The sequence below is a fragment of the Rhizobium centroccidentale genome (assembly GCF_030182565.1).
Classification (GTDB): domain Bacteria; phylum Pseudomonadota; class Alphaproteobacteria; order Rhizobiales; family Rhizobiaceae; genus Rhizobium.
In genome coordinates, this window is the sequence record NZ_JAQJCG010000031.1 from 1 (window position 1) to 54,396 (window position 54,396).

A 54,396-nucleotide genomic window follows, 5' to 3' on the forward strand; every position below is an offset into this window, starting at 1 on the left:
TCGTGTTCCAAGCCGCGTATGCCGACGCCTGCGATACGCTTCCCATCCGAGGAAATACAGCAAATTCAAGCAGAAAGCCTACCCGCGCACAGGTCTCTTAAAGCGCCGGCTCGACTTTCAATCATGCTTCAGGCCGCCGATATGGATTTTCGGCGGCTTTTCGTGCCCAGCCGTTAGAGAGGCAAGGGGCGACAAGATTGCCTGCTTGTGGCGCTGGAGCGCGCTATCCCGCCCGCAGCGTCGCCATGTCAGTCGGAAAGAAGCCCGCCCAGGCCATGACGGTCATGGCGGTGATGACGAGCAGATACCACATGGCGACGTAATCTTCGACCAGGCGCCGGTTCAATGCGGCGAAAAGAAGAGCGACGCTGAAGGCAAGCCAGAGCAGGTTACAGACGTGGTCCATTTTGTTGTTCCCCTTATTCGTCTTTTCCTCCGTTCGGTAAAAGTTAACGGGATAGAGCCGCAGGAGGTAGCGTCGTAGCGGGAGGGAGGTTTGCACAAAGCGAGAAGGTGCCGTCTGCTCGTGCCTGGATGGGCCGTTTGGCGGGCGGCCCGTGGTTTTCCTATCGCGGGTCTCGCATCCGGAAGGAAATCTTAAGGCATACGCATGAGCCCGGAACATCTTGCCACTGCTCGCCGTTATGGCCCGATGGCATTAAGGCGAGGAGGGCTGCCATGGAACATGGTGATTGGAACAATCCCGTCATAGTCGATCTCGATGGCATCGGCCATTTCGCGATCATCACCAACGCGCTGGATGCGGCAAACTGCATGAGCGAGGAGTGGCCGGTCAATGGCGGTCCGGCAATGGATGAGGCCGTGCTGATCTGCCTCGATGCCGTTCTCGGCAAGGTTTCCGCCGAGCGGTCGCGAAAGGCTTTTCTGGAGGCGGCGCGTGAGGCCGGGCTGAGTGTCAGGCCGGATTCGGAGAGCCTTCACTAGTCGATGCAAGACGGGGCGACGGCCTCCCTCGGCGAGAGGCGCTCAGATTGCCCAGAAGATCAGGCTGAGGATTATGATGACGGCGAGGATGAACCCTATCATCCTCCCGAGCCCTTCATTGACATTGCCGTTGCCGACAATCAGATCGTACCAGTCGCTCTTTTCGTTCATCAAACATCCCTCAGGGTTTGCCCCATTAGGTCGATCTCTTCTTCGGTAGTCAATGATTTAAAAACGCTGGGCGACCGCCATCGATCAGGCTTTCATCGCCTGCCTGCGGCGGGCATCAGGGATCCGTTCAAATGGCGATTATTCAGGGATACTGAAGGCCGGCTTTCATCCGGACAGCCGATTTCAAGACAAGTTCTTGTGAACTCCCGGCGAACCGGAAGCGGCATCCTACGAGCTCGCTAAATCTTGAAATCTTTGAGAAATCCACGTTTCTCAAGAAAGGGAATGGTGCCCAGAAGAGGACTCGAACCTCCACGCCTCGCGGCACAGGTACCTGAAACCTGCGCGTCTACCAATTCCGCCATCTGGGCGACGGACACGCATGTAAGGGGGTGGCCGTCCGGTGTCAACAGGGTTTTTGAAGTTTTCGTGGCAATCGTGAAAAAAGCAGTTGGAGCCCGGGTCAAACCCGGGCTGCCGCCCACGCGCTGATCAGGCCAAGTCCCTGTTCCAACAGGGCCTTTGCCTCGCTTTCGCTCGATGCTTCCACGTAGCAGCGCATTTCCGGCGCATTGCCGGAAGGGCGGAAATGGATGATTCGGTTATCCACAAGTGTCACCCGCAGGCCGTCGATATCGCTCTTGGAGGCGACCGTCGCGATCGGCTTCAAGAAATCCGAAAGATTGGCGTCTGAGGCGCGCAGATAGGCCATCAGCGCGGCACTCGTTTCCACGGGGAAATTCTCCAGACGGTCGGCGGCGGCAAAGGGCAAGCGGTAGCTGCCGGCAACGGCCGAAAGCGGTTTGCGTGCCTTCGCCGCGGCGTAGAGCGTTGCCAGGATCGGCAGGAAGCTGTCGCGCGTCGGCAGCGGCTCGAAAGATTTTCCCTCGACGGTGAAGCGGCTTGATGTCAGCGTGCCGCCATTGGCCTCGAAGCCCATGACATTCGCCTTGCCCGCCGCAATGGCCTCGTCCATGCCGGCGATCACATAGGGAGAGCCGACGCGGGTGCGGATAACGGAGTAGGAGCCGGCCGATTCAATGCCGGAGTTAGATGTGACCGGGGTCACGACCACTTGCGCGCCGAGGAAGTTGGCAGCGATGAGGCCAAGGAGATCGCCGCGCAGCGGCTCGCCGGTTTCGTCCGCGACCAGTGGCCGGTCACCGTCGCCATCGGCCGAAACGATGGCATCCAGCCCATGTTCCGGCGCCCAGGCCTTCATCAGGTGGATCGTCTCGGCCGAGACCGCTTCCGTATCCACCGGAATGAAGCTCTCGGAGCGGCCGAGCGGCACGACGCGGGCGCCGTAATGCGTCAGTACCTGACCGAAGAGATCACGCGCCACCGTGCTGTGCTGATAGACGCCGATCGTGAGGCCGGCGAGGCTGCCTGATGGCAGCAGGCCCTTGTTGCGCTCCAGGAACAGCGCCTCCGTTTCCGCCGTGCGGTTTTCCGCCTCGGCAGGCGTTTCGTCGAGCACTGAATCACCGATCGCAAGCGCCTCCTCGCTGATCGCCACCTCGTCGCGCTTGTCGATTTCGCCATCCGGCCGGTAGAATTTGATGCCGTTGCGGTCGGCGGGGATGTGCGAGCCGGTGATCATCAGAGAGGCAGCTTTCAGCTGTAGGCCATAAAGCGCCAGCGCCGGCGTCGGCAATGTGCCGCAGTCGATCGGCGTCAGGCCGGCCCGCTTCAGCGCGCCGATGCAGGTGGCGGAGATCGCCGGGCTCGATTCGCGGAAATCGCGGCCGACGAGGATGAGATCGCCCGGTTTGGCATGGCCGTTTTTCAGCAGATGGCGGGCAAAGGCTGTCGCGTAGAGCGCTGATGCCCGTCCGGTGAGGTCTGCGGATAGGCCGCGAAGGCCGCTGGTGCCGAATTTCAAGCTGCTCACAGGCAATCTCCCTTGCAATGGTTGGGCTGTTATGGCGCAAGCGGTGGCGGCGATCAACTCATCGTGGATCGATAGGTTCCGGTTGCGGCAGCACTGGTTTTGCCATCGTCATGACCCCAACTAAGATAAGAGGTGCGGCGGCCCGCATAGGTTCGTAGCGTTCGGAACAGGAGTATGTCATGGCTGTTTTTCATAGGATCGCGTTTGGCTGCGTCCTCGCGCTTGCCTCGCTGTCGCAGGCGGATTTCGCGACAGCCGCCTCGGATTCTCGGAAGCTCATCACTCCGCCGCGCACCAATACAGTCATCTGCGATTCCCGTGGCTGCTTCGGTTTCGGCGAGCGGCAGTTCTACACCCGTCCAGGTCAGCCGCTTCCGATCACACCGCCCTATAACGGAGGCCTCAATCGCTTTGGCAGCCCGCGAGTTCAGGTTCCCCCGCGTGAAACCTATGCACCGCCACCGAGGGCTCTCTATCCTTCGCCGGCCCAGAAACTGAGACAGCATCAAACCTGGTGCGCCGAGCGCTACCGGACCTACAATCCCGGCACCAACAGCTATACGACGATCAATAATGGAACCAAGCCCTGCCGTTCGCCTTTCGACTGATGCCTGAGCAGCAGGAGACTTAGCTTTCCAGCGATCCGCGGTCGGTATGGCCGAGATCGCGCTCGGGGTCGATGATATCGCGTACCCGCTGCTTGAGTTCCTTCGGTCCCGGGAAGCCGCCATCCCGCTTGCGCTCCCACAACAGCTCGCCGTCGATGCGGATTTCGAAGACGCCGCCGGTGCCGGGGATCAGCGCCACTTCGCCGAGACTGTCGGTAAAGGTCTGCAGCAGTTCCTGCGCCATCCAGCCGGAGCGCAGCAGCCAGTTGCATTGGGTGCAATAGAGAATGGTGATGCGGGGCTTGTCGCTCATTGTCCTGATCCTTCGTTGTTTGCTGAGATTTAGGCTCAACTTTACTCCGCTGCAAGCCAAAGCACTTCCAGGAAAGGCGCCAAGCGGTTTCCGCCCGGAAGTGAGCAATGGCAGACGGCCGGAGCGGCATTTCCGGGGAGAGCTGAAACGCTCCGGCCACTTGCCTCTCCCGCCGCCTCATGCTCATCTCCGGTGGTAACATTGCTCGGGAATCAACGGTATGCGCGTCGCCATCATCGAGAATATGAAGAACACTCCGCTCGGCGCTCTCGGCATAGCGCTGGAGGAGGCCGGGGCCGAGATCGACTGGTTTCGCCCGTGGAGCGGCGAGGCCTTGCCGAAGGACATATCGGCCTATGATGCACTAGCCGTGCTCGGCGGCGAGCAGAGCGCCCGCGACGACGACACCCATCCCTATCTGCCGGAGCTGGCGCGGCTGATGCGCCGTTTCGAGGGCGAGGACAAGGCCGTGCTCGGCATCTGCCTCGGCAGCCAGATTTTGGCGCGCGCCTACGAGGCCGAAAATCTTCTCGGTACCGCCCATGAATTCGGCTGGAAAACAGTCGGCCTGACTGACGAGGGGAAAAAGGACCCGTTGCTCGCCGATGTCGGCGACGAATTCACCATCTTCGAATGGCATGGCGACACTTTTACCTTGCCTGTGGGAGCCACGCGCCTTGCCGCCAATGCCGTCACGCCGAACCAGGCCTTCCGCATCGGCCGCGCCACCTATGGCACGCAGTTTCATTTCGAGGCCAATGCCGCGGTCGTCGAGCGCTGGCGCGGCGAATTTAGGGAAACCATCGAGCACAAGGAGCCCGGCTGGCTCGATCACTATCCGGAGCTTGTGGCCAGGCATGCTGCAGCGGCTGAAGCGGCCGGACTTGCGATCGCGCGCGCCTGGGTGCGGACGATCAGGGCGCAGGCAGAGCTTCCGCAGGCTGCGGAGGCTTGAGGATTGCAAATTATCAGGCCGAGCGCGCACCCGATTAGCTCGCGTCGTGTACCAAAAATCATGGAATGGGAGGAAATGACATCATGAGCGCACTGGAACTACCCTGCGAAGGCGGCTGCCGTTGCGGACAGGTGCGGCTGAAGATCAATGCCAAGCCGATGCTCACCATGGCCTGCCATTGCACAGGCTGTCAGCGCATGACCGGCGGTCCCTATTCGCTGAGCGCCGCCATCCCATCGGATGGTTTCGAGGTGACGGCGGGCGAACCTGTCATCGGCGGCCTGCACGGCGATGTCATCCATCACTATTTCTGCCCGCATTGCATGAGCTGGATGTTCACGAAGCTCGAAGGCGTCGACTGGTTCGTCAATGTCCGCGCCACCATGCTCGACAACACCAGCTGGTTCACGCCCTTCATGGAGACCTGGACGAGCGAAAAGCTGCCATGGGTGACGACGCCCGCCAGGCACAGCTACGCCGCGCTGCCGGCGATGGAGGAGTATGAGGGGCTGATCGGGGAATATATGGCAGGAAACTGAGGTTAGAAGCCTTGGAAAAGAAAGTCGGTCGCGGCGGTAATCTGATCGCCGTGCGAACTGAGATCAGTAACCAGTTCTCCGATTTCGGTAAGCGAAATAGCCGACATCAATTGGGTCGCCATTATGTATGGCTCGCCAGCGATAGTAAATTGCGGGTTGAGCCGTGCCATCGGCATAGGCACTTCCTCCGCGCGGAGTAGTGGCGCCATCATCCGCGTACGTAGTCTTTCCAGCAAATCGGACTGAAGGTCCAGCGCGAGAATTCGACTTTGCTTCAAACCATAGACATGGAATCTCGCCATCAGAACTGTCGGTATTTTCCAAACGGCAGGCCATGTTTTTCAACATAGGCATTCGCTTGTTCGATGGCCTCGGCATTTTCCAGAAGCCACAGGCGGTCGCGCTCAGCCTTGATAGCGCGCGCGATACCCTCTTCGGCAGCACGTGAGATATTGATTTTCAGTTCACGGGCATCTGAAACGAGCCCTTCGTCGAGAGACAAATTTGCAGCTTTTCGCGTCGCTTGGGTCATGAGGTATTCCTCAAATTATGCGCAAACTATATGCGCATAATTTGTTGTTGGGAAGAGCCTCACTCGTCCCCCATCTTCAGCGCGGCAATAAACGCCTCCTGCGGGATTTCGACCTTGCCGAACTGCCGCATGCGCTTCTTGCCCTCCTTCTGCTTGTCGAGCAGCTTGCGCTTGCGGGTAGCGTCGCCGCCGTAGCACTTGGCGGTCACGTCCTTGCGCAGTGCCTTCACCGTCTCGCGGGCGATGATACGCCCGCCGATGGCGGCCTGGATCGGGATCTGGAACATGTGCTGCGGGATCAGGTCCTTCAGCTTCTCGCACATGACGCGGCCGCGCTTTTCGGCGGCCGAACGGTGCACGAGCATGGAGAGCGCGTCCACCGGTTCGGCATTGACGAGGATCGACATCTTGACGAGGTCGCTCTCGCGATAATCGGTCAGGCTGTAGTCGAAGGAGGCATAGCCCTTGGAGATCGACTTTAGGCGGTCGTAGAAGTCGAAGACGACTTCGTTGAGCGGCAGGTCGTAGGTGATCATGGCGCGGTTGCCGACATAGGTCAGCTCGGTCTGGATGCCGCGGCGGTCCTGGCAGAGCTTCAGGATCGAGCCGAGATAATCGTCCGGCGTCAGGATCGTCGCCTTGATCCATGGCTCGCGGAATTCGGAAATCTTGACGACATCGGGCATGTCGGCCGGGTTATGCAGTTCGATCTCTGTACCGTCGGTCATGGTGAGCTGATAGACGACCGAAGGCGCCGTCGCGATCAGGTCGAGGTTGAATTCGCGCTCCAGGCGCTCCTGGATGATTTCCAGGTGCAGCAGGCCGAGGAAGCCGCAGCGGAAGCCGAAGCCGAGAGCGGCAGACGATTCCATCTCGAAGGAGAAGCTGGCGTCGTTGAGGCGCAGCTTGCCCATGGCCGAGCGCAGGTCTTCGAAATCGGCGGCATCGACCGGGAAGAGGCCGCAGAACACCACAGGCTGTGCCGGCTTGAAGCCCGGCAGCGCCTCGGCGGTCGGACGCTTGTCTTCGGTGATCGTATCGCCGACGCGGGTGTCGGCCACTTCCTTGATCGAGGCGGTGATGAAGCCGATTTCGCCGGGGCCGAGGCTGTCGACGGCGACCATCTTCGGCGTGAGAACGCCGACGCGCTCGATCTGGTACTTCGCGTCCGTGCCCATCATGCGGATGGTCTGGCCCTTGGTCAGCGTGCCGTCGATGATGCGCACGAGAACCATAACGCCGAGATAGGTGTCGTACCAGCTATCGACCAGCAGCGCCTTCAAGGGCGCCTTTTCGCCGCCCGCGCTCTTCGGCGCCGGCAGCTTGTGGACGATGGCTTCCAGCACGTCGGGAATGCCGAGACCGGTCTTGGCAGAAATCAGCACGGCGTCCGATGCGTCGATGCCGATCACTTCCTCGATCTGATCCTTGATGCGGTCAGGTTCGGCCGCCGGCAGGTCGATCTTGTTGAGGACGGTGACGAGCTCGTGATTGTTGTCGATCGCCTGATAGACGTTGGCGAGCGTCTGCGCTTCCACACCCTGAGAGGCGTCGACGACAAGCAGCGACCCCTCGCAGGCCGACAGCGAGCGCGAGACTTCATAGGCAAAGTCGACATGTCCGGGCGTGTCGATCAGATTGAGGATATAGGTCTCGCCATTGTTGGCCTTGTAGTGCAGGCGCACGGTCTGGGCCTTGATGGTGATGCCGCGCTCGCGCTCGATCTCCATATTATCAAGCACCTGCTCCGACATCTCGCGTTCGGCAAGGCCGCCCGTCGTCTGGATCAGGCGATCGGCCAGGGTCGATTTGCCGTGGTCGATATGGGCCACGATCGAGAAGTTGCGGATATGCGAAAGCGGAGTGGTGGAATTGGTGCTCATGCGCGCCATATAGCAGCGCCGCCCCGCGCCGCAAAGCGGAAAAGCGGGGTTTTGGCGGGTATCTTCACGTTATGTTAGCCTTGTCCGGCTCGACGCTGCCGAGTGTCACAATGCTCTTGATTCCATCATGCGATCGTGTATTTCTCGTATAGTGGAATTTCAAAGTATGAGACGCGAACAATGGCGGATGATGATCTGGAACTGGCGATCGGCGCGCGCATCAAGGAGCTGCGCATCGCTCGCGGCCTGACGCTGGATGAGCTTGCCAATGCCTCGGCCGTCAGCCGCGCCATGATCTCGCGCATCGAGCGGGCGGAGGCGAGCCCGACGGCATCGCTGCTGTCGCGGCTCTGCGCAGCGCTCGGTCTTTCGCTTTCGGCCTTCTTTGCCGAAGAGGATAAGGAAGTGTCGCCGCTTGCCCGCCGCGATCAGCAGGCGATCTGGCGCGACCCCGGCACCGGCTATGTCAGGCGGGCTGTCTCGCCGCCTGGAACCGAATCGAAGGTCGATGTCGTCGAAGTCCTGTTCCCTGCCGGCGCGCGCGTCATCTTCCCGCCGAATACTGCAAGCGCCGGCATGACCCAGCATGTCTGGCTGTTCGAAGGCGAGATGGAGGTCACGCATCGCGATGTCGCCCATCGCCTCATGCCCGGCGATTGTCTTTTCATGGGCGTCGGCGATGGCCACGCCTTCCATAATCCCGGCGAGGTGCCGGCGCGCTACAGCGTCATCCTCTATCGCGGCCGTTCATAACACCCAAGGACCTTTTCATGTCTGATATTCGTCTTCTCTCTGCGGCCGAGGCTCGTGCCGCCCTGCCGGATCTTTGCGACGTGCTCGTCGATTGCGTCAATGGCGGCGCTTCCGTTGGCTTCATGCAGCCTTACGGAACGGCTGATGCCTTGCCTTACTGGCAAGGTATTGCCGATAGCGTCGAAAGCGGCGCGACACTGCTTTTTGTCGCCGCGATCGAGGGCAGGGTCGTCGGCACGGTGCAGGTGGGCGCGGCGCAAATGCCGAACCAGCCGCATCGCGGCGATCTCAAGAAACTGCTGGTGCATAGCTCCGCGCGCGGCAAGGGTCTTGCCCGCCACCTGATGGAGGCGGCGGAGCGCGAAGCCGCTCGCATCGGCAAGACCTTGCTGGTCCTCGATACGGCGACGGGCAGCGACGCGGAGGCGATCTATCCGCGCCTCGGCTGGCAGCGTGTCGGCGTGGTGCCGGATTATGCCCTATGGCCGGAGGGCGGTCTTTGCGACACGACCATTTTCTATAAGCGGATTGCCGACTGAGGGCGCAATTCAGACGGAGAAAGCGGCAATGGCATCCGGCAACTTGGAACCGGATGTCCATTGCATCGCCTTCCAGCCGAATTGCCGCGCCGCCTCGATATTGGCCTCCACATCGTCGATGAAGCCGATGTCGCTAGCGGAAAGCCCGACCCGCTCGGTTGCCAGCCGGAAGAATTCGGCTGCTGGCTTCTGCTGACCGAGGGCGGCGGAATAGAAGATGCCGTCGAAGCGGGAGGAGAGCCCGAGTTCGTCCATGAGATAGGCAGCGCGCAGATGTTCCTGATTGGTCGCCAGGAACATCCTCGTTCCCCCAGCCCGCAGTGTGGCGAGGTCGTCGAGCAGGCTGTGGTCCAGGCGGGAGTCATTCTCGAACCAATAGTCGATCAGGGTCCGGGCGCTGAGGTGGGGCGCAATCTTCCCGAGAACCTCCGCAAGCCTCGGCTCAAGCGCATCGCGACCGGTGACGATGTCAGGCCAACAGGTTTTGAAGAATGCCTCTTGCAGTGCCTCGAGCCCCAGGCCGAGATCGCGTTCCAGATAGGTGAAAAGCGGCAGCCCATCGCTTGGCCGGCCGTGCACCAGCACACCGTCGACATCGACCATCAGGATTTTCATGCTGCTTCCCCTGTTCTTCAAACGCTGGCGGAAGTTGCAGTTGTTTGCGGTGACGTTCAAGACGGCATGGCACCCTTTTTTCTCCGGCGCGATGCATGTAAGCCTTCGTGTCATCGGGGTAACAAAGTCGGCAATGGAGAGGCGACGATGCGGGTCATCTATTCGGAGGATCACAAGCTCAGGGATGCGAAGACCGAGCTGCATGATGGCCAGCTCGTCACGCCCTTCGAAGCGCCCTTCCGCGCCGAGTGGATCCTCGCCGCCGTCAAGGAGGCCGGTTTCACAGATGTTATCGCGCCTGAAACCCATGGGCTGGAGACGGCGCGCAAAGTGCACGACCCGGCCTATCTCGATTTCCTCGGCGTGGTCTGGGAGCGCTGGGTCGCCGCCGGCTACAAGGGCGAAGCGATCGCCAACTCCTTTCCCGTCAGGCGCACCAGCCAGCGCGTGCCTGACAATATTGTCGGCATGATCGGCCATTATGCCAATGCTGCCGATACCTCGATCACTAAAGGCTCCTATGAGGCGGCGATCGCATCGATGCGTTGTGCCCTGACCGGTGCCGACTGGCTTTACGCCGGCAACCGCTTCGCCTTCGCGCTCTGCCGCCCGCCCGGACATCACGCCGGCATCGATCTCTTCGGCGGCTATTGCTTCATCAACAATGCCGGCGTTGCGGCGCAGCGCCTGCGCGACCATGGCGCCGCCCGGGTTGCCATACTCGATGTCGATTTCCATCACGGCAACGGCACGCAGGACCTTTTCTACCGGCGCGGCGATGTTTTCACGGCGTCGCTGCATGGCGATCCCATCCACGCCTTTCCCTATTTCCTCGGCCATGCCGATGAGAAGGGCGAGGGCAATGGGCTGGGCACCAACCGCAATTACCCCATGCCGCGCGGCACGCCGTGGGAGGTCTGGTCGGCGGCTCTCGACGATGCGCTTTCGCGTGTCAAGCTGTTCGGCGCGGAGGCGATCGTGCTCTCGCTCGGTGTCGATACGTTCGAGCGCGATCCGATCTCCTTCTTCAAGCTGAATTCGCAGGATTTCCTCCGCATGGGTGAGCGCATCGCCGTTGCTGGGCTGCCCGTCCTTGTCTGCATGGAGGGCGGTTATGGCGTGCCCGAAATCGGCCTGAACGTCGCCAATGTGCTGAAAGGTCTCGAAGCCTGAGGCCTCTTGCATCAAAGCGCCTGATCGCAGGATGAAAAGTTTGAATTTGCCACTGCCTGGCCCGGCCTCTAAAACGCCGCCTAGTTGGGGGTGTTTATGGAACAGAAGCTTGTCGACAGCGGATCGGCGCTGATGCCGCATTCGGATGTTCCGCCATCGACCGGCAGCATCGCCGCCGGCGTGCTGATGTGCGTGATGTCGATGTCGTCAATCCAGTTCGGCTCGGCCTTGTCGGCTCCGGTCATCAACGCCTATGGACCGGCGGGTGCCACGTGGCTGCGGCTTGTCTTCGCCTCTATCGCGTTGGCGATCATCGTTCGCCCGAAGATCATGAGCTACAGCCGCTCGCAATGGCTCGGCGTGCTGGCGCTCGGTACAGTCTCGGCGCTGATGACGACTTCTTTCTTTTCGGCAATCGCGCGTATTCCCCTGGGCCTTGCCGTCGCCATCGAGTTTCTCGGGCCGCTGCTGGTCGCGACCCTCGGCTTCGGGCTGGGCCGCCAGCTTCTGTGGCCGATTTTCGCCGCCATCGGCGTTCTGCTCTTGGCCTATGATGGCGAGGAATGGGTCGGCAATCTCCCTGGCATCCTCTTTGCCATCGGAGCCGGCGCGGGCTGGGCCTGCTATATCCTTTTGACGAAGAAGGTCGGCAATGCCTTTCAGGGCCTTGAAGGTCTTTCCATGTCGCTGCTGGTCGCGGCTGTCGTTTCGACCCCATTTGGCTTTGCCTCGGCCGTCCCTAATCTGACGGCCTTCGGCCTTCTCGAAATAGCCGGGCTTGCGCTGCTCGTGCCGCTGCTTCCCTATGTGCTGGAAATGGTGGCGCTCAAGCGCATGCCGACATCTTCCTTCGGCATCCTCATGAGCCTCGAACCCGCCATCGGCGCCGTTGCTGGTTTTGTCATTCTGTCGCAACCGATGACGCCATCGCAGATGTTCGGAACGGCGCTCGTTGTTGCCGCCAGCATCGGGGCCACGATCTTTGCGGCGAAAGCCTGAGATTGGCGGCCCGTCAATCCCGCGCCTGAAGCTTGGCGATCTGGGGTGCAACGATTGCGATGAACAGTTCTGGATCGCCGAAAGCTCTCGCCGAGAGCATTGCCCCATGAATCGAGGCCATCAGCATTTGCGCCTCTTCCTCAGGTAGCTTGTCCAGCTGGAAGAGGCCATTCTCGGTTCCAGCCTGCAGCACCGACGTAAGCCATCCGGCGAGGCTATGAAAATGGCCACGCACCTGGGATGCGACCTCTTCCGGCAGCATCTGCATCTCGCTGGCGAGCATTGCGCAGACGCAGAAGGGCAGCGAGGCGTCCCGAATGCATGAGTTCCAGTAGTTCACATAGGCCTGCAGCTGTTCCGCAGGGCTCGAGATCCCTTCGCGCAAAGACTTCAGACCCGCTTCCGTCTGCTGCCTGTAACGGTCCACCAGCACCGAGACCAGTTCGGCCTTCGTCGGAAAGTGATGGTGGATGCTTGCCTTCCGGATGCCGATCGTAGCGGAGATGTCTGCATAGCTGAAGCCATTGTAGCCGCCGGCCACGATAAGAGACTGGGCGATGTCGAGAATTTTTTCTGAAGTCGAAGCTATTGATTTCATGTCGCTGCCTACCTTTTGGTAGGCTGGTTGTCAAGATTATCGCACCGCTTCTGGCTCTCACGAAACGGTGTTCGAGCCTCGTGTTGACTCGGTGAATGTATCTTCCTACTAGTAGGTAGACAGATACAAGGAGCATACCGATGCAAAGCCGCATTTCACCCCCGTCCAACTGGCTGCAGTCCTACTATTTTACACGTGCCCTGTTCTCGATCGCCTGGATTTCAGCCGCGATCGTTCTCAGCGCAAAACCGCCATCCGCCGCGTTTCTGCTGGTTATCTATCCTGTCTGGGATGCCCTCGCCAATCTGGCCGACGCCCGGGTTAACGGCGGCCTGAAGGTCAATCCGTCCCAAACATTGAATGTTGTCGTCAGCATCGTCACGGCGCTCGCCGTTGTCGTAGCCACCTACAATAGCACCTACGCCGTTCTGGCCGTGTTTGGGGCTTGGGCGATCCTCTCGGGCCTGCTGCAACTCTATACCGGCGTAAGACGCTGGCGTACCTATGGCGCTCAATGGGTGATGATCTTGAGCGGTGCGCAGTCGGCGCTTGCCGGCGGTTTCATGCTCAGTCGATCCCTCGGGACGGTCGTGCCGACGATTTTGGATATCGTTCCTTATGCGGCATTCGGAGCCTTCTACTTCCTGCTTTCCGCAATCTGGCTTGCGGTGGCGGCCCATCGCAAAGCACAAGCATAGGCGCTGCCTGATCCTGCGGCGGCGTGTTTGAAATGACTTGCCGCCGTCAAAAGAGCGGATATCGCTTTGCCTTAAGCCGTCGTCTTCGCGGGATCGTCCAGCGCTGGATTATAGAAAAGTGAGAGCGTCAGGCTCTTGGCGATGCGCTCGGCCGTCGCCATGAACCAGTCTCTTGCCTCCTTGGAAGGCGCGATATCGGCAAGCGTTTCGGAGAAAAGCGCCAGCCATTCCGGAAAGAGGTCCGCAGCCATGCCCTCGACGCCGAGATGCGCCTGCACCGGCTTGCCGCCATAGGCGCCGTTCTTGAAGGCAACGGAGGACCAGAAGCGCTTCATCTTTTCCATGTGGTCGGGCCAGCGCCCGGCAAGGCGCCCGTCGAAGACCGGTCCGAGCCGGGGATGCGCCTGAACGCGCCCATAGAACGTGTCGACCAGCCTGTCGATGAAGGCGGCATTGATGCCCATCCGCGTCATCTCCGCTTCGGCCTTTTCGCGGATGCCGGCAAGATGGGCGGCGCGGGCCTGTATCTCGTTTTCCATAGTGTTCTCCGAGTGCCGGCGCGTCAAAAACCGCTGCTCCGACGTCTTTCAGATCTCCTATGTATGCAATTTTTCACTGCGACCAAGACGTCATGGAGATGTTGCGGCAATCTGTCAAAGTCGCGCTGCTATTTTCTGCGGCCTCGTTCGGCGGGTCACAAATTTTCCGGCACGATTTTTCCTCCGCAATGACGTCTCCGCGCTTGACCAGCGCAATCGCTCACTTTAGATTTAGAATAATTCTAAAGTCATAAGGTTGCCTCCGATGCTGTTAGGCTTGTTCCGCCCGTCCAAACGTCCTTTCACCTCGCTTTCCGAACAGGAGATCCTGGCGATTGCCATCGCGGCGGAAGAGGATGATTCCCGCATTTATCTCGCCTATGCCGATACGCTCCGCCCGCATTATCCCGAGTCCGCGAAGGTCTTCGAGGATATGGCCGAGGTCGAGGATAGCCATCGTAAGACGCTGATCGATATGCATCGCCGCCGCTTCGGCGAGCGCATTCCGCTGATCAGGCGCGAGCATGTGCGCGGCTTTTACGAGCGCAAGCCGGATTGGCTGCGTAAGAACCTCTCCCTCGATGCCATGCGCGACGAAGCCGAGGCAATGGAGCAGCAGGCCTATAATTTCTATGTCGAGGCGGCCAAGCAGGTCTCCGACGCCTCGACGCGCCAGCTTCTCGGTGATCTCGCGCTTGCCGAGCAGGGCCATGAAGACGTTGCCCGCATGCTTGGCGAGAAGCATACACCGGAAGAGGTCAAGCACGAGGAAGATGCACAGGCACGCCGCCAGTTTGTGCTGACCTATGTGCAGCCGGGTCTCGCCGGCCTGATGGATGGCTCCGTTTCCACGCTCGCGCCGATCTTTGCCGCCGCCTTTGCCACGCAGCAGACATGGCAGACCTTTCTCGTTGGCCTTTCGGCGTCTGTCGGTGCCGGCATTTCCATGGGTTTCACCGAGGCAGCCCATGACGACGGCAAGATCTCCGGTCGCGGTTCGCCGATCAAACGCGGCCTTGCTTGCGGCATCATGACCGCGCTTGGCGGCCTTGGCCATGCGCTGCCCTACCTCATCCCGCATTTCTGGACGGCCACGATTACCGCGGCCGTGGTGGTTTTCTTCGAACTCTGGGCCATTGCCTTCATTCAGAACAAGTACATGGAAACGCCCTTCCTGCGGGCTGCCTTCCAGGTCGTCCTCGGCGGTTCGCTGGTGCTCGGCGCCGGCATTCTGATCGGAAATGGGTGAGACGCGTTCGGCGAAGCCGACGCAACGATCCGGTTATCGTTTCGAGCGTCGAATGCCCCTTCGGGAGGCTCAGGATGCTCAAGTGAGGGGCCAGCGATGAAGGCATGGTCGATGTTTTGTCCTCCCCCGGCGGGGCAGGGGTATCGCATATGGGGTGGCTCGGCACGGGAAATTCCTTCTCCCCCGCGGGGAGAAGGTGGCCCGAAGGGTCGGATGAGGGGGCTATCGATTTGAATTCATGGATTTTCGTAGTCTTGGCGGGCACCCCCTCATCCGCCTGGCGGCACCTTCTCCCCGCTGGGGAGAAGGGGTCAGCTGCGATTTCAGTTCATATGCGATACCCCGGCGGGGCGTGGGCACTCTCGGATCACGAAATGTTAAAAGTCGGAACGCCTTCCGTTGCTATCGGTTAGCAACACGAGGCCGCTCTTGGCCTCGACAGCAAACCAAAGGAGATATCCAATGGCAAACCAAGGTGGAACCCACGAACAACATGTCAAAGCTGGCCAGCAAAGCCACAAGAACATGGAGAGCAACACCCGGAATGCCTCTTCTGGCTCCCGCGAGCAGCACTCTGGCGGCTCCCGAGGTGGTTCCCATGAGCAACACGTCAAGGCAGGCCAGCAAAGCCATAAGAACCATTGACGTTCGTGGTGATGACCAATTCGCCCTTACCGGAAAGTAAGGGACGTTTTCATATGTGATGAAAAGCGAAAGGCCGGTCCGATGGGCCGGCCTTCTTGTGTAACGGGAATTGGATTGCGCTTACTTGACTGCGCCGACCAAGACGTCGTTGCCATTCTCGATGGTGACCCAGCGGCCGGCATTGAAGCTCGCCTGGCGCTTCAGGTAGGAATAGGGGGTCTTGGTCCAGACCTTGATCTCGTCCTCGAGGTTGTCGAGGATGAAATCGCCCTGCTTGGTGCGCAGCGTCAGCACCGCATGTCCTTCGCCATCAGGCTTGCGAACGACCGTCATCAACAGGTTGGAGGCGGAAATGCCGCTCTGCATCAGGAGCTTGCGCTTCAGCAGGGCAAAATCCTCGCAGTCGCCGGCGGTCTTCGGATATTCCCAATATTCCTCCTGGCCGTAGACTTCCATGTCGGTCGCCGGGTGGATCGTCTTGTTGACGCGCAGGTTGATCTGGTTGACGAGAGCCCAGGAGGCCGCGTTCATGTCGACCGGTCCAATATTGCGGGTCGGGCCACACTCGTCGGTATGTCTCTGGCAGAAGTCGTAGTGTCCGATCGGCTGGGATGTCACGTTGCCGACTGTCATCGAAACGCCCTGCTGAGGTGCCGGCATCGCCGCCGACGACATCGCAACTATAGCAGCGAAGGCAATCAACAAGCCCTTAATACGCACGCCCACTATCCTTGTATCGTCCCTGCATTTGTTAACAAATTGTTAATGTAGGGGGGTGCGCAAAGTCAATCGTTACTTAAGTGTTAACGTGAGAACCGGCTCATATGGTTAATTTCGGCACAATCAAGGGAGTAGTTGTCATAATTCTCTGCTGCCTGCGATTATGTAGGCGCGCGCATGCGGCGGCGGCCAAAGGAGGCCGCGCACTAACAAGCCTGCAGATATCTGCTTGTTTTTACGGCGTATTATGCAGCGCCAATGTCTCGGCCACAGTGAGCATGCGCTCGAGATCCTGTGGCCGCGACAGGCGGTGATCGCCGTCACGCACAAGTGTTAACACCACATCGTCTGCCGGCAGGTGCTCGACCAGCTTTAACGAATGCGAGAAAGGCACGTCGGCATCCTGCATGCCCTGCAATATATGCACGGGGCAGCCAGTCTCGATGATGCCGGTCAGCACGCGATTGGCGCGGCCGTCCTCGATAAGGGCGCGGGTGAAGATGTTCGGCTCGGGGCTGTATTCCGAAGGTTCTTCGAAATAGCCGCGCTCCGCCAGCGAGCGCCTCTCGACATCGGAAAGGTTCGGCTCGATGAGATCGATGGTGAAATCGGGCGCGGGCGCGATCAGCACGAGGCCGGCGATGGCGACTGCCTTCTTGCGCTTGCGCAGTTCCTGAATGACCCTGAGGGCGATCCAGCCGCCCATCGACGAGCCGACGAGAACGATCTTCTTCGGCTTGGTATGGTCGATGACGGCAAGCGCCTCTTCCAGCCAGCGCGAAATCGTGCCGTTGGTGAACTTGCCGCCGGATTGGCCGTGGCCGGAATAGTCGAAGCGGATGCAGCCGATACCAAGCCGCTCCGCCAGCGCATCCAGTTCCACGGCCTTGGTGCCGCTCATGTCGGATCGATAGCCGGACAACCAGACGAAGCTGACATTCCTGGCGCCTTTCCCGGCTGCGCGCTGGATGATGGCGATCTGGCGCTCGCTGTCGCCCATGCCAACGGGAAGGAAGATCGGCTGAATGGATGTGGCGGTCTCGGACATGGAAACTCCCGGATTTTCTGCCCTATAGAACAGATTCGCGTCCGCGTGACCTGAAAAATCCTCGATCTTTTTGCCGGGGTCACTATATAATTGGCAAAGATACTGTGTCCTTCGCGCATCTCGCGCTTCCATGACACCCTATTGACACGCGGGAGGTGCTTTTTTCCTGCTGTCATGCTATTGACTTCAACACAGCTTTTACGACATTTCCGTCAGTTGCGCCGACGGGGAGCGAGAGGCTGCAGCTATCCGAAACAATTCGTGGAGAATACGACCATTCGCAGACCCTTTAAAACCGATGCGCCCGTAAAGGACGGGCCACGTTCCAACAGGGAAATTCGCATTCCCAAGGTTCAGCTCATCGCTGCCGACGGCGCGAATATGGGCATCGTCCCGACCGACCAGGCATTGAGAATGGCAGAGGAGGCCGGTCTCGATCTGGTAGAGATTTCCCCCAATGCTGAACCGCCTGTGTGCAAGATCCTCGATCTGGGCAAGCTGAAATACGCCAACCAGAAGAAGGCCGCCGAGGCGCGCAAGAAGCAGAAGATCGTCGAAGTCAAAGAAATCAAGATGCGTCCCAACATCGACACCCATGATTATGAGGTGAAGATGAAGGCGATCGGCCGTTTCTTCGAAGAAGGCGACAAGGTGAAGGTGACCTTGAAGTTCCGCGGCCGCGAAATGGCCCACCAGGAACTCGGCATGAAGCTGCTTCAGCAGGTCAAGGAAGACACGATCGAGATCGCCAAGGTCGAAGCCGAGCCCAAGCTCGAAGGCCGCCAGATGATGATGGTGCTTGCGCCCAAGTGAGGCGCGAGCAGAGTTGAGGTCGGAGCCGTCCCCTGGGCGGCTTTTTCCTTTTCTGAAGCAGAGTCGATGCTGTCATTGATCTGCAAAGATTCCCGCGTCTGGCCCGTTGCACTTCAGGGCAAGTGCGGTTATAAGCGCGCGTCCGAACTGACCGGCAGGGCATGCCGTGGCAGTTCAGAATGCTGGTGGAGCGGTTCGTCACCGTATCTGCCGTTCAACAACAAACGCTCCGGCACCTTGTTGCAGCCCGGCCAGTCCGGATCTGTGGGAAGGGCTTTTAAGCAAAGCAAGCCAGGAAGCATCGAAGGAGTAGCAAAATGCCCAAGATGAAGACGAAGTCCTCTGCCAAGAAGCGGTTCAAGATCACCGCATCCGGCAAGGTCAAGGCAGCCGCTGCTGGCAAGCGCCACGGCATGATCAAGCGTAGCAACAAGTTCATTCGCGATGCCCGCGGCACCATGGTTCTCGCAGAACCGGATGGCCGTAAGGTTATCAAGAACTACTTGCCGAACGGTCTCTAAGACTATTCGTAACGCTATAGACTAAGGAGATCATGAAATGGCACGCGTAAAAAGAGGCGTTACCGCCCACGCCAAGCACAAGAAGGTTCTGAAGGCAGCCAAGGGCTTCTACGGCCGTCGCAAGAACACCATCCGTACCGCCAAGGCCGCTGTCGACCGCGCAAAGCAGTATGCTTATCGCGACCGCAAGGTTAACAAGCGCAACTTCCGCGCCCTCTGGATCCAGCGCATCAACGCTGCCGTCCGCGAGCATGGCCTGACCTATGGCCGCTTCATCGACGGCCTGACCAAGGCTGGCATCGAAGTCGACCGTAAGGTTCTTTCCGACATGGCAATTCATGAGCAGGAAGCTTTCGGCGCGCTCGTCGCCGCTTCGAAGAAGGCGCTTGAATACCTCAAGGACGCCGGCACGAAGAACGAGTTCGAAGCAGCCGTTAACTAACGCTGCCTCGCACGTCTTTCGTAAATTCATTATGAAACCCGCGCTGGCGAAACCGGCGCGGGTTTTGTGTTTGCAGCATACGCTTTTCCATCGTGTCAGGCTTCCTTGTTGGGCGAGGCTCGAAAAATGGGTCGCGCATCGGGCGGCAAATACCAAGGACCGCATTCTTGGCGTGTTTTTGTCATTTGCCCGGTTGATTGGCCGCTTCCACATGGGTAGTGATCTGCAGCGCCTCATCGTTGCCACAAGCAGTCTGATGTGGGTGTTCATCCATTATTCCGCGGAATGAGCGGCGTTCCAAGCCCGCCGCCCGCAAGGCAGGACCAGATGACGGAACTCGTAACACTCGAAACCCAACTCATGGCCGAGGTGGCCGCGGCGACCGACGAGCAGTCGATCGAAGCCGTCAGGGTCGCCGCGCTCGGCAAGAAGGGCTCGGTCTCGGAGCTGCTGAAGACGCTGGGCTCTATGTCGCCGGAGGAACGGCAGACACGTGGCGCGGCAATCAACGCTCTCAAGAATTCCGTCACCGATGCCATCAACGCCCGCAAGAGCGAGCTGCGCGATGCGGCGATCGAGGCGAAGCTGAAGGCCGAGACCGTCGATGTCAGCCTGCCGGTCCGCTCCTCGCCGGCCGAACGCGGCCGCATCCATCCGATCAGTCAGATCGTCGATGAGATCACCGCCATCTTCGGCGATATGGGCTTCTCGATCGCCGAAGGTCCCGATGTCGAGACTGACTACTATAACTTCACGGCGCTGAACTTCCCGGAAGGGCATCCGGCCCGCGAAATGCACGACACCTTCTTCTTCCAGCCGGACGAGAAGGGTGAGCGCAAGGTGCTGCGCACGCACACCTCGCCGGTGCAGGTGCGTACCATGGAAGCTCAAAAGCCGCCGATCCGCATCATCATCCCCGGCAAGACCTACCGCCAGGACAGCGATGCCACGCATTCGCCGATGTTCCATCAGGTCGAAGGCCTCGTCATCGACAAGACGGCGAATGTCGCCAATATCCGTTGGGTGCTCGAAGAGTTCTGCAAGACCTTTTTCGAGGTCGACAATGTGACGATGCGCTTCCGCCCGTCCTTCTTCCCGTTCACCGAGCCCTCTTTCGAGGTCGATATCCAGTGCGACCGCTCCGGCCCGATCGTCAAATTCGGCGAAGGCACCGATTGGATGGAAATCCTCGGCTGCGGCATGGTGCATCCGAACGTGCTGCGCTATGGCGGCCTCGATCCGGACGAGTATCAGGGCTTTGCCTGGGGCATGGGCCTCGACCGCATTGCCATGCTGAAATACGGCATGCCCGACCTGCGCGACTTCTTTAACGCCGATGTCCGCTGGATGAACCACTACGGCTTCCGCCCGCTCGACATGCCGACTTTGTTCGGCGGTCTGAGCGCGTAAGGAAGGGATAAAGCACATGAAATTCACACTCTCCTGGCTGAAAGAGCACCTGGAAACCGACGCCTCGCTCGACGAGGTCTGCGCCCGCCTGACGATGATCGGGCTGGAAGTGGAAGAGGTCGACGACAAGGCCGCGTTCAAGCCCTTCGTCATCGCCAAGGTTCTCTCGGCTGAAAAGCACCCGCAGGCTGATCGCCTGAAGGTGCTGATGGTCGACACCGGCAGCGGTGCGCCCGTTCAGGTCGTTTGCGGCGCACCCAATGCGCGCGCCGGTCTCGTCGGCGCCTTCGCTGCCCCCGGCACCTATGTTCCCGGCATCGACGTGACGCTCGCCATCGGCAACATCCGCGGCGTCGAGAGCCGCGGTATGATGTGCTCGGAAAAGGAACTCGAAATCTCCGACAGCCATGACGGCATCATCGACCTTCCGGAAGATGCGCCTGTCGGCACAAGTTTCGCCGCCTATGCCGGGCTCGACGATCCGGTCATCGAGATCAACCTGACGCCGAACCGCCCGGATTGCACCGGTGTCTACGGTATTGCGCGCGATCTCGCCGCCTCCGGCCTCGGTACGCTGAAGCCTCGCCTCACGCCAACCTTTCCTATCCAAGGTGAAACGCCGACCGAACTCAAGATCGAGCTAGACGATATCAGCCTTTGCCCCGGCTTTGCGCTTCGTCTCGTGCGCGGCGTCAAGAACGGCCCGAGCCCGAAGTGGATGCAGCAGCGCCTGCTCGCGATCGGCCTTCGTCCGATCAGCGCGCTGGTCGACATCACCAACTACATGACCTTCGACCAGGGTCGCCCGATGCACGTCTTCGACGCTGCCAAGGTCAAGGGCAATCTGGTGGTTCGCCGCGCCAGGGACGGAGAGACCGTGCTGGCGCTGGACGAACGCGAATACAAGCTCAACCCCAGCAACGTCGTCATCGCGGATGACAATGGTGTCGAGTCGATCGGCGGCATCATGGGCGGCGAGCATTCCGGCTGTGACGAGAATACGACCGACGTGCTGATCGAATCGGCGCTCTGGGACCCGATGAACATTGCCAAGACGGGCCGCAGCCTCGGCATCATCACCGACGCGCGCTATCGCTTCGAGCGCGGCGTCGATCCGGAATATATGGTGCCCGGCCTTGAACGCACGACCGAGCTGGTGCTTGCCTGCTGCGGCGGCACGGCTGCCAAGGCCCGCGTCGAAGGCTACAAGGGCTATGAGGCGAAGGTCGTCGATTTCCCGCTGTCGGAAGTCAAGCGCCTGACCGGCCTCGACGTCTCGGCCGATGAGAGCAAGTCGATCCTGACGAAGCTCGGCTTCTCGGTCTCCGGCTCGGGCGAGCGCATTTCGGTTGCCGTTCCTTCCTGGCGCCCGGATGTCGACGGCAAGGCCGACCTTGTCGAAGAAATCATGCGCATCCACGGCGTCGACAATATCAAGCCGCAGCCGCTCAGCAGCCACGCCGCTGTGAACGGCAAGATCTTGACGACGCTGCAGATCCGCACTCGTACGGCCAAGCGCGCGCTCGCCTCGCGCGGCATGCTGGAAGCCGTCACCTGGTCCTTCATTTCGGAAGATCAGGCCAAGCTCTTCGGCGGCGGCTCCAACGCGCTGAAGCTTGCCAACCCGATCGCCGCCGATATGTCCGACATGCGTCCTTCGCTGCTGCCGGGTCTGCTGTCGGCTGTGCAGCGCAATGCCGACAAGGGCTATGGCGACGTCGCGATCTTCGAAGTCTCGGGCACCTATGAAAACGACACGCCCGAGGGCCAGCGGCGCGTTGCCGGCGGCATCCGCCGCGGGACGGCATCGCTTGCGGGCGCCGGCCGCATGTGGTCGAACGCCGCCAAAGGCGGCGGCAAGCCGGTCGACGTCTTCGATGCCAAGGCCGATGCTTTGGCCGTCATCGAAGCCTGCGGCCTGCCGATGGGCAATATCCAGATCGAGCAGGGTGGCCCGGCATGGTATCACCCCGGCCGCTCCGGCACCATCAAGATGGGTCCGAAGGTCGTGCTCGGCTATTTCGGTGAATTCCATCCGAAGACGCTGGAAGCGCTTGATGTCTCCGGCGCTCTCGCCGGCTTCGAAGTCTATGTCGATGCCATGCCCGAGCCGAAGAAGAAGGCGACCCGCACCAAGCCGGCGCTGGAGCTTTCTCCTTTCCAGGCCGTCAAGCGCGACTTCGCCTTCGTGGTCGACAAGTCGGTGGAAGCCGGTGCTGTCATCCGTGCCGCCGTTGGTGCCGACCGCAAACTGATCACCGGCGTCAACGTCTTCGACATCTTCGAGGGTGCGTCGCTCGGCGAAGGCAAGAAGTCGATCGCGATCGAAGTGCAGATCCAGCCGGCAGAGCGTACGCTGACGGATGAGGATTTCGAGGCGCTGACGCACAAGATCGTGGCAAACGTCACGAAGTCGACGGGTGGGGTGCTCAGAGGGTAATCGGCTGCGGCCGAGTTTGCCAGGGGTGCGTCACCCCCCTCTGTCGCTTTCGCGACATCTCCCCCACACGGGGGGAGATTGGTTAACTCGCGGAATCCTTCCTGCCTCAATCAAATATCGAAGCTGCAGACGCGGAAGCTTTTTAGGTTTGAATGAGCGTACGGCATACTCCCAACAATCTCCCCCCTTGTGGGGGAGATGTCCCGAAAGGGACAGAGGGGGGTATCAGAGGTGCGGCATATCGAAAGCACCGGTTCTACCGATGCAGATGATAAACCTTGTTCACCACACTCCACCGCCCATCGATCTTCACCAGCGATAGATAGTCCGAAAACCGCATCCCGGCGAATTCGTCGACGACCTTGACGCTGGCGGCATCGCCTTCGATATCGATCAACTCGATCTCCATCAGCGGTATGGTTCCGGGCGGGGCGCTGCCTTCCTCGACGATCGCGGCGATGAATTCATCCCGCGTCATCCATTCCACCGCGCCTTGATAATTGCCGATGATCGCTGCCCGCGGATGGAAGGCCTTGCGCAGCGCCGGCTCGTTCGCGAATGCCATGCCATCGACATAGAGATGAACAACCGCACGGATTGCCTGCTCTTCCGACATCTCGTCATTCCTCGTTTGAGTTATGCCTAAGATATCATAGACGTCGGGAGCTGACAAAAATGCAGGCGGCGGGATCGCAATGATTTGACTTACATTATTCGACAAAAACCCGCACGCTTGCCGCACGCCCGGCTGCATCGATGACGGTCAGCGTCGAATAACCGGCGCCATCGGGCGTCCATTGATTGGTGCGGCGGCGCGACATGTCGGGTAGTGGCTTGCCGTTGGCAAGCCAGCGGAACGGCGCCCGTCCACCCTGCAGCTTCAGCGCCAGCGGCATGATCTGGTCGTTGCCGGTGCTGGCGCCGAGATCGACGCGTGCGCCTTCCGGCGGATAGACGATCTGTGGCGCGGGTTCGCGGCTGGAGGCGGCCAGCAACCCCGCGGCGGTCACGGAAAAGCGCCGCTGGCTGATCGGCAGTTCGGTCGGCGCGATGCGCACGGCGCCCATCGGAGCCGCAGGGAAGGGGGTTATGGCAACGCCGGATTTGGCGAAGGCTTCGAACAGGATCGGAGCGGCCGAAACATAGCCCGCCAGCCCCGGCACGGCGCCATTGTCCGGACGGCCGACCCAGACGCCGAGCACATGCGCACCGTCATAGCCGATCGACCACGCATCGCGGTTGCCATAGCTCGTCCCGGTCTTGTAGGCGATGCCGAGCTGCTTGCTGCCGCGCGGCGCGATGATATCGGAGAGAATGTCGGTGATGTTCCACACCGCGATCGGCTCCATCAGTGGTTCGCCGTCGATCGGTCCCGGCTCGTCCTGCACGCCGTCGCCGATCCGCATCGCCTTGCCGCGATTGGCAAGCCCGGCATAGAGCTGCACGAGATCCTTCAGCGTCACGCCGACGCCGCCAAGGCCGATAGCAAGGCCGGGCGCTTCGTTCGGCGGCAGCTTCGGCTTCACCTCGGCGCGGCGGAAGCGCACCAGCAGTCGCGTCGGACCTACGGCATCGAGCAGCCGCACGGCCGGCACATTGAGCGACAGCTGCAGCGCCTGGCGCACGCTGACATCGCCCTGGTAGCTCATGTCGAAATTGCGCGGACGATAGCCGTAGAAATCGGCGGGGCGATCCTCGATGATCGTTTCCTGCGCCACATAGCCCTGCTCGAAGGCAAGGCCGTAGATGAAGGGCTTCAATGTCGAGCCGGGCGAGCGCAGCACGCGGGTCATATCGACCCAGCCCGCGCGCGAGGAATCGAAATAATTGGCCGAGCCGACTTCGCCGATGATCTCGCCGGTCTTGGCGTCCGCCATGATCATGGCGACCGATACTTTCGGCCCCAGCCGCTTTGCCGCCGCATCCGCAACGGTTTCCAAGCCCTGCTGCACATCGCGGCGCAGCGTCGTCTTGTGCTTGATGATGCCAGGTTGTTTCTTGAGCGCCAGTTCGGCCAGATGCGCGGCATAGGCCGGCAGCTGCCGGCGCTGGGCCGGAATAGGGGAAAGCGAGGCGCGTTCTGCTTCGCCTTCGCCGATAACAGCTGCCACGGCAGCGCGCTCGAGCACGCGATGGCGGGCGGCTTGTGCGGCGGCAAGATTGCGGTCCGGCCGGCGTTTTTCCGGCAGCTGCGGCAGGGCAACCAGCAGGCCAGCCTGCGCGACCGTCAGGTGCTTCGGCTCTTTGCCGAAATAGGCAAGGCTCGCCGCGCGCACGCCTTCCAGATTGCCGCCATAGGGGGCATGGGTCAGATAGAGATCGAGGATCTGTTCCTTGGTGAGCCGGCGTTCGATCTGTATGGCGCGGACGATCTGCAGGAGCTTCGCCGTCATCGAGCGCTCGCTGCGCGGCTCGATCAGGCGCGCGACCTGCATGGAGAGCGTCGAGCCGCCCGAGACGATGCGGCCATGGGTGAGGAGCTGCAGGAAGGCACGGCCGATAGCCATGGGATCGACGCCATGATGATCGTAGAAGCGCCGGTCCTCATAGGCGACCAGCATGCGCAGAAATTGCGGATCGACATCGGCAACGCCGGTCTTCAGCCGCCAGCGCCCTTCGGGGGTGGCGAAGGCGCGTAGGAGATCGCCATTGGCATCGAGCACCTCGGCCGAGACCACGCGGGCATTGTCGAGCGGCGGCGGATAGGCCCGGTCCGCGGCTTCCAGGCCAAAGACCAGAGCCACCGCCGTCAAGACGGGGGCTCCAAAGCCGATCGCAATTTTCCATCGCGCCTTCATTTCTGCTTCTTACTGCTGGGCGCCCAGCACCTCCATGCGGCCCATCGCCGTGCGGGCCGAAAACTGCGGACGATACATGTCCTCGACGCTTGCGGCCGGATGGTCGTAGTCGCCGGGGGTTACGGCGCGCACGACATAGGCGAAGGTCATGTCTCGGTCCGCTCCGGAGCCCTGGTCGAAAGCGGCGACGAAGCGGTCGTTGCGGAATTCGACATGGGCCGGCTGAATGTCGCTGAGCCAGTCGAAGTTCGAAAGCTGAGCGCTGTTGACGATGCTCGGATTGTCGATCTCGAAGCCGGCGGGCAGGAGATCGGTCACGAGAAGACGCTGCGGCCAGTCGTTATTTTCGGTCACATGCAGCACGACGACGTAGCGTTCATTCTGCTGTGCCTGGCTGACATTCGCCTCCTCGCCATCGAGCGTGTAGTATTTGCGCTCGATCTTGAAGCCGTTGCCACCAGCCGGCAGTTGCGCAACCGGAGCCGCGACCGTGGTCACGGCAGCCGACAGCGGCTGGCGCGTCGTGTTGGTGACGGTAAGCGGATCGCCCATCAGCGCATCGCCCGACATCTGCGCCATATAGGTGCCGCTATGGGCGGCGCCGTTGACATCGAGCGTCAGGCCGTCATCGCCATTCTGTAGAGCGCGGGCGGCGAGCAGCATCCAGGTCTGTTCCTGGGTGCTGGTATATTTCCGGCTCTGCCAATCCTTAGCGACGACGCTTGCGAGTTCCGGAATGATCGGCGGCACAGGGCGGCTTTCGGCGGCCAGCGCCAGCACGGCGGCACCGTCGCGCAGCGACGAGCCGTAATCCGAGCGGACGAAGCTGACCTTGGTCACCGCCGCCTTCTGCGACATCTGAAGTGAATCCACGAAGATGTTGCGCGAGCGCTGTGCATCTCCGTAAAGCGCGAGAGCTGCGGCCAGATGCGCCTTGGAGAGCGGCGTCGGGAAGTCGTTCAGCATCGTGTCCGCATAGTAGCGCAGATCGCTGATCGAAGCCTTTTTGTTGCGTGCCAGCACATAAAGCGCATAGGCGATCTCGTTGCCGTTGTCCTTGACGTTGGTGTTGGCGCTGAGCGCATTCTGGAGGTTTTCGAGCCCCTGCACCATGGCCTGATCCGGCACGTTGTACTTCTGCTCGCGGGCGCGGGTCAGGAAGTCCATGACATAGGCATCGAGCCAGAGATCGCCCGAGCCCGGGCTCCAGAGGCCGAAGCTGCCGGTGGAGGACTGGTAGGATAGTTCGCGATAGATCGAGTCCTGCACGCGCTTCTGGATCTCGGCGTCATTGGCAAGGCCGTTCTTGATGGCCATGTCGCTGAAATAGAGCAGCGGCATGGCACTGCTCGCCGTCTGTTCCGCGCAGCCATAGGGATAGTGGCTGAGACTCATCAAGAGCGCCGGCACGTCGAAAGCGCTGGAACGGCTGACATTGACGCTGACCGAGGCGCCGGGCAGCACGCTGTCGGCGAGAAGGTCGGCATTGACGGTCAGGCTCTTGCCGGGTGCCAACGCGATGACACGCCGTTCGGTGACTGGCAGCTGCGATGGTCGAACCGGAATATCGACCGATTGGTCGAGCGACATGCCCGCAGCATTCGAGAGCTTGATCGACACCGTGCCGTCACCGGGCTGTCCGCCGGTGAGCGGCAGCGTGATAGCGTATTTGCCGCCGGCCTGCAGGTTGATCTTCTGCTGGGTGGCGCTGGCATCCACGGTCACGGCGCTGTTGCCAGTCACAGCGAGCGTGTATTCGCCGGCGGGCGCATCGGTGTTGGCGATGTCGAGACGTAGGTTTGCCTTGTCTCCGGGAGCCAGGAACTTCGGCAGGCTGGCGGTAACAACGACTGGATCGCGGATGATCACGTCTTGCGTCGCGTGACCGACGCCGGCCTTCGACCAGGCAACCGCCATCAGCCGCGCCGTGCCGTTGAACTGCGGAATGTCGAAGCTGACATTGGCCTTGCCATTGGCATCAAGCTTTATGGGACCGGAGAAGAAGGCGATCAGCTTTTCCTTCGGCGGGCTTGCTTGTAAAGCCGCCTGTCCGCCGTCGCCGCCGGTGCGCAGCTTGCCGGTCGCGCCGAGCGAGCCATCGATGAGGCGACCGTAGATATCGCGGATTTCGAGGCCGAGCTGGCGCTGGCCGTAATACCAGTCATCCGGTGCCGGCGGCTGGTAGCGTGTGAGATTGAGAATGCCGACATCGACGGCGGCAATCGTGACGTAGGCGTCCTCGTTGGCGCCTGCGCCTGAAACCTGCAGGCCGATATTAAGCGGCTGACGCGGAAGCGTCTTCTGCGGCGCGTCGATCTTGATCTGCAGCTTGCGCTCGCCGGGATCGACCGGTGCCCATTTGATGCCGATGGCGCGCATCGGCATGCGGCTTTCCTGGGCATCGCCGGGCCGGAACAGCGTGGCCGTCAAGTATGTACCAGCACCCCAATCGGCCGTGACGGGAACGTCGACTTCGCCGCCCGTCGCGCCGATATCGGCATTGGTGACCGAGATCAGCGTTTCCGAGCCTGCCGTTACCATCAGCTGGCCGGCGTAGCGCGAGGTGACCTTCAGCTTGGCCGTGTCGCCGACATGGTAGCTCTCCTTGTCGAGTGCGATCTCGAGCGCATCCGGGGTTTCCGTCGAGGTCGAGGCGACATACCAGCCGGCATTGAATTCCACGCTGGATTCCGGGCCGTTCGCATCGGCGGTGGAGACTTCGAGGCGGTAGCGGCCCCAGGTGACCGGCATGGAAATCGCCGCGCCGTCCGTTGTGGTATTGACGGTGCCGACTGCCACCTGCTTGGTGGACATGATCGGCTCGAATTTCCAGCTGCTGCCGTCGCGATACCATTGGTAATTGCGCTCGACACTCAGCAGCTTCCAGGTCAGGCCCTGCATGGCCTGCTTTTGGCCATTGGCGTCGACAACGATGACATGGAAGTTGCCGACGGAATTCTCGCCGAGATCGCCGTCGAATTCCGGCTTGATGCCGATGCGCGGGCCGTCCGCCTTGACGGGCAGCGTCAGCGAGCGCTCGACGGCGCGGCCGCCGGCTTCCTGCATGCGCACCGTGATATTGGCGTTCAAGAGCTGCGTGGTCGACGGCGTGTCGTTGATCGTGACGTTGAAGGTAGTCTTGCCGTTTTCGTCCAGCGCCTGCAGGTCTTCGAGCGGCAGCTGCGTGGCCTCGGCCTTGCTGTCACCGCTGCTGCTGTCCTCGTCGTCATTGTTTGCGTCTGCCTTGCCGGCACCCTCGTCGGCGAGGCCGAACTGATAGCCCTTGAAGGCATCGCTCTGACGCGTCGGCTTTAGCGTCACTTCGCCTTCCAGATTGAGGCCGGCGGCAGGCGCGCCATAGAGATAGCGTCCATCGACATTAACAGGCGTCGGCTGGCCGACTTCGATCTCCTTGGCGTCGCTCTTCATGTCGAATTCGATGCGATCCGGCACGAAATCGTCGACGAGGAAGGTCTGCGAGCCGATGGAGGAGCCCTTCGGGTCGGTGTAGATGTTCATCGTCCAGGTGCCGCGCATCGATGTCTGCTGCAGCGGCAGGTCGACATTGTAGCCGCCGAGCTTGCCGCCATCGGTGACGATGCGGCGGTCTTCCACGCCATCCGGGCGCAGGAAGACGAAGGTGAGCGGCAGGTTTTCCACCGCAGTCGAGCTGACGTCGCGGGCAAGTGCGGAGGCATGCACGGTCTCGCCTGCACGGTAGATGCCGCGTTCCGTCCAGGTCAAGAGGTCGATCGCGCCGGGAGCGGTTCTACCGGCAACGCCGCGGTCGGAAAGATCGAAGCCGGCGCGCGTCATGTCGAGGAAGACATAATCCTGATCGCCATTCTCAGCGGTAATGACGGCCGGCGTCATGCCCGCCGTGCCGCGCATCAGGCCGGCACTGAAGATGGCGCGGCCATTGTCATCGGTCTTGGCGGTACCGAGGATTTCATTGTTCTTGGCGAGCAGCTGCAGCTGAATGCCGGCAAGCGGCTTTGCGCTGCCGAGCGAGCGGGCAAAGACATTCAAGCCGTCGGTGCCGGCATAGGTGGTGACGCCGATGTCGGAGACGACAAACCATTGTGTCGCCTGCGGATCCCATTCGTGGCCGCCGCTGTCGGGCGCAACCGCCGTCAGCACATAGACGCCGGGCTTGCGCTTCGGCAGTGCCTCGTCCACAGGGAAGCTGGTTGCGACTTCCTTGTTCAGTTCCTGCTTGATCTCGATGGAGCCTTGCCAGACCAGTTCGCCATTGGTGTCCTGGATGGTCTGGGCGCTGTAGCTGTCCACCTGCGTCAGGAACTGCGAGTTGTTCAGAAGCTGCGCGATATTGCGGTCGCCGATGCGGTAGAGCTTCAGATTGGCCGTAGTGGCGTTGACCGAAACGATCGGAATGCCACGGCGTGCGGTCGAGGGCAGGACGAAATTGTCGCCCGTGAAGCGCAGCGAAGCCGTGCGATCCTTGACGTAGATATCGACATTGACCTGCGAGGCGAGGTTTTCATCCACGGAGGAGGGCAGGCCGGCGCGCAGCGAGATGCGGTAGTGTTGGCCGAATTCCAGGCCTTCGACGCAGATCTGGTTGTCCTTGGCGTCGACACCCTTCGGCGCGGCGCCGTTGAGGGTGACGAAGGGGGTATAATCGACGCCGCTCTTTACCAGCTTTTCAGAGAACTGCACGCAGGCGCGCGGCGAGGCATTGTCGTTGTCGAGCGTATTGCCTGTCACGCGGAAGCCCTGGCGGGCCAGGAGATCGTTATAGGCTGCCTGGACGGCGGCCGAGCTGACGAGATTGAGGCTTGCCTTGTAGGCGCTGAGCGCCGGGCGATAGTTCTGCGCATTCTTCAGCGCCTCGGCGAGAACGGCCAGCGCATCGGCGCGGCTGCTCGTCGTGCGTGTCAGCTGATAGCCGTTGAGTGCGGCATAGGCGGCGCGCGTAGCGACAGACGTGTCGTTCGTGATCGTATTGGCGGCGCGCGCCATCTCGACCCACAGATCGCCATTGTCGGGATTGATGGAAAGTGCGCCCTGGAAGGCGTTCAGGGCGTCGTTGACATTGCCCGAAGTCAGCTCGATGCGGCCGAGCGCGATCAGGCTTTCGACGCCTTGACCCTTCAGCTCATTGCCGAGCGTCAGCGTGTTCTTTGCATCGCGCGCGCTCTGGACGAAATTGTCGGACAGGAAGGAAAGGGTAGGGGCAGCGCCGATATCCGGCTCGCTGGTGGCCGCCGTCTCGACGATCTTGCCGGCGATCGCGCCGGGGAAACTGTTGAGCTGATTGAAGTCCGACTTCATGAAGCACCACTTCACCTTGGGATTGTAGGTGAAGGCCTTGCAGGACTTGTCGCCGATGCAGGAGGCTGAGCACTGATCCAGCGTCACATTCTGTTCTGTGCGCAGATCGAAGCCGAAGTAGTCGCCATCCTTCGTGGTGACCACTTGGCGCTTGACGTCAGCCGCCAGCGAAGGGGTCAGCGATGCGAAAGTGGCGAGAAGAAAAGCAGAGAAGCCGATAAACGCGCGCCTAGACATAAGTCCTCCCCACGCTGCCCGTTTTTGATGGCGGCAATCTTCAAATTTCGGACCCGTTTGTCAACCGAGCGTCGAGCTGTTGTGTGCGCTTCACGTTTATGACGATTTGGCTAGAGGCTTGAAAGAGGCTATAAATCAGGCGATTTGCATGTTCGGCCAAGCATCGGCCAGGCTTCATTTTTCTTTTCAGTCTCAAAATGACACCGGCCTTGATGGCCGGTGTCTCTGTCTGGGCTGCAGAGGAAGCCCGTTTGTCATATATTTGTCAGGGCCAATGCGGCATCCATATACCGCTTTCCGACGACGATCTCGGGCTTGATGATATCGCCGAGTTCCTTCAGCTCCCGTGCCGAAAGGACGATATCGGCAGCTGCAGCGTTCTGCTCGAGATGGTGCAGCTTGCGAGCGCCGGGGATCGGCACGATATCGTCGCCCTGATGTAGCACCCATGCGAGCGCCAGTTGTGCTGCCGTGACACCCTTTTCTTCGGCAAGAGCTTGAAGCTTTGCGACCAGAGCCGCGTTGGCATCGAAATTCTCGCTCTGGAAGCGCGGCAGCGAACGGCGGAAATCGTCGTCGGCGAGATCCTCCGTCTTGTGGATCGCTCCGGTCAGGAAGCCGCGGCCGAGCGGGCTGTAGGGCACGAAGCCGATGCCGAGTTCACGGCAGGTGGCAAGCACGTCTTCTTCCGGCTCACGACTCCAGAGTGAATATTCGCTCTGCACGGCGGCGATCGGATGTACAGCATGGGCGCGGCGGATCGTTGCGGAGCCTGCTTCAGAAAGGCCGAGCGCCCGCACCTTGCCCTCCCGCACCAGCTCGGCCATGGCGCCGACCGTGTCTTCGATCGGCACATTCGGATCGACGCGATGCTGGTAGTAGAGGTCGATGACATCGGTGCCAAGCCGTTTGAGGGAGGCTTCGGCGACTTCCTTGACATGCTCGGGCCGGCTATCGACGCCGATCATGGCGGCAAGGCCGGATTTCGTGTGATCGAGCTTGAAACCGAATTTGGTGGCGATGACAACGCGGTCGCGCACGGGCTTTAGTGCCCGGCCGAGCAATTCCTCGTTGGTGAAGGGGCCGTAGGTTTCGGCCGTATCGAAAAAGGTGACGCCGAGATCGACGGCGCGATGCAGCGTTTTGACGGATTCGTCCTCGTCCGTCGGGCCATAGGCGAAGCTCATGCCCATGCAGCCGAGTCCAACGGCGGAAACAGTGAGATCCTTACCAAGCCTGCGGGTTTTCATGATCTATTCCTTTTAAGCTTATGGAAGCGGCGGCGGTCATTTCCGCTGCCGGCATGCTCAAAATAAGGTTCCGGACAATGAATGAAAATCCATGCAAATCCTTACAGGTTGTTCTATAATTTAGATCAATGAACAGAACACAACTTTCTCAGCTCGCGGTTTTTGCCGCCGTCGCCGCTCATCGCAGCTTTCGCGCTGCCGGCAAGGAATTGTCGATCGCGCCATCGGCGGTCAGCCACGCCGTCTCCAGCCTGGAGGAAAGCCTCGGTGTGCGGCTGCTCGCCCGCACCACGCGCAGCGTGCTTCCGACCGAGGAGGGCCAGGCGCTATTGCAACGGCTGGCGCCGGCCCTGGAGGAAATCGATATCGCATTGGAGGATACGCTTGCGACCCGCGGCCGCCCGGCCGGCAATCTCCGCATCACAGCGCCGCGTTTTGCCTCCGATCTGCTGATGGCGCCACGCATCGGCGATTTCCTCAATACCTATCCCGATATCACGCTCGAAATCGCCAATGAGGATGGCTTCAGCGACATCGTCAAGGACGGCTATGATGCCGGCATCCGGCTGGAGGAGAGTATCGAGGGGGACATGATTGCGGTGAAGATCTGTCCCGACATTCGCACCGTCATCGCCGGGTCGCCGGCCTATTTCGAGAAGCATCCGAAGCCGCTGCATCCCCGCGACCTCGTTCATCACCGCTGCATCAAGCGGCGATTTACCGATGGCTCGATCTATCGCTGGGAGTTCGAGAAGGATGGCCGCGAACTGGTCGTTGCCGTCGATGGCCCCCTGATCGTCATCGAGGATCGGCTCGGCGTTTTGGCGGCCGTCAACGGTGCCGGCCTTGCCTATCTCTTCGATATCCGCGTGCAGCAGGAGCTGGCCGAAGGCAAGCTCATCCGCGTACTCGAGGATTGGTGCCCGCCCTATCCCGGCTTCTGTATCTATTATCCAAGCCGCCGCCAGATGCGCCCGGCGCTTAGAGCCTTCATCGATTTCTTCAAATATACCGGACCCTGACATGGCTGCTGACAAAAATCGGGTGGCGGTGATGCGATAAGTCGTCTCGACTGATCGAATGGTTTCAGGAAGGGATAGCAGCGATGAGAAAACCGGGATCGATGAAAGGGCTTGAGGAGCTCGGTCGCGTCAGGCTGTCGAAGAACTTCTTCTTTCGTGATTTCCTGCATTCGGAAATTGCTGATTTCTATCGCATACCCAATATTCCGGAAGACCCGGATCTGGCGATCGAGACGGGACGCAGGCTCTGTGAGGAATTGCTGGAGCCGCTGGAGGCGACATTTGGCCGGCTACATATCCGTTCCGGCTATCGCTCGCCCGAGGTCAACGCCTTCGGCAACAAGAATGGGCTGAACTGCTCGACCAATCCCCACACCGCCGCGCACCACATATGGGATATGCGCGATCTCGACGGTTGCATGGGAGCTGCCGTCTGCATCGTCGTGCCTTGGCTGATCGATCATCACAGCCATGAGGGCGATTGGCAGAAGCTCGCCTGGTGGATCCACGACCATCTGCCCTATGCCTCGCTCTGCTTCTTCCCGAAGCTATGGGCCTTCAACATCCAATGGCACGAGCGACCGATGCGGACCATCCAGAGCTATGTCAGCCCGCGTGGCATGCTGACCAAGCCCGGCATGGCCAACTGGGAGGGGGATCATTCCGCCCATTATGAGGGCTTTCCGAAACTCAAAAGCTGATGCGGTAGCGAATATGCCCGTCGCTCTTGACGTAGCTGTCATAGAGCTTGCGGGCGGTCGCGTTGCCTTCTTCCGTATGCCAGTAAAGGCGAGCCCAGCCGTTCTTCTTGCAGATCTCAACGAGATCATCGAGCAGCGCTCGGCCGACGCCGCGGGCGCTTTCATCGACGAACAGGTCTTCGAGATAGCAGTCGGGTGCACGCACCCATGTGCCCTCATGCGTGAGGCTGAGGGTGAAGCCTTCACCTCGCCATCGACCTCGGCGACGCGCATGAAGATCGCCGACGCCGGATCGAAAACCCGGCGCCAGGTCGCATCGGTGATATCAGGCGCGACGGTGACGCCGTAGAAGGCCAGATAGCCATCCCATAGCGCGCGCCAGCGCGCTTCATCGTCGGGTCTGGCGTCTCGGATCGTCACGGTCATCGGGTTGCCTCTTTTATTCGCCGGCTGCATCGAGCAGGCGCATGGCGTCATCGGAAAGCGAAAGCTTTGCCGAATTGATGAGTGCGTCAAGCTGGCTGAGGCTGGTCGCGCTGGCGATCGGGGCGGTGACGCCGCGTTTGCGCAAGAGCCAGGCAAGCGCGATCTCGGCGGGCTTCGCGCCGGTTTCGGCCGCGACCTTGTCGAGCGCCGCGAGGATGCGTAGGCCTTTGTCGTCGAGATAGGCCGCAACCCGGTTCTCGCGCGCCCGTCCTTCCGTATCGGCCTTGGTGCGGTATTTGCCGGTCAGGAAGCCGGCGGCGAGGCTGAAATAGGTGATGACGCCGATGTCTTCCTTGACGCAGAGATCCGCAAGCGGCCCTTCGAAGCTGTCGCGGGCATAGAGGTTATATTCGGGCTGCAGCACGTCGTAGCGCGGCAGGCCAGCCTTTGCCGCAGCATCGAGCGAAGCCTGGAGCTGCGTCGCATCGAGGTTTGAGCAGCCGACATGGCGGATCTTGCCCTGTTCCTTCAGCTTGGCATAGGCGGCGAGCGATTCCTCATGCGGCGTCTCGGGGTCTGGCCAGTGCGACAGATAAAGGTCGATGTGATCGGTCTGCAGCCGCTTCAGCGAAGCCTCGGCCGCCTCGATGATGTAGCCGGCCTTGAGGCCTTTCTTGCCCGGTCCCATCTCCGATCCCACCTTGGTGATGATGATGGCCTTGTCGCGTGAAACGCGGCCCTGCTTCAGCCACTTGCCGATGATCTCCTCGGAATCGCCGCCCCTGTTGCCGGGAACCCAGCGGGAATAGACATCGGCCGTGTCGATCGTGTTGAAGCCGGCATCGAAGAAGGCGTCGAGCAGTGCGTAGGAGGTTTTCTCATCGGCCGTCCAGCCGAAGACATTGCCGCCGAAAACGATGGGGGCGACAAACAGATCGGTTCGTCCAAGCTTGCGCGTGTCCATGCTATTTCTCCAGGTCATCTGAAAGGTAAACCGGCGAGCGGACGCCGGAGGAAGGGACAAGGCAGGCTATCGGCCTTTCGCGGCGAAGACCACACACAATTTCTTTATTCCGTCGTCGAGCGCCGATAGTGGCTGGGCGGCAGTGCGTTATATTTCGACCAGACGCGTCGCATATGCCGCGGCGAGGCGAAGCCGGATTTTTCCGCCACGCGCTCCATATCCAGCCGCGAATTGGCAAGCACGTCGCGCGCCAGCGTGACGCGCATGAGGTTGACATAGGCCGTCACCGACAGGCCGGCATGTTCCTGAAACAGCCTCGAAATATGCCGTGCGCTCATTGCGCCGATGCCGGCAAGTTCGGAAAGCGACCAGCCACGGGCAGGATCGGCCATGATCGCATCCTGAACGCGATGGATGGCGGGGTGGACGTGGTTGCGGCCGCTGAGCCAGGGCGACAGCTGCGGCTCAGCGCCGGTCCTGCGCATATAGACCACCATGTGCCGGGCAATGGTCAGCGCCGTCACCGGCGAGGTCAGTTTGGAGGCGAGGTGCAGCATCAGGTCGGTGCCTGTCGTGATGCCGGCACTCGAATATCGATCGCGGTCTTCGACGTAGAGCCGGTTGTCGAGAACCCTGGCCGTCGGCGCATAGTGCGTGATTTCGTCGAGGCAGGCGGCGTGGCTGGTGCAGGCATAGCCATCCATCAGTCCGGCGCGGGCTGCGAGCACGGCACCCGAGCAGATGGTGACGAGGGTGATGCCCGGCCGGATCGCACCTCTCAGCCATGCTGCAAGCGTGGCAATCTCCGGTTCGATATCTTCGGCATCGTCGGGCGGCGTGACGCTGCCGGACAGGATGACATAGGCGCCATCGGGAATGTGATCCGGCAACGGCCTGAGATCGGCAAGCGTCAGCCCAACCGAAGTCGTCTGCAACGGCTGGGCAGCGATGAACTGATAATCGAACAGGATCTCGTCCTGTTCGATATTGGCGCGACGCAACACCTCCACAGGCCCCGCCACGTCCATCAGCAGCGTATAGGGCGGCAGAAGCACGTAGACGGGAATGATCCGCCGATGGAGGCGCCGGCCGCTTTGGGTCATGCGGCACTCCGGATCGATGCGTCGGCCAGCGCCTCTTCGACCGTTGCGATACGGGCGAAACGGCCTGATAGCACGAGCTCGCTCCGCTTCTTGATATCATCGACGCTAAAGACCGTGCCCGAGGCATGCGTCATCGGGAAGGTCAGCGTCGCCTCGGTGACATAATCGACCTCATAGCCGAGATCGGAGGCGTGCCGGGTCGTCGTTTCGCAGCATTGCTCGGTACGGATACCCGAAACGATCACCTTGCGGATGCCGTTTGCCACCAGCCAGACGTCGAGGCCAGAGCCGACCAGCGCCGAATGGCGGCGTTTGTGGAAGACGGCATCGGCCTCCAGCGAGATCTCATCGAGCTTGCGAACGAAGCCGCTCTTGAGGCTGAAATGCGCGTCGTTGTCCTCGACATGAAAAATCTGGACGACGGTAATGCCTTTCGCCTTGGCGCCGTCGATCAGCGCCTGCAGGCGGCTGGTGAAAGCTTGCAGATCGTCCGTTCGCCAATAGGGGCGCTGGCGAAAGGATTCCTGGACGTCGATGACGAGCAGTGCGGTATCCGCATGGGACATTTTCGTATCTCCTGTGCTTGAAGGATAGCCGAGATTAGGGGGCACTTGAAACCTTCGAAAGCCATCTGACAGACAGAAAGAGGACAAATACGGACATAGCGTGATGATCCTTATGCCCTCGGGTTCGCGCCTGCGGGCCGTCTCGGGCGTTGCGCCTTCGGCAAGGGCCGAATAAGTTGGCGTCGGTTTCGTCCAGAGCGGAATGCCCTGTTTCGCTTTACCCACCGTGTTCACCAGGATCCCGCCAGAAAGGCCATGTTGCGATCATCGCCATGCGGCCGTCTGTTTCGGGACAATGCTTTAGGAGAGAGATCATGCTGCGCTTCGGAATTCTGTCGACGGCCAAAATCGGCCGCGATCTGGTGGTGCCCGCCATTCAGGATGCGGAAAACTGTGTTGTAACGGCGGTCGCCAGCCGCGATCTCGCCCGTGCTCGGCAGATGGCCGACCGCTTCTCCGTGCCGCATGCCTTCGGCTCCTATGAGGAGATGCTCGCCTCCGACACGATCGATGCTGTCTATATTCCGCTGCCGACCTCGCAACACGTCGAATGGACGATCAAGGCTGCCGATGCCGGCAAGCATGTGCTCTGCGAAAAGCCGATCGCGCTCAAGGCGGATGAGATCGACAGCCTGATCGCTGCGCGCGACCGCAACAAGGTTCTGGTAACGGAAGCCTATATGGTCACCTATGCGCCGGTCTGGCGCAAGGTTCGCTCGCTGCTGGCCGATGGCGCCATCGGTCGCCTGCGCCACATCCAGGGCGCCTTCACCTATTTCAACCGCGATGCCGGCAACATGCGCAATATTCCCGCGCTTGGCGGCGGCGGTCTGCCAGATATCGGTGTCTATCCGACGATCAGCACCCGCTTCGTCACCGGCCGCGAGCCGCAGCGCATTCAGGCTGTCACTGAGCGCGACCCGGAATTCGGCACCGACATCTACTCCAGCGTCAAGGCAGACTTCGGCGACTTCGAACTGACCTTCTACATCTCGACGCAAATGGCCAACCGCCAGGTCATGGTCTTCCATGGCACGGAAGGTTTCATCGAGGTGAAGTCGCCCTTCAATGCCGATCGATATGGTGCTGAAGAGCTGGAACTGACCAATCGCGGCCATTCGGAATCGCAGATTTTCCGCTTCCCCGACAGCCGCCAGTACAAGCGCGAGGCGGAAGCTTTCGCCTCAGCCGCGCTCGGTCAAGGCGCAGAGGTCGTGTCGCTGGAAAGTTCGAAGCTCAACCAGAAGGTCATCGACGCCATCTACCGCGCCAGCGAGAAGGACAGCTGGGAACCGGTCTGAGGGTTTCCTTATTTTCTGACGCAATTCCAGGAAAACCGCTGCACGCTTTTCCTGGATTGCTTCAGGGATTTTGCCGGTGGCGGAAGACGAAGCGCGAATAGCCGAAGAAGCTGAACGCAGTCGCCGCCGCCGATGCAAGCGTCAGCGCGATGATTGGCCGCAATGACGGTTCGGTCATCAGCAGCGAGCTGAAGAGGGCATAGTTCAGCACGGCCGAGGTCAAGCCGACCGAACCGTAGCGAAAGCCCTCCGCCGCAAGCGAGCGGTCGGATCGGCCGAAAGTGAAGTTGCGGTTGAGTATCCACGTGGCAAGCAGCGCGCTCGGGATCGAGATGGCGCGGCCGACGAAGGGGCCGAAAGGCGTGAACCAGAGCAGGAGATGCAGCACGCCGGCATCGACCACGAAGCCGACACCGCCAGCAATCAGGAAGCGAAAAAGCTTCTTCATGCAGCCTTTGCCCTTTTCTTCCGGCTTGTCGGCTTATCAAGCGCAGCCATGTAGACCTTGCGGTCATCGCCGACCTCGCGCGACGACGGCTTGGCCAAGCTCATATAGTGGATGCGCAACTGTTCGGCGCGGGCGCGCGCCACGGAATCGAGGATGATACCGGCCGTGAATAGCATGAAGGCGATCATCGTCAACGCTACGGAAAGCACCCAGGTCGGCATGCGCGTTACCAGCCCGGTTTCGAAATACTCGATGAAGACCGGAATGGAGAAACCAATGCTGAGCTCCATGGCAACGGCGCTCAGGATGCCGAAGAAGGCGAAAGGCCGGGTTTCCTTCATCAGCATGGCGAACATCCAGAGGATCTTGCCACCGTCGCGGAAGGTGGAAAGCTTCGAATGCGAGCCTTCCGGCCGCCGTCCATAATCAAGTTCCAGCTCGCTGACGGGCAGCTTCAGCCTGGAGGCATGCACCGACATTTCCGTCTCGATCTCGAAACCGCCCGACACGGCAGGGAAGCTCTTGACGAAGCGGCGCGAGAAGCAACGATAGCCGGAAAATATATCGGTGAAATCGGCGCCGAAGATGGTGCGATAGAGCCAATTGAAGATGCGATTGCCGAAGGCATGGCCCTGCCGGCCTGCATCGTTGCGAACATTGCGGCGGGTGCCGACCACCATGTCGGATCCTTCCGTCAGCAACGTGCGGATTAGCTCTTCTCCGTCTTCGGGAGCGTAGGTGCCGTCGCCATCGGCCATCAGGTAGATGTCGGCTTCGATATCGGCGAACATGCGGCGCACCACATGTCCCTTGCCTTGCCGACGCTCGCGCACGACGGTCGCGCCAGCAAGCATGGCATGCAGCGCGGTGCCGTCGGTCGAATTATTGTCGTAGACATAGATCGCGGCCTGCGGCAGCGCCTTGCGGAAACCTCGCACGACCTCGCCGATCGTTGCGGCTTCATTGTAGCAGGGCAGGAGGACGGCGATGTTCAGCTTCTCATTCCACATGGTCTTGGCCGGTTGCTGCGCGTGAAGTCAAGTTGAGGCCCGATTGACGATCCGGACGAGAGCTTATCCCGTTGGCTGTTAATAAGACCCTATGGCTGCCTAATAAAAAAGGCGGGATACCGGCGTTGCGAAAAACATTCTCGTGATGAAAGCGACTGAAGGCATCGGCTTTACTTTTTTTTGATCGGCAGCCGTTAGCGTATCACCGACTATCCTTCCAACATGAGGTCTATCGAGATGGCGCAGACGCTGGCATTGCCGACCGAGGCAGCCGGAATGGCAGAGAAGAAAGCGCCGCTACGCTGGTCTCATCCTGCCCTCGTTGCGTTCGTCTATGCCGTCGTCGTCATCGTCGCGCAGCTCATCATTCATCGCAACCTCGCAGACTATGTCGGGCCGGATAACGACGACGCCATGCGTCTCGTCGAAGTGCGCGATTTTCTCGCCGGCCAGGGCTGGTTCGACATGATGCAGTATCGTCTCGGCCTCGAAGGCGGCACACTCATGCATTGGTCGCGCTTCATCGATCTGCCCATCGCAAGCCTCATCCTCTTCTTCCGGATGTTCTTTTCACCCGAAGGCGCCGAGGCGGCGGCACTGACCGTCTGGCCGCTGATGCTTATCCTGCCGCTGATGGTCTTCATGGGCCTTGCAGGCCGCCGCATTGCCGGTCCGCAAGGCATGCATTTTTCATTGATCCTGACAGCGTTCTTCGTGCTGCTTTCGCCGCGTTTCGTGCCGGGATCCATTGATCACGACAATGTTCAGCTTGGCCTCGTCGCCCTTGCCGTCGCCATGTTGGTCGACGAAACCTACAGGCCTCGCAGCTTTGCGATCGCCGCCGTTGCGCTTGCCATCCAGCTCAGTATCGGGGCGGAGACGACGCCCTTTGTTGCCGTCGCCTGCATGTCGGTTGCCTGTTTGTGGGCCTGGAAAGGCGAAGTCTTCGCACCTGCCGCGAAAGTCTTTGCCCTGACGCTGACGGTTGCCGTCAGCGCTGCCTTCTTTTCGCTGGTGCCGCCGCGCTTCTATTCCATGGTCACGTGCGACAATCTTTCGCTGGGCTTTTATGGCATCACCAGCGCCGGCTGCGTCGGGCTTCTCCTGTCGTCTGTCTTTGCCAGCCGTCTCTCCCGGCCCTGGCGCATTGCAATTCTCGCGGTCAACGGTGCATTCGTGTTTGCGACGACTGCAGCACTTGCGCCGCAATGCCTGCGCAATCCGCTTGCCGATTTGGACCCCTTGCTGGTTGATCTGTGGCTCAGCAGAGTGACCGAGGCACAATCGATCTTTTCCGTCGCTCACAGGCAGCCCGATACGCTTGGCGCCTTCTATGCGACAGGCCTCCTGGCGATGCTCATCTGCGCGGTTCGTATCCTGCGGGGCAATCGCGCCAGCCTCCATGCGATGCTGATGGTTCTGATTGCGATCAATTGGATGATTACGCTGGTGCAGGTGCGCGGCGCAGAATTTGCCAACCTTTTGGCCATACCGCCATTGGCATTGGCGATCGCCGAGCTGCGCAAGGACTATATGGCCGATACCAGAAACCTTCGTTCCGTTCTGCTTTATGCAGTGACAATATTGGCTTCCGTTCCGCCTGTTTGGGCTGTGGGCGGTGCGCTTGCAAGCAAGGGGATCCTCAACGGATTTACCGTCGCGACCCCGGCCAAAGCGGAGGAGACTGCCAATTGCGCCTCCAGGGAGGCCTTGGCACCGATTGGGACGCTTGAGCCTGCGGTCGTCGCGGCCGCCTCAAATATGGGCGCGCCGATTTTGCGCTTCACGCCGCACCGCACCCTTTCCGGTCCCTATCATCGCGATCCCGACGGGATGCTGGCCGAGCTGCATATCGGCCTTGCGGACCCGCAACGCGCAGAGGCGCTTCTGCGGGAGGCAAAGGTGACGATTGTCGCCTTCTGCAAGGATGATCCGCAGGTGGAAATCATGAGTGAGCGGGCGCCCAAAGGACTTTATGCGCAGCTCAGCGCCGGGCGTGTACCCGTTTATCTGGAGCCCATTGCAGCGTCGACGGCATCGGATGTGCAGTTCTTTCGGTTCAAGCCACAGAATTGAGTTGGAGCGCTTCAGCTCCTCCTGGATTCTTTGAGCCGCTCCTGACGTTGCTTTTAGGCGCGGCGATGTTCCACCATGTCGATGGTGACGAGATAGCCGATGAAGCCGAGATTGTAGCCGCCAAGCGCGATGAACAGCGTCGTCAGCGGCGGCGGAACGATCGATGTGGCGACGGCGGCCATGAAAGCGATGCTCACGAGTGCCGCGCCGAGCAGCGCGCCGATCGTCGAGCGCTGCAGGCCGGCGGCTATTCCGATGATCGTGGCGGTCGCGAATATCATCGCTCCATGTCCTCTTTACTAAGAATCAGTTTGCACAGGTTTACGCACGGATGGCTAAGAAAGCCTTTGTCAGCAGGGTTAACGCTTGATGAAGCAATAGGCTCCGCGACCTTTGTGAGACATGCAAGGAGGCGGAAGCACCTCAACTATGCACACAATCCCGTCTTTCGATCGATTCAGACTTAAGCGGTATGCAGCAGGCTCCGCATTTGCCGCGACATCGGGTAGAAGGAGGACATGAGCAGCTTTTTTGAGAATGATTCGCCTTCGAACCTGGCGGAATACTCCGTCTCGGAACTATCCGGATCGATCAAGCGCACGGTCGAGAATGCGTTCGACCAGGTGCGCGTGCGCGGGGAAATCTCCGGCTATCGCGGACCGCATTCCTCGGGCCATGCCTATTTTTCGCTGAAGGATGATCGCGCGCGTATCGATGCGGTGATCTGGAAAGGCACATTTTCCAAGCTGAAATTCCGCCCTGAAGAGGGCATGGAAGTCATTGCAACAGGCAAGGTGACGACTTTCCCTGGCTCGTCGAAATATCAGATCGTCATCGAAACCTTGGAGCCCGCCGGTGCCGGTGCCCTGATGGCGCTGCTGGAGGAACGCAAGCGCAAGCTCGGTGCCGAAGGTCTGTTCGACCCCGAGCGCAAGCGCAGGCTGCCCTTCATGCCCAAGGTGATTGGCGTGGTCACCTCGCCGACCGGCGCCGTCATCCGCGATATCCTGCATCGCATCTCCGATCGTTTCCCCGTGCATGTGCTGGTCTGGCCGGTGAAGGTGCAGGGCGAAGGCTCCGGCGACGAAGTGGCGAACGCCATTCGCGGCTTCAACGAATTTGCGCCCGGCGGCCCGATTCCGCGTCCAGACGTGCTGATTGTCGCGCGCGGCGGCGGCAGTCTCGAGGATCTCTGGAGTTTCAACGATGAGGCTGTCGTCCGCGCCGCTGCCGCCAGCGATATCCCTCTGATCTCGGCCGTCGGCCACGAGACCGATTGGACCTTGATCGACTACGCCGCCGACGTGCGCGCTCCGACGCCAACGGGTGCGGCGGAAATGGCCGTGCCGGTGAAGGCTGAGCTGGAAGCGCAGCTTGCAAGCCTCGCTGCCCGGCTGCAGGGCGGGGTAAGCAGGCAGATGGATCAACGCCGACAAGCTGTTCGGGCGCTGCTGCGCGCGCTGCCTTCGCTCGACCAGATCCTGGCTCTGCCGCGTCGCCGCTTCGATGAAGCCGCCGCCGGCCTTGGCCGTGGATTGGAGCTGAACACGCTGAACAAGCGACGCTCCTTCGAGCGCACGGCGTCGCAGCTGCGGCCGGATATCCTGTCGAACCGGATCGCCGAGCGCCGCCAGCAATTGGGCGAACGGATGACCCGCGCCGAGCGGACCATCGAGCGCATGCTCGACCGGTCCCGCGCCCGCATCGAACGGGCTGATGCCGTCTTCGCAACGCTGCCGTCGCGTCTCGAAGCGCAGACTGGCCGCGCGCGCGACCGCCTCGGCAATCTTGTCCGTCACGCCGATACGGCCATCCGCCATCAGCTGACCCGCGCCCGCAGCGAGCTTACGGCGCAGGAGCGCATTCTGCAGTCGCTCTCCTACAAGAATGTTCTGAAACGCGGCTATGCCGTTGTGCGCGACGAGGATGACCGCCCGGTTTCGCTGGCGGCAGCCCTTTCGACGGGTGCCGCGATCTCGATCGAGTTTGCGGACGGCCGCATCGGGGCCGTGACCGGCGATGATGCCTCCCCACCGTCTTCATCCCCTCCGCCGTCAGGCACTGCCCTTTCCAAGAAGCGTGTCACCAAACCGGCAGAGCCTGCCGCTCCACCGAAGCAGGGAAGCCTCTTCTGATGCGCATCCTGCTGGTGCTGGCCCATCCGCTGGAAGACAGTTTTGCCGCCGGCGTGGCCAAGCTCGCGCAGGAAACGCTCGTCGCCGATGGGCACAACGTCGATCTGCTCGATCTCTATCGCGAGGGCTTCGATCCGCGTCTGTCCGAAGCCGAGCGGCGCGGCTATTTCGACCAGCCCTACGATACCTCCGGCGTCGATGTCATCGTCGCACGGCTGCGTCAGGCGGAGGGACTGATCCTCGTCTTTCCGCAATGGTGGTTCAATTTTCCGGCGATCCTCAAGGGCTTCTTCGATCGCGCCTTTGCGCCTGGTGTCGCCTTCACCCACGATGCCGCCGGCGGGCGTATCGTGCCGAAGCTCACCAATATCCGCCTGTTCTGGGCGCTGACGACGACCGGCTCGCCTTGGTGGATCGTGCATCTCTACATGGGCAATCCGGTGCGGCGCCTATTGAAGCGCGGCATCGCCGCCTTCTGCGCCAAGCGGCTGAATTTTCGCATGCTGGCGCTCCACGACATGGACCGTGTGACCGAAGCCGGACGCAAGGCGCATCTCGAACGCGTCAGGCGAGCGCTGTCGACGATTTGATCTCACGATTTCCGAAAAAATATGCCGCGGCAGAGATACCGCGGCATGATCGCATTCGAATATCTGAACTTGGTTATGCCCACTCGCCCTTGCGCATAACCGGCACGCGCGAGCCATCGGCATTGATACCGTCGATATCGACCTTGTCGGAGCCGATCATCCAGTCGATATGGATCAGGCTGGAATTGCCGCCCTGCGCCTTGATCTGTTCCTGGCTGAGCGTGGCGCCATCGATGAAGCACTTGGAATAGCACTGGCCGAGCGCGATGTGGCAGGAGGCATTTTCGTCGAAGAGCGTGTTGTAGAACAGGATACCGCTTGCCGATATCGGCGAGGAATGCGGCACCAGCGCCACTTCGCCGAGCCGGCGAGCGCCTTCGTCGGTGTCGAGCACCTTGTTCAGCACTTCCTCGCCGCGCGTTGCCTTGGCCTCGATGATCCGGCCGCCTTCGAAGCGTACCTGGATATTGTCGATGAGGGTGCCCTGATGCGACAGCGGCTTGGTGGAGGAAACATGGCCTTCGACGCGCAGCGCATGCGGCGTGGTGAAGACCTCTTCCGTCGGAATGTTCGGGTTGCAGGTGATGCCGTTCTTGGCGGTGGAAGCGCCACCATGCCATTCATGGCCATCCGCCAAGCCCACGGTTAGGTCCGTGCCCGGCCCCTGGAAATGCAGAGCGGAAAAACGCTGGCCGTTCATCCAGGCCGAGCGCTTATGCAGATTGGCATTGTGCTCGGCCCAGGCCGCGATCGGATCTTCGACATCGACGCGCGAAGCCGAGAAGATCGCCTTGGCGAGCTTGGCAACCGCGATCGCTTCCGGGTCGTTCGGGAAGACGAGTTTTGCCCAGGAGGGGTTCGGGTAGGAGACGATGTTCCAGTTGGTGTCGAAATTAGAGATCTTTTCGAGCGCCGGCTTATAGGCGGCAGAATTGGCGCGGTTGGCGCGCGCGACCTTGTTGGGGTCTTGGTTGGACAGCAGCATCGGGTTGTCGCCGGAAATGGCGAGGCGCGCCGTGTTGTTCGAGAAGGCCTTGGCCATGCCCTCATAGAGCCATGTAGCGGCGCGGTCGAAGCTCGCATCCTGGCCGTATTCGTAGCGGGCGAGCGTCGTCTCTTCGTCGGAATAGAAGGTCGAGACGAGGCCGGCGCCGGCCTTGTAGGCTTCGCGCGTGATCAGCCGCACCAGCGGCATCGCCGCCACCGGCGCTGTTATCAGCAGATCCTGGCCGGCCTGCAACTGCAACCCGACCCTTACGGCTACTTCCGCAAGCTTTTCCAGCTTGGCGTGATCGACGGGATGATGGTTGGGGATGGCTGACGTCATGACAAAACCTGCTTGGCTGATATCGAAGATGGTCTGAAGACTTAGACCGGTTTGCGGCGAAATTGAAGGCGCTTTGTCCGATCTTGCAGATCGTCAGGCAATCAGCGGCGCAGCTTTGGCTTTGAGAGCAGCCAAGGCATCCTGAGGGCTAAGGCGCACTTGCAGCCCACGCTGGCCGCCATTGATATAGACATAAGCCTCGGTCATCGCCTGCGCCTCGATCGCCGTCGGAACGATCTTTTTCTGGCCGAAGGGGCTGATGCCGCCGACATGATAGCCCGTCAGGCGCTCGGCATCGGCAGGCTTCATCATGGCAGCAGATTTGCCGCCGAAAGCCGCGGCGAGCTTCTTCATGCTGACTTCGTGATCAGAGGGCACGACGGCACAGACCGGCTTGCCATCCACCTCCGCCATCAGCGTCTTCAGCACGCGATGGGGCTCTTCGCCCAAGGCCTCTGCGGCCTGCAGGCCGACACGCTCCGCATTCGGGTCGTAATCATAGGCATGCACGGTGAAGGCGACCTTCGCCTGGGTCAGCACTTGCGTGGCGCGGGTGGTTTTCGACATGAGGATAATATTTCCAGTCGTACGGCTTTAAGTGCGTTGGGAATGAGCGCGATCGAGCTTTTCGAGAATGTCCAAACCGCGAGTTCTGTCGCCCTTGGCTGCCCTGAGCCGAAACCGCGTCTCGGCATCGAATTCCGTGAGCGCTCTTGTGGTCAGTTCTTCGAAAAGCCTATTGAGACTTGTCCCTCGGGAGGCGGCGAGAGCCTTCAGCCGTTCGTGCTGATCGTTTGGAAGGCGAATTGTCAGCGTGCTCATGTCAAAGCTTCCTCCGAATAAGGAACTCACCTGCTGTATGAACTTCCAGCTGCGGAAACGAGGGGCGATTATGCTTTGCCGAATGCAGCCGCATAAATATCCGGCTTGAAGCCGATCAGCAATTTGCCGTCAGCCTCCAGCACCGGACGCTTGATCATTGAAGGCTGCGCCATCATCAGCTGAATGGCCTTGTCCTTCGAAAGATCGGTGCGTTCCGCTTCCGGCAGCGCCTTGAAGGTGGTGCCGGCGCGGTTGAGCACGACTTCCCAACCGGCTTCCTTCGTCCAGCGCTCCAGATGATCCCGATCAATGCCGACGGCCTTGTAGTCGTGGAAATCATAGGCAATGCCATGGCTTTCGAGCCAGGTGCGGGCCTTCTTCATCGTGTCGCAGTTCTTGATGCCGTAAATCGTAATCGTCATGGCGAATCCGTCTTTTGCTGTCGGATAGCGCATAGCATGCGAATAAAGGCGGATGAAAGCCGCTCGAATGGGGAAGCGGTTCTCTCGCCCGTTGCAGTTGCCAGCAATAATCGCATAAATATGCAGCATGCATATTTATGACGCGGGTTGGAGCATGGCGACGGACAAGGAAATATTGCGGCTGGAAAACCTCTTTGGCGCCATGAGTCTTGCTCTGGTGGATAAGATGGAAAAGGCCTTTGTCGATGAAACCGGCCTTGGTCCAAGCGCGACGGCCGCAATCGTTCAAATCGGGACCGAACCGGGGCTGACGATCGAGACCCTACGCCGAATGATCGCACTTTCCCATTCCGCCACGGTGCGCCTTGTCGACCAACTGGTGGCGTCGGGTCTCGTGCTGCGGGCCGGCGGCGTCGAGGGTGACAAGCGTGCCCGCGCACTGCAATTGACGGAGAACGGCCGCCTGCTCTTTGACAGAAGCCTCTCCGCCCGCCGGGCCGTCATCCATCGGGCTTTTGACGTGTTAGGCCCAGAGGAGAGGGGGCAGTTTGGCCGCTTGGTCGAAAAGCTGCTACCGGCCTTGGTCGATCTCGGCGATGACCAAGACGTGGTCTGCCGCGTTTGCGATCAGGGCGCCTGCGACCAGGATCGCTGCCCGATTGCCTTCATGGCATAGGCCCGGGATAGAGGTCTTGACATCTTCATCATATATATGCACACTACATACATATATTTCGAAGGATGATAGTTGCTGCCTTCGATGATCTGAGCATTGCCTGCATCAATTCGATCGGAGGCATGATCGTGATGGAAAATCGTTCAACTCTTACCCGGCTAATAGGTATCTATCGTGCTGCTCTTGCAAGCACGCTATATCACATTGGCCGCTTCGGCATTCTTCTCAGGGAATCAGCGGCGATCGCCTTCACCATGCGCTGCAAGGTGATCGATCGCCGCTAAAGGAAATCAATCCTCGAGTGTTCCCGGCTTGCGGGCAACGGAGCTTGCTCTGTCCGAACCGATCTTCATAAGATCGCCGCGCCGGCGCACCAGCCGGTCCGATACGCGGGTGACGATCAGACCTGCCTGCGGCGCGCGGATATCGATGGCGCCGTCCGGCATGCCCGGGGCGGTGATGATGGTCGCCAGCAGATCGCCTTCCTCCACCCGTTCGCCGATATTGCGATGGAAGAGCACTGTGCCCGCCTGCGGCGCACGGATCATCTCGACATTGTCGAGCGGCACGGCCGGTCCGCTAAAGGTGCCGGGCGCGACGCTGTCGTCCTGTACCGCGCCGCGCGCGGCCAGGAAGCGCCAGAGCCCTTCGGCATCGTTCTTTGCCATCTCGGGATAGACATCGCGGGTGCCTCGCAATTCCACCGTGACTGAAAGCTTGCCCGGCAGTCTTGCCTTCTTTTCGCCCGGCACTTCGTATTTCCAGGCGAAGCTGACGGCCTCCTCGAAGGCCGAGCTTTCGCCATCCGACAGCAGCACGGCGTCCATCTTGAGTGCCGCGGCAAGATCGGCGGCTTCGGGCCAGAATGCCTCGTCGATATAGGCATATTGCAGGGATTCGTCATCGCAATGGAGGTCGATCACCAGATCGGCACCGAGCGCTATATGGATCAGCTGGCGCTTCAGCCGGTCGACGGCGGGGTAGCGTTCCAGATTTTCGATGAGGAGATCACGGTCGCGAAGCGAGACCAGCGGAAAGTCGCGGTTGAAATTGGTGCGCGAGCCCAGGTCGAAACGGCCCTGCATCTCGCCGAAATGCGATTGTGCTGCGCCGATCGGATTGGCATGCGGCACGACGATGATATCGCTCAGAATGGACCCATCGACTTCCGCTTTCCGAAGCCGCTCGCAAAGGAAATGCACGAGCGCCGTGCCCGGCAGTTCGCCCGCATGCAATGCAGCCTGGATGTAGATCTTCGGCGCGTCGGCACCGTTGCCGGCAAAATGCAGGACGGGCAGCCGCCAGGCGATCCCCGGAGTGTCGCCTTCGATGACGATTTCGGTGACGTTCATGGGCGGGCCTCCTGCTGATGATAGTCAGAGACCCATATCAAGCCTTAACGGCAGACTGCAACCGTTTGTCGCCACATGCCAAAATCAGAACCGGGGACAAATAGCGCCAAAACGGCTTTCAGCGGCCGCTATTCCTGCGCAGGCAGAAGCTCAGGATCAGGCTGAGCAGCACCGCACCGACGCCGAAGGAGAAGGGGGCGGCATAGCCGAAATGATCAGCAAAGAGGCCGGCGATCGGGCCGGTGCTCCCAAGCGACACGTCGAGAAAGATCGAATAGAGCCCGAGCGCGACACCGCGGTTCTGCGGCGGGATGCGCTCCATGGCTTCGTTGCCAAGCGCGGGGAAAACCGCCGCGAAACCGACGCCGGCCAGCGCCGCGCCGATGATGGCAACGGTGGGAGATGGCACAAAGGCAAGCGCCGCCAGGCCGATGATCTCGATAACGAGCGAAATGCGCACCAGCGGCAGGCCGCCGAAGCGTGCGACTGCCTGCGCAAGACCCAGTCGCACACCCATGAAAGCAAGGCCGAAAGCGCTGAGCGCAAAGGATGCGCCTTCCCAGCCGCGGCTATGGAAGAATAGCGCGACGAAGGCCATGACAACGCCGAAGCCGCTGGAGGCAAGCGCGAGCGCGATGCCGTATGGTGCAACGCGGCTCAGCACCTGGCCCGTGCCGATGCCCTTTTCCTTGACGCCCGGCACCGGCGGCCGCGTTTGCGCTAGCATGAAGCCGGCAACCGCAAGGATGATGGTGACGACGCCGATGGCGAAGAAGCCATATTGCCCCTGCAGCCAGGCGCCGAAGGGGGCGGCGAGGGCAATGCCGCCGTAGGTGGCGATGCCGTTCCAGGAGATGATGCGGACGGTTTCACGTGACCCCATCAGGCCGATCGCCCAGGTGATCGCCGCCGTACTCACCCAGCTCTCGCCGATGCCGAGCGCCAGCCGGCCCGCAAGCAGAAGAGCAAGGCTCGCTGCCGGGACTTGGATCGCAAAAGTGGAAGCGATGGTGAGTGCGCCCGACAGACCATAGGCCAGGAAGCCCAGGAAGACCGAACGGCGTGGCCCGTATTGATCGCAGAGCCGGCCGACATGGGCGCGGCTGACGATGGTCGCCACATATTGCGTGCTGACGGCGATGCCGGCCCATACGACGCCGAAGCCGAGGCTGCTGTCGACATAGGTCGGCAGAACCGCAAGCGGCAATCCGATGGCAAGGTAGCCGAAGAATGTCAGCGCGACAATCGAGATGAGGGACAGTGTCGAAGTGGACCGGATGGTCTGGGAAGCAGTGTTCACGGGATATCGCCTGCGGGCACCGGCAGCGGTGTCCATGCTGTTTGCCACGAAGGAGCGGGATTCGTATCGGATAGCAGTGACGGCGAAGGCCTGACAGCCGCGCGTCGCCATAGGGTATGGCTATCGGGGAAAGCAGGCAAGGTCAACGAATTGCTGCCTTGCAGCAAAAGCCATTGACGGGATGAATTGATTGTGCGTGGGGATCGTCCGTGGGGTGTGCCTTTGCCGCAACCCATTCTCCCCGAAGGGAGAATGGGCAAAAGGCATCACATCGTCAGTATGACGCTGGCCGTCGTTCGTCCCGCTTCGAGGTCTGCATGGGCTCTGGCGGCATCCTTCAGCTCGTATTCCGCGCCGATCGGGTTGACGAGCCCGGCCTTCAGCGCCGCCATAAGCGCCATGGAGCCTTGACGATAGAGTTCGGGATCGTTGGCGTAAGCCAATACGCTTGGCCGTGAAAGACCGATGGCGCGAGGTCCTGACAATTCCTCCATCTTGATCGGCGGAATGGGGCCGGCGACCTGTCCGAGGCTGGCGACCATGCCGAAGGGGCGCACCGCAGCAAGCGTCTGCGACAACATGGTGCCGCCGATCCCGTCGACGGCAAGATGCACGCCACGGCCACCGGCGATGCGGCGCGTTTCCTCGACCCAATCCGCCGATGTATGCAGGAGAACCGCGTCCGCGCCCGCTTCATGGGCGATGCCGACCTTGGCTTCGGAACCCACGGTAGCGATGACGTTCGCGCCGATCTTCTTGGCAAGACGCGTGACGAGCTGGCCGAGCCCGCCGGCTCCCGCATGCACCAGCACCCACTCGCCCGCCTTCACGGGATAGGTCTTTTGCAGCACCATCTGCGCCGTCAGTCCGCGCAGCATCGTGCTGCCGGCAACCCGCTCGCTAACACCATCGGGTAATTTCACCAGGCGGCCGGCAGGCAACGTGCGCACCTCGGCATAGCTGCCGATCGGATGGCCGATATAGGCAACGCGGTCGCCCACCTTCAACTCGCCGACATTGGCGCCAAGCGCTTCGATAATGCCTGCGCCCTCGAAACCGAGCACATTGTGACCGGGTTGCAGCGGGTAAAGCCCGGAACGGACATAGATGTCGACGAAGTTGACGCCGGAGACGCTTTGGCGGATTCGTGCCTGGCCGGGGCCGGGTTCGATAGCGGGCAGATCGACGGCTTTCAGGGCTTCGGGACCGCCGGGGCTGGTAATGGCGATTGCTAGGGGCATGGAAAATCTCCTTTCGGGCGATTTTTGATCACAAATCGGCATGGGAATAAATTCGGTATGAACTCACCATATCTGTGCAATAATGCACCGATGATCGACTGGCAGGACCTTCACCATTTCGCCGCTCTCGCTCGAACCGGCTCCCTCTCTGCGGCGGCGCGCGAGTTGGGTGTCGACCACGCAACGGTCGGCAGGCGCATTGCGGCGTTGGAGCGCGCGCTCGATCTTCGTCTCATCGATCGGCGGCCACGCACCTCGCCCTTGACAGCTGATGGCCGCGCCATCGCGGAACTGGTGGCCAGTATGGAGGAAAATGTCGAGGCGATCAGACGTTATTCGAAAAGTGCGGTGTCCGGGGTTTCCGCTGCAGTCAAGGTCAGCGCACCGCCATCGATCGCCGCCCATCTCCTGGCACCGAAAGCCGCGCTGTTTCATACCCATCATCCGAACATCACGCTGACCATTGTCGGCATTGCACGCAGCGTCGCGCTCAATTACGGCGAGGCGGATATCGCCGTGCGCATGACCAGGCCGGAGGAAAGCGATCTCTTGGTACGGCGTATCGGCGCCATGCGCTTCGGTCTCTATGCAATCCCGTCCGTGGCGCAGACACCCGAGAAGGACTGGGTGTTCATCGGCTATGATGCGGTGATGGAGCATCTGACCCAGCAGACCTGGCTTCGCAATCTGCTGAATGGCCGTCCGATCGTCTTCCGTGCCACGGATGTTTTCGGTCAGCTTGAGGCCGCTCGTGCCGGACTTGGAGTCGTGGCGCTTCCGAGATTTCTGGGCGATCGCGAGGCAGGATTGGTGCGCCTGCCGACGGAGATCCGGTCGCCGACGCGCGACCTCTGGCTCGTCACCTATCCCGATCTGCGCCGCTCGCCGGCCATCCGGGCGGTTATGGACTTCGTTGCGGATGTCGTCGGTCAAAGCTGCCCGTTACGGGGCGCCGTGGATAGCGCCGCATAAGCCCAAATTCCAACTCGCATTTTTCTGTTGCGGCCCTAGGGCGAATCTCTATCCATGGATGGATGGGCCACACTTACGGTCGGTGATCGATGACGAAGCTGGGCAGTTGGTTCGTGGTAGACAGGGCGGATCTGGTCGCCGGCATCTCGGTTGCCGGACTGATGCTACCGGAAGCGGTCGCTTACGCCGGCATCGCCGGCCTGCCGCCGCATCGTGCGATCCTCGCCGGCATCGCCGGATGTCTCGTCTATGCCATATTCGGCCGCAGCCGCTTTGCCATCGTTTCTCCCACATCCTCGTCCGCCGCCATTCTGGCCGCCACCTTGGCGGTGGTGCCGGGTGATGCCACGGTCAAGGCGGCTCTTGCGACGGTTGCCGTGGCGCTCGCCGGCATTCTCTTCGTCATCGCCGGTACCTTGCGCCTTGGCGGCATCACCGGTTTCATCTCGCGGCCCGTCCTGCGCGGCTTCGCGCTCGGGCTGGCGATCACCATCATCCTGCATCAGCTGCCGATCCTCGTCGGCGTGCCCGTGCAGGGCTCGAATATCCTGACCTACGCCGCCGCACTCTTCGGCGCTATCCTCCAGTGGAATCCGATTAGCGTCGCCGTCGGCATCGTCGCGCTGGCGGCATTGCTGCTCTTGAAGCGATTGCCGGGCATTCCCGGCGCTTTCCTCGTGCTCGCCGCAGGCATCTTCGCCTCCTATCTGTTCGGCCTGGAAGGCCATGGCGTCAAGCTGGTCGGCCCCATTGAGATCCTGCCGCAATGGCCGTCGCTGCCGGATGCCGGTTGGGCCGCCTATTCGCGGCTGGTGCAGTTCACCGTGCCGCTGGTCCTTATCCTCTTTGCCGAGTCCTGGGGAACGATGCGGGCCTTAGCACTTCGGTATGGCGAGACGCTGGAGGTCAATCGCGAGCTTGGTGCGCTGGGCGCTGCCAATCTCGCCAGCGCCGTCGTTCAGGGCATGCCGGTTGGCGCAGGTTTTTCCGCCGGCTTCGCCAGCGAGGCGGCGGGAGCTAAGACGCGGGCGACGACCGTTTTCGCTGCAATCGGCCTGGCGATCCTGATTGCCTGTGCCGGACCGCTGGTGGCGCTTCTGCCGGAACCGGTGCTGGCCGCCGTCGTGATCGCGGCTCTGACCCATGCGCTTGACCCCAGTCCCATCCTGCGGCTGCGCCGCCTGCATCGTGATTTCTACGTGGCAGTGGGTGCCGCCGTCGGTGTGCTCGCCTTCGGCGTCCTCAATGGCATGCTGCTGGCGATCGCGCTCTCGCTTGCCGCCATGATGCATCGCTTGGCATCCCCGTATATTGCCCGTC

56 protein-coding genes, 1 tRNA gene and 1 pseudogene (1 of these 58 only partly in view) are annotated in these 54,396 nt (G+C 61.0%); 27 read left to right on the forward strand and 31 right to left on the reverse strand.

Features of this window, described 5'->3' with window-relative positions; all coding sequences use genetic code 11:
* Positions 1–223: 223 nt before the first annotated feature.
* A complete protein-coding gene (locus PH562_RS28095) occupies positions 224–406 on the reverse strand; it encodes a hypothetical protein (protein WP_113230173.1) in 183 nt (60 codons plus the stop codon).
* A 272-nt stretch (positions 407–678) separates the two neighbouring features.
* Here PH562_RS28095 and PH562_RS28100 point away from each other — a divergent pair, with 272 nt between their 5' ends.
* A complete protein-coding gene (locus tag PH562_RS28100) occupies positions 679–945 on the forward strand; it encodes a DUF982 domain-containing protein (RefSeq protein WP_113230172.1) in 267 nt (88 codons plus the stop codon).
* A gap of 42 nt (positions 946–987) precedes the next feature.
* Here the strand turns inward: PH562_RS28100 and PH562_RS28105 are convergent, their stop codons facing one another.
* The 3 genes from PH562_RS28105 to PH562_RS28115 form a co-directional block, all read right to left on the reverse strand.
* On the reverse strand, positions 988–1,116 hold the full coding sequence (locus PH562_RS28105) for a hypothetical protein (protein ID WP_285177009.1): 129 nt from the start codon (positions 1,114–1,116) through the stop codon (positions 988–990).
* A 286-nt stretch (positions 1,117–1,402) separates the two neighbouring features.
* Positions 1,403–1,487: transfer RNA gene (locus PH562_RS28110), tRNA-Leu, on the reverse strand.
* A 92-nt stretch (positions 1,488–1,579) separates the two neighbouring features.
* Entirely contained in the window at positions 1,580–3,001 is a 1,422-nt protein-coding gene (locus tag PH562_RS28115) for a phosphomannomutase (protein WP_285177077.1), read from the reverse strand.
* Between the two features lie 188 nt (positions 3,002–3,189).
* Between PH562_RS28115 and PH562_RS28120 the strand changes: the two genes are divergently transcribed.
* Positions 3,190–3,618 carry a BA14K family protein gene (locus PH562_RS28120; RefSeq protein ID WP_285177010.1) on the forward strand — a complete coding sequence of 143 codons (429 nt, stop codon included), beginning with the start codon at positions 3,190–3,192 and terminating at the stop codon, positions 3,616–3,618.
* Positions 3,619–3,637: 19 nt separating this feature from the next.
* Here PH562_RS28120 and PH562_RS28125 read toward each other — a convergent pair whose 3' ends face one another.
* Complete coding sequence (locus tag PH562_RS28125) at positions 3,638–3,931, reverse strand: Rdx family protein (protein WP_015338465.1); 294 nt, start codon at positions 3,929–3,931, stop codon at positions 3,638–3,640.
* Between the two features lie 220 nt (positions 3,932–4,151).
* Here PH562_RS28125 and PH562_RS28130 point away from each other — a divergent pair, with 220 nt between their 5' ends.
* Together PH562_RS28130 and PH562_RS28135 are read left to right on the forward strand one after the other, a co-directional pair.
* Positions 4,152–4,886, forward strand: a complete 735-nt coding sequence (locus PH562_RS28130; protein WP_285177011.1) for a type 1 glutamine amidotransferase — start codon at positions 4,152–4,154, stop codon at positions 4,884–4,886.
* Positions 4,887–4,969: 83 nt separating this feature from the next.
* Complete coding sequence (locus tag PH562_RS28135; protein ID WP_285177013.1) at positions 4,970–5,425, forward strand: GFA family protein; 456 nt, start codon at positions 4,970–4,972, stop codon at positions 5,423–5,425.
* A 2-nt stretch (positions 5,426–5,427) separates the two neighbouring features.
* Here the strand turns inward: PH562_RS28135 and PH562_RS28140 are convergent, their stop codons facing one another.
* From PH562_RS28140 to lepA, 3 genes are read right to left on the reverse strand one after another with little or no spacing between them, the layout of a single operon-like run.
* On the reverse strand, positions 5,428–5,727 hold the full coding sequence (locus PH562_RS28140; RefSeq protein WP_285177014.1) for a CcdB family protein: 300 nt from the start codon (positions 5,725–5,727) through the stop codon (positions 5,428–5,430).
* The gene (locus tag PH562_RS28145) at positions 5,727–5,957 is read right to left on the reverse strand and encodes a type II toxin-antitoxin system CcdA family antitoxin (RefSeq protein ID WP_285177015.1); all 231 of its coding nucleotides are present in this window, start codon (positions 5,955–5,957) and stop codon (positions 5,727–5,729) included. Before PH562_RS28145 ends, PH562_RS28140 begins: the two co-directional genes overlap by 1 nt.
* A 59-nt stretch (positions 5,958–6,016) precedes the next feature.
* A complete protein-coding gene (lepA, locus tag PH562_RS28150; protein ID WP_047628664.1) occupies positions 6,017–7,849 on the reverse strand; it encodes a translation elongation factor 4 in 1,833 nt (610 codons plus the stop codon).
* Between the two features lie 171 nt (positions 7,850–8,020).
* Here lepA and PH562_RS28155 point away from each other — a divergent pair, with 171 nt between their 5' ends.
* Together PH562_RS28155 and PH562_RS28160 are read left to right on the forward strand one after the other, a co-directional pair.
* The gene (locus PH562_RS28155) at positions 8,021–8,593 is read left to right on the forward strand and encodes a helix-turn-helix domain-containing protein (RefSeq protein WP_285177017.1); all 573 of its coding nucleotides are present in this window, start codon (positions 8,021–8,023) and stop codon (positions 8,591–8,593) included.
* Positions 8,594–8,610: 17 nt separating this feature from the next.
* The gene (locus PH562_RS28160) at positions 8,611–9,132 is read left to right on the forward strand and encodes a GNAT family N-acetyltransferase (RefSeq protein WP_285177018.1); all 522 of its coding nucleotides are present in this window, start codon (positions 8,611–8,613) and stop codon (positions 9,130–9,132) included.
* A 9-nt stretch (positions 9,133–9,141) separates the two neighbouring features.
* Here the strand turns inward: PH562_RS28160 and PH562_RS28165 are convergent, their stop codons facing one another.
* Complete coding sequence (locus PH562_RS28165; protein WP_285177020.1) at positions 9,142–9,747, reverse strand: HAD-IA family hydrolase; 606 nt, start codon at positions 9,745–9,747, stop codon at positions 9,142–9,144.
* Positions 9,748–9,894: 147 nt separating this feature from the next.
* Between PH562_RS28165 and PH562_RS28170 the strand changes: the two genes are divergently transcribed.
* The gene (locus PH562_RS28170) at positions 9,895–10,920 is read left to right on the forward strand and encodes a histone deacetylase family protein (RefSeq protein ID WP_285177021.1); all 1,026 of its coding nucleotides are present in this window, start codon (positions 9,895–9,897) and stop codon (positions 10,918–10,920) included.
* A gap of 96 nt (positions 10,921–11,016) precedes the next feature.
* Positions 11,017–11,919, forward strand: a complete 903-nt coding sequence (locus PH562_RS28175; RefSeq protein ID WP_285177022.1) for an EamA family transporter — start codon at positions 11,017–11,019, stop codon at positions 11,917–11,919.
* 13 nt (positions 11,920–11,932) lie between these two features.
* Here the strand turns inward: PH562_RS28175 and PH562_RS28180 are convergent, their stop codons facing one another.
* A complete protein-coding gene (locus tag PH562_RS28180) occupies positions 11,933–12,517 on the reverse strand; it encodes a TetR/AcrR family transcriptional regulator (protein ID WP_285177023.1) in 585 nt (194 codons plus the stop codon).
* Positions 12,518–12,657: 140 nt separating this feature from the next.
* Here PH562_RS28180 and PH562_RS28185 point away from each other — a divergent pair, with 140 nt between their 5' ends.
* Positions 12,658–13,215 (forward strand): DUF308 domain-containing protein, encoded by a 558-nt coding sequence (locus PH562_RS28185; protein WP_285177024.1) that lies wholly within the window; start codon positions 12,658–12,660, stop codon positions 13,213–13,215.
* Positions 13,216–13,286: 71 nt separating this feature from the next.
* Here the strand turns inward: PH562_RS28185 and PH562_RS28190 are convergent, their stop codons facing one another.
* Positions 13,287–13,754 carry a group III truncated hemoglobin gene (locus PH562_RS28190; RefSeq protein WP_285177025.1) on the reverse strand — a complete coding sequence of 156 codons (468 nt, stop codon included), beginning with the start codon at positions 13,752–13,754 and terminating at the stop codon, positions 13,287–13,289.
* A 265-nt stretch (positions 13,755–14,019) separates the two neighbouring features.
* Between PH562_RS28190 and mbfA the strand changes: the two genes are divergently transcribed.
* Together mbfA and PH562_RS30790 are read left to right on the forward strand one after the other, a co-directional pair.
* A complete protein-coding gene (gene mbfA, locus PH562_RS28195; protein WP_285177026.1) occupies positions 14,020–15,003 on the forward strand; it encodes an iron exporter MbfA in 984 nt (327 codons plus the stop codon).
* Between the two features lie 462 nt (positions 15,004–15,465).
* The gene (locus PH562_RS30790) at positions 15,466–15,648 is read left to right on the forward strand and encodes a hypothetical protein (RefSeq protein ID WP_095433676.1); all 183 of its coding nucleotides are present in this window, start codon (positions 15,466–15,468) and stop codon (positions 15,646–15,648) included.
* A gap of 120 nt (positions 15,649–15,768) precedes the next feature.
* Here PH562_RS30790 and PH562_RS28200 read toward each other — a convergent pair whose 3' ends face one another.
* Both PH562_RS28200 and PH562_RS28205 read right to left on the reverse strand, forming a co-directional pair.
* Positions 15,769–16,368 (reverse strand): transglutaminase-like cysteine peptidase, encoded by a 600-nt coding sequence (locus PH562_RS28200; protein ID WP_113230159.1) that lies wholly within the window; start codon positions 16,366–16,368, stop codon positions 15,769–15,771.
* 235 nt (positions 16,369–16,603) lie between these two features.
* Positions 16,604–17,416: an alpha/beta hydrolase gene (locus tag PH562_RS28205; RefSeq protein ID WP_285177028.1), complete on the reverse strand. Its 813-nt coding sequence runs from the start codon at positions 17,414–17,416 to the stop codon at positions 16,604–16,606.
* A gap of 276 nt (positions 17,417–17,692) precedes the next feature.
* Between PH562_RS28205 and infC the strand changes: the two genes are divergently transcribed.
* The 6 genes from infC to pheT all read left to right on the forward strand — a co-directional run bounded on the left by infC (position 17,693) and on the right by pheT (position 23,042).
* Complete coding sequence (gene infC, locus PH562_RS28210) at positions 17,693–18,229, forward strand: translation initiation factor IF-3 (RefSeq protein ID WP_174176104.1); 537 nt, start codon at positions 17,693–17,695, stop codon at positions 18,227–18,229.
* A gap of 317 nt (positions 18,230–18,546) precedes the next feature.
* Entirely contained in the window at positions 18,547–18,750 is a 204-nt protein-coding gene (rpmI, locus tag PH562_RS28215; protein ID WP_012759782.1) for a 50S ribosomal protein L35, read from the forward strand.
* A gap of 37 nt (positions 18,751–18,787) precedes the next feature.
* Complete coding sequence (gene rplT, locus PH562_RS28220; RefSeq protein WP_113230157.1) at positions 18,788–19,192, forward strand: 50S ribosomal protein L20; 405 nt, start codon at positions 18,788–18,790, stop codon at positions 19,190–19,192.
* Between the two features lie 31 nt (positions 19,193–19,223).
* On the forward strand, positions 19,224–19,481 hold the full coding sequence (locus PH562_RS28225) for a hypothetical protein (protein ID WP_285177029.1): 258 nt from the start codon (positions 19,224–19,226) through the stop codon (positions 19,479–19,481).
* Positions 19,482–19,519: 38 nt separating this feature from the next.
* Positions 19,520–20,602, forward strand: a complete 1,083-nt coding sequence (pheS, locus tag PH562_RS28230) for a phenylalanine--tRNA ligase subunit alpha (RefSeq protein ID WP_285177032.1) — start codon at positions 19,520–19,522, stop codon at positions 20,600–20,602.
* Positions 20,603–20,618: 16 nt separating this feature from the next.
* Positions 20,619–23,042, forward strand: coding sequence for a phenylalanine--tRNA ligase subunit beta (pheT, locus tag PH562_RS28235; RefSeq protein WP_285177034.1), 2,424 nt, complete (start codon positions 20,619–20,621; stop codon positions 23,040–23,042).
* A gap of 256 nt (positions 23,043–23,298) precedes the next feature.
* On the opposite strand, the gene PH562_RS28240 is transcribed toward pheT, so the two are convergent.
* The 4 genes from PH562_RS28240 to PH562_RS28255 all read right to left on the reverse strand — a co-directional run bounded on the left by PH562_RS28240 (position 23,299) and on the right by PH562_RS28255 (position 32,622).
* Positions 23,299–23,658: a nuclear transport factor 2 family protein gene (locus PH562_RS28240; RefSeq protein ID WP_015338486.1), complete on the reverse strand. Its 360-nt coding sequence runs from the start codon at positions 23,656–23,658 to the stop codon at positions 23,299–23,301.
* A gap of 94 nt (positions 23,659–23,752) precedes the next feature.
* The gene (pbpC, locus tag PH562_RS28245) at positions 23,753–25,840 is read right to left on the reverse strand and encodes a penicillin-binding protein 1C (RefSeq protein ID WP_285177035.1); all 2,088 of its coding nucleotides are present in this window, start codon (positions 25,838–25,840) and stop codon (positions 23,753–23,755) included.
* A gap of 9 nt (positions 25,841–25,849) precedes the next feature.
* Positions 25,850–31,372: an alpha-2-macroglobulin family protein gene (locus PH562_RS28250; protein WP_285177036.1), complete on the reverse strand. Its 5,523-nt coding sequence runs from the start codon at positions 31,370–31,372 to the stop codon at positions 25,850–25,852.
* A 254-nt stretch (positions 31,373–31,626) separates the two neighbouring features.
* Positions 31,627–32,622, reverse strand: a complete 996-nt coding sequence (locus PH562_RS28255) for an aldo/keto reductase (protein WP_285177037.1) — start codon at positions 32,620–32,622, stop codon at positions 31,627–31,629.
* A gap of 128 nt (positions 32,623–32,750) precedes the next feature.
* Here PH562_RS28255 and PH562_RS28260 point away from each other — a divergent pair, with 128 nt between their 5' ends.
* Both PH562_RS28260 and PH562_RS28265 read left to right on the forward strand, forming a co-directional pair.
* Positions 32,751–33,644, forward strand: a complete 894-nt coding sequence (locus tag PH562_RS28260; protein WP_285177038.1) for a LysR family transcriptional regulator — start codon at positions 32,751–32,753, stop codon at positions 33,642–33,644.
* Positions 33,645–33,727: 83 nt separating this feature from the next.
* Complete coding sequence (locus PH562_RS28265) at positions 33,728–34,345, forward strand: hypothetical protein (protein ID WP_285177039.1); 618 nt, start codon at positions 33,728–33,730, stop codon at positions 34,343–34,345.
* Here the strand turns inward: PH562_RS28265 and PH562_RS28270 are convergent.
* From PH562_RS28270 to PH562_RS28285, 4 genes and pseudogenes are all read right to left on the reverse strand, one after another.
* Positions 34,335–34,771 (reverse strand): annotated as a pseudogene (locus PH562_RS28270) (GNAT family N-acetyltransferase). The gene PH562_RS28265 and the pseudogene PH562_RS28270 overlap by 11 nt on opposite strands.
* 13 nt (positions 34,772–34,784) lie before the next feature.
* Entirely contained in the window at positions 34,785–35,735 is a 951-nt protein-coding gene (locus PH562_RS28275; protein WP_285177040.1) for an aldo/keto reductase, read from the reverse strand.
* A gap of 104 nt (positions 35,736–35,839) precedes the next feature.
* Complete coding sequence (locus PH562_RS28280; RefSeq protein WP_285177041.1) at positions 35,840–36,838, reverse strand: GlxA family transcriptional regulator; 999 nt, start codon at positions 36,836–36,838, stop codon at positions 35,840–35,842.
* Positions 36,835–37,404 carry an isochorismatase family protein gene (locus PH562_RS28285; RefSeq protein ID WP_285177042.1) on the reverse strand — a complete coding sequence of 190 codons (570 nt, stop codon included), beginning with the start codon at positions 37,402–37,404 and terminating at the stop codon, positions 36,835–36,837. Before PH562_RS28285 ends, PH562_RS28280 begins: the two co-directional genes overlap by 4 nt.
* A gap of 314 nt (positions 37,405–37,718) precedes the next feature.
* Here PH562_RS28285 and PH562_RS28290 point away from each other — a divergent pair, with 314 nt between their 5' ends.
* Positions 37,719–38,705 carry a Gfo/Idh/MocA family protein gene (locus tag PH562_RS28290; protein WP_285177044.1) on the forward strand — a complete coding sequence of 329 codons (987 nt, stop codon included), beginning with the start codon at positions 37,719–37,721 and terminating at the stop codon, positions 38,703–38,705.
* Between the two features lie 61 nt (positions 38,706–38,766).
* On the opposite strand, the gene PH562_RS28295 is transcribed toward PH562_RS28290, so the two are convergent.
* Positions 38,767–39,153: a GtrA family protein gene (locus tag PH562_RS28295; RefSeq protein ID WP_285177046.1), complete on the reverse strand. Its 387-nt coding sequence runs from the start codon at positions 39,151–39,153 to the stop codon at positions 38,767–38,769.
* A complete protein-coding gene (locus tag PH562_RS28300; protein ID WP_285177048.1) occupies positions 39,150–40,163 on the reverse strand; it encodes a glycosyltransferase in 1,014 nt (337 codons plus the stop codon). Before PH562_RS28300 ends, PH562_RS28295 begins: the two co-directional genes overlap by 4 nt.
* Positions 40,164–40,400: 237 nt before the next feature.
* Here PH562_RS28300 and PH562_RS28305 point away from each other — a divergent pair, with 237 nt between their 5' ends.
* Positions 40,401–42,239: a hypothetical protein gene (locus PH562_RS28305; RefSeq protein ID WP_285177052.1), complete on the forward strand. Its 1,839-nt coding sequence runs from the start codon at positions 40,401–40,403 to the stop codon at positions 42,237–42,239.
* Positions 42,240–42,292: 53 nt separating this feature from the next.
* Here PH562_RS28305 and PH562_RS28310 read toward each other — a convergent pair whose 3' ends face one another.
* Positions 42,293–42,520, reverse strand: a complete 228-nt coding sequence (locus tag PH562_RS28310; RefSeq protein ID WP_285177053.1) for a homogentisate export protein — start codon at positions 42,518–42,520, stop codon at positions 42,293–42,295.
* Between the two features lie 237 nt (positions 42,521–42,757).
* On the opposite strand from PH562_RS28310, the gene xseA reads away from it, so the two are divergent.
* On the forward strand, positions 42,758–44,374 hold the full coding sequence (xseA, locus tag PH562_RS28315) for an exodeoxyribonuclease VII large subunit (protein ID WP_285177055.1): 1,617 nt from the start codon (positions 42,758–42,760) through the stop codon (positions 44,372–44,374).
* The gene (locus PH562_RS28320) at positions 44,374–44,964 is read left to right on the forward strand and encodes an NAD(P)H-dependent oxidoreductase (protein WP_285177057.1); all 591 of its coding nucleotides are present in this window, start codon (positions 44,374–44,376) and stop codon (positions 44,962–44,964) included. The genes xseA and PH562_RS28320 overlap by 1 nt, the downstream gene beginning before the upstream one ends.
* 73 nt (positions 44,965–45,037) lie before the next feature.
* On the opposite strand, the gene PH562_RS28325 is transcribed toward PH562_RS28320, so the two are convergent.
* From PH562_RS28325 to PH562_RS28340, 4 genes are all read right to left on the reverse strand, one after another.
* Positions 45,038–46,291, reverse strand: coding sequence for an aminopeptidase (locus tag PH562_RS28325; RefSeq protein WP_285177059.1), 1,254 nt, complete (start codon positions 46,289–46,291; stop codon positions 45,038–45,040).
* A gap of 93 nt (positions 46,292–46,384) precedes the next feature.
* Positions 46,385–46,858: a Cys-tRNA(Pro) deacylase gene (gene ybaK, locus PH562_RS28330; protein ID WP_285177061.1), complete on the reverse strand. Its 474-nt coding sequence runs from the start codon at positions 46,856–46,858 to the stop codon at positions 46,385–46,387.
* Positions 46,859–46,885: 27 nt separating this feature from the next.
* Complete coding sequence (locus PH562_RS28335; RefSeq protein ID WP_285177062.1) at positions 46,886–47,113, reverse strand: toxin-antitoxin system HicB family antitoxin; 228 nt, start codon at positions 47,111–47,113, stop codon at positions 46,886–46,888.
* 68 nt (positions 47,114–47,181) lie between these two features.
* Positions 47,182–47,535: an ArsC family reductase gene (locus PH562_RS28340; protein ID WP_285177063.1), complete on the reverse strand. Its 354-nt coding sequence runs from the start codon at positions 47,533–47,535 to the stop codon at positions 47,182–47,184.
* 154 nt (positions 47,536–47,689) lie between these two features.
* Here PH562_RS28340 and PH562_RS28345 point away from each other — a divergent pair, with 154 nt between their 5' ends.
* Positions 47,690–48,211: a MarR family winged helix-turn-helix transcriptional regulator gene (locus tag PH562_RS28345; protein WP_285177064.1), complete on the forward strand. Its 522-nt coding sequence runs from the start codon at positions 47,690–47,692 to the stop codon at positions 48,209–48,211.
* Positions 48,212–48,333: 122 nt separating this feature from the next.
* Positions 48,334–48,495, forward strand: a complete 162-nt coding sequence (locus PH562_RS28350) for a hypothetical protein (RefSeq protein WP_285177065.1) — start codon at positions 48,334–48,336, stop codon at positions 48,493–48,495.
* A gap of 6 nt (positions 48,496–48,501) precedes the next feature.
* Here the strand turns inward: PH562_RS28350 and PH562_RS28355 are convergent, their stop codons facing one another.
* The 3 genes from PH562_RS28355 to PH562_RS28365 form a co-directional block, all read right to left on the reverse strand.
* Positions 48,502–49,563 (reverse strand): M14 family metallopeptidase, encoded by a 1,062-nt coding sequence (locus PH562_RS28355; RefSeq protein WP_285177066.1) that lies wholly within the window; start codon positions 49,561–49,563, stop codon positions 48,502–48,504.
* Between the two features lie 118 nt (positions 49,564–49,681).
* Positions 49,682–50,863, reverse strand: a complete 1,182-nt coding sequence (locus tag PH562_RS28360; protein WP_285177067.1) for an MFS transporter — start codon at positions 50,861–50,863, stop codon at positions 49,682–49,684.
* 266 nt (positions 50,864–51,129) lie between these two features.
* Positions 51,130–52,104 carry a quinone oxidoreductase family protein gene (locus PH562_RS28365; protein WP_285177069.1) on the reverse strand — a complete coding sequence of 325 codons (975 nt, stop codon included), beginning with the start codon at positions 52,102–52,104 and terminating at the stop codon, positions 51,130–51,132.
* 57 nt (positions 52,105–52,161) lie between these two features.
* On the opposite strand from PH562_RS28365, the gene PH562_RS28370 reads away from it, so the two are divergent.
* On the forward strand, positions 52,162–53,076 hold the full coding sequence (locus PH562_RS28370; RefSeq protein WP_285177071.1) for a LysR family transcriptional regulator: 915 nt from the start codon (positions 52,162–52,164) through the stop codon (positions 53,074–53,076).
* Positions 53,077–53,165: 89 nt separating this feature from the next.
* Positions 53,166–54,396 carry the 5' portion of a SulP family inorganic anion transporter gene (locus PH562_RS28375; protein ID WP_285177072.1) on the forward strand. It continues 413 nt past the right edge of the window, so the window shows 1,231 of its 1,644 coding nt (coding positions 1–1,231); the start codon lies at positions 53,166–53,168; its stop codon lies beyond the right edge, outside the window.

Excerpts from the sequence above, each read along its gene's own strand:
- pbpC (WP_285177035.1), bottom strand. The coding sequence starts at position 25,840 with ATGAAGGCGCGATGGAAAATTGCGATCGGCTTTGGAGCCCCCGTCTTG.
- PH562_RS28180 (WP_285177023.1), bottom strand. The coding sequence starts at position 12,517 with ATGAAATCAATAGCTTCGACTTCAGAAAAAATTCTCGACATCGCCCAG.
- PH562_RS28285 (WP_285177042.1), bottom strand. The coding sequence starts at position 37,404 with ATGTCCCATGCGGATACCGCACTGCTCGTCATCGACGTCCAGGAATCC.
- PH562_RS28280 (WP_285177041.1), bottom strand. The coding sequence starts at position 36,838 with ATGACCCAAAGCGGCCGGCGCCTCCATCGGCGGATCATTCCCGTCTAC.
- PH562_RS28320 (WP_285177057.1), top strand. The coding sequence starts at position 44,374 with ATGCGCATCCTGCTGGTGCTGGCCCATCCGCTGGAAGACAGTTTTGCC.
- mbfA (WP_285177026.1), top strand. The coding sequence starts at position 14,020 with ATGCTGTTAGGCTTGTTCCGCCCGTCCAAACGTCCTTTCACCTCGCTT.
- PH562_RS28370 (WP_285177071.1), top strand. The coding sequence starts at position 52,162 with ATGAACTCACCATATCTGTGCAATAATGCACCGATGATCGACTGGCAG.
- PH562_RS28365 (WP_285177069.1), bottom strand. The coding sequence starts at position 52,104 with ATGCCCCTAGCAATCGCCATTACCAGCCCCGGCGGTCCCGAAGCCCTG.
- PH562_RS28175 (WP_285177022.1), top strand. The coding sequence starts at position 11,017 with ATGGAACAGAAGCTTGTCGACAGCGGATCGGCGCTGATGCCGCATTCG.
- PH562_RS28350 (WP_285177065.1), top strand. The coding sequence starts at position 48,334 with ATGATCGTGATGGAAAATCGTTCAACTCTTACCCGGCTAATAGGTATC.
- PH562_RS28265 (WP_285177039.1), top strand. The coding sequence starts at position 33,728 with ATGAGAAAACCGGGATCGATGAAAGGGCTTGAGGAGCTCGGTCGCGTC.
- xseA (WP_285177055.1), top strand. The coding sequence starts at position 42,758 with ATGAGCAGCTTTTTTGAGAATGATTCGCCTTCGAACCTGGCGGAATAC.
- PH562_RS28290 (WP_285177044.1), top strand. The coding sequence starts at position 37,719 with ATGCTGCGCTTCGGAATTCTGTCGACGGCCAAAATCGGCCGCGATCTG.
- PH562_RS28310 (WP_285177053.1), bottom strand. The coding sequence starts at position 42,520 with ATGATATTCGCGACCGCCACGATCATCGGAATAGCCGCCGGCCTGCAG.
- PH562_RS28140 (WP_285177014.1), bottom strand. The coding sequence starts at position 5,727 with ATGGCGAGATTCCATGTCTATGGTTTGAAGCAAAGTCGAATTCTCGCG.
- PH562_RS28345 (WP_285177064.1), top strand. The coding sequence starts at position 47,690 with ATGGCGACGGACAAGGAAATATTGCGGCTGGAAAACCTCTTTGGCGCC.
- PH562_RS28135 (WP_285177013.1), top strand. The coding sequence starts at position 4,970 with ATGAGCGCACTGGAACTACCCTGCGAAGGCGGCTGCCGTTGCGGACAG.
- PH562_RS28185 (WP_285177024.1), top strand. The coding sequence starts at position 12,658 with ATGCAAAGCCGCATTTCACCCCCGTCCAACTGGCTGCAGTCCTACTAT.
- PH562_RS28260 (WP_285177038.1), top strand. The coding sequence starts at position 32,751 with ATGAACAGAACACAACTTTCTCAGCTCGCGGTTTTTGCCGCCGTCGCC.
- PH562_RS28295 (WP_285177046.1), bottom strand. The coding sequence starts at position 39,153 with ATGAAGAAGCTTTTTCGCTTCCTGATTGCTGGCGGTGTCGGCTTCGTG.
- PH562_RS28160 (WP_285177018.1), top strand. The coding sequence starts at position 8,611 with ATGTCTGATATTCGTCTTCTCTCTGCGGCCGAGGCTCGTGCCGCCCTG.
- PH562_RS28205 (WP_285177028.1), bottom strand. The coding sequence starts at position 17,416 with ATGTCCGAGACCGCCACATCCATTCAGCCGATCTTCCTTCCCGTTGGC.
- PH562_RS28225 (WP_285177029.1), top strand. The coding sequence starts at position 19,224 with ATGAAACCCGCGCTGGCGAAACCGGCGCGGGTTTTGTGTTTGCAGCAT.
- rplT (WP_113230157.1), top strand. The coding sequence starts at position 18,788 with ATGGCACGCGTAAAAAGAGGCGTTACCGCCCACGCCAAGCACAAGAAG.
- PH562_RS28165 (WP_285177020.1), bottom strand. The coding sequence starts at position 9,747 with ATGAAAATCCTGATGGTCGATGTCGACGGTGTGCTGGTGCACGGCCGG.
- ybaK (WP_285177061.1), bottom strand. The coding sequence starts at position 46,858 with ATGTCGAAAACCACCCGCGCCACGCAAGTGCTGACCCAGGCGAAGGTC.
- PH562_RS28095 (WP_113230173.1), bottom strand. The coding sequence starts at position 406 with ATGGACCACGTCTGTAACCTGCTCTGGCTTGCCTTCAGCGTCGCTCTT.
- PH562_RS28105 (WP_285177009.1), bottom strand. The coding sequence starts at position 1,116 with ATGAACGAAAAGAGCGACTGGTACGATCTGATTGTCGGCAACGGCAAT.
- PH562_RS28355 (WP_285177066.1), bottom strand. The coding sequence starts at position 49,563 with ATGAACGTCACCGAAATCGTCATCGAAGGCGACACTCCGGGGATCGCC.
- PH562_RS28120 (WP_285177010.1), top strand. The coding sequence starts at position 3,190 with ATGGCTGTTTTTCATAGGATCGCGTTTGGCTGCGTCCTCGCGCTTGCC.
- PH562_RS30790 (WP_095433676.1), top strand. The coding sequence starts at position 15,466 with ATGGCAAACCAAGGTGGAACCCACGAACAACATGTCAAAGCTGGCCAG.
- pheS (WP_285177032.1), top strand. The coding sequence starts at position 19,520 with ATGACGGAACTCGTAACACTCGAAACCCAACTCATGGCCGAGGTGGCC.
- PH562_RS28340 (WP_285177063.1), bottom strand. The coding sequence starts at position 47,535 with ATGACGATTACGATTTACGGCATCAAGAACTGCGACACGATGAAGAAG.
- PH562_RS28240 (WP_015338486.1), bottom strand. The coding sequence starts at position 23,658 with ATGTCGGAAGAGCAGGCAATCCGTGCGGTTGTTCATCTCTATGTCGAT.
- PH562_RS28145 (WP_285177015.1), bottom strand. The coding sequence starts at position 5,957 with ATGACCCAAGCGACGCGAAAAGCTGCAAATTTGTCTCTCGACGAAGGG.
- rpmI (WP_012759782.1), top strand. The coding sequence starts at position 18,547 with ATGCCCAAGATGAAGACGAAGTCCTCTGCCAAGAAGCGGTTCAAGATC.
- pheT (WP_285177034.1), top strand. The coding sequence starts at position 20,619 with ATGAAATTCACACTCTCCTGGCTGAAAGAGCACCTGGAAACCGACGCC.
- PH562_RS28190 (WP_285177025.1), bottom strand. The coding sequence starts at position 13,754 with ATGGAAAACGAGATACAGGCCCGCGCCGCCCATCTTGCCGGCATCCGC.
- PH562_RS28335 (WP_285177062.1), bottom strand. The coding sequence starts at position 47,113 with ATGAGCACGCTGACAATTCGCCTTCCAAACGATCAGCACGAACGGCTG.
- PH562_RS28250 (WP_285177036.1), bottom strand. The coding sequence starts at position 31,372 with ATGTCTAGGCGCGCGTTTATCGGCTTCTCTGCTTTTCTTCTCGCCACT.
- PH562_RS28275 (WP_285177040.1), bottom strand. The coding sequence starts at position 35,735 with ATGGACACGCGCAAGCTTGGACGAACCGATCTGTTTGTCGCCCCCATC.
- lepA (WP_047628664.1), bottom strand. The coding sequence starts at position 7,849 with ATGGCGCGCATGAGCACCAATTCCACCACTCCGCTTTCGCATATCCGC.
- PH562_RS28255 (WP_285177037.1), bottom strand. The coding sequence starts at position 32,622 with ATGAAAACCCGCAGGCTTGGTAAGGATCTCACTGTTTCCGCCGTTGGA.
- PH562_RS28100 (WP_113230172.1), top strand. The coding sequence starts at position 679 with ATGGAACATGGTGATTGGAACAATCCCGTCATAGTCGATCTCGATGGC.
- PH562_RS28130 (WP_285177011.1), top strand. The coding sequence starts at position 4,152 with ATGCGCGTCGCCATCATCGAGAATATGAAGAACACTCCGCTCGGCGCT.
- PH562_RS28305 (WP_285177052.1), top strand. The coding sequence starts at position 40,401 with ATGGCGCAGACGCTGGCATTGCCGACCGAGGCAGCCGGAATGGCAGAG.
- PH562_RS28170 (WP_285177021.1), top strand. The coding sequence starts at position 9,895 with ATGCGGGTCATCTATTCGGAGGATCACAAGCTCAGGGATGCGAAGACC.
- PH562_RS28155 (WP_285177017.1), top strand. The coding sequence starts at position 8,021 with ATGGCGGATGATGATCTGGAACTGGCGATCGGCGCGCGCATCAAGGAG.
- PH562_RS28125 (WP_015338465.1), bottom strand. The coding sequence starts at position 3,931 with ATGAGCGACAAGCCCCGCATCACCATTCTCTATTGCACCCAATGCAAC.
- PH562_RS28325 (WP_285177059.1), bottom strand. The coding sequence starts at position 46,291 with ATGACGTCAGCCATCCCCAACCATCATCCCGTCGATCACGCCAAGCTG.
- PH562_RS28300 (WP_285177048.1), bottom strand. The coding sequence starts at position 40,163 with ATGTGGAATGAGAAGCTGAACATCGCCGTCCTCCTGCCCTGCTACAAT.